55 protein-coding genes (2 of these 55 cut by a window edge) are annotated in these 55875 nt (G+C 68.2%); 30 read left to right on the top strand and 25 right to left on the bottom strand.

Annotated elements, in window-relative coordinates:
- Positions 1–939, bottom strand: the 5' portion of a protein-coding gene (locus tag ACSZL9_RS07005; protein ID WP_446664746.1) for an ABC transporter substrate-binding protein. It extends 732 nt beyond the left edge of the window; 939 of the gene's 1671 nt are visible here — the first part of the coding sequence; it begins with the start codon at positions 937–939; its stop codon lies off the left edge, out of view.
- A 132-nt stretch (positions 940–1071) separates the two neighbouring features.
- Entirely contained in the window at positions 1072–1545 is a 474-nt protein-coding gene (soxR, locus tag ACSZL9_RS07000) for a redox-sensitive transcriptional activator SoxR (RefSeq protein WP_446664745.1), read from the bottom strand.
- A 193-nt stretch (positions 1546–1738) separates the two neighbouring features.
- On the opposite strand from soxR, the gene ACSZL9_RS06995 reads away from it, so the two are divergent.
- The 7 genes from ACSZL9_RS06995 (at position 1739) to ACSZL9_RS06965 (ending at position 9901) form a co-directional block, all read left to right on the top strand.
- Positions 1739–2449, top strand: coding sequence for an SDR family oxidoreductase (locus tag ACSZL9_RS06995; RefSeq protein ID WP_446664744.1), 711 nt, complete (start codon positions 1739–1741; stop codon positions 2447–2449).
- Positions 2446–3504: an S-adenosylmethionine:tRNA ribosyltransferase-isomerase gene (locus ACSZL9_RS06990; RefSeq protein ID WP_446664743.1), complete on the top strand. Its 1059-nt coding sequence runs from the start codon at positions 2446–2448 to the stop codon at positions 3502–3504. Before ACSZL9_RS06995 ends, ACSZL9_RS06990 begins: the two co-directional genes overlap by 4 nt.
- Positions 3505–3628: 124 nt before the next feature.
- Entirely contained in the window at positions 3629–5530 is a 1902-nt protein-coding gene (gene typA, locus ACSZL9_RS06985; protein ID WP_446664742.1) for a translational GTPase TypA, read from the top strand.
- A 69-nt stretch (positions 5531–5599) separates the two neighbouring features.
- A complete protein-coding gene (gene mshB / locus ACSZL9_RS06980; protein WP_446664741.1) occupies positions 5600–6517 on the top strand; it encodes an N-acetyl-1-D-myo-inositol-2-amino-2-deoxy-alpha-D-glucopyranoside deacetylase in 918 nt (305 codons plus the stop codon).
- The gene (locus ACSZL9_RS06975) at positions 6514–7044 is read left to right on the top strand and encodes a flavin reductase family protein (RefSeq protein ID WP_446664740.1); all 531 of its coding nucleotides are present in this window, start codon (positions 6514–6516) and stop codon (positions 7042–7044) included. Before mshB ends, ACSZL9_RS06975 begins: the two co-directional genes overlap by 4 nt.
- Entirely contained in the window at positions 7041–8753 is a 1713-nt protein-coding gene (locus tag ACSZL9_RS06970) for a VanW family protein (RefSeq protein WP_446664739.1), read from the top strand. The genes ACSZL9_RS06975 and ACSZL9_RS06970 overlap by 4 nt, the downstream gene beginning before the upstream one ends.
- A gap of 158 nt (positions 8754–8911) precedes the next feature.
- Positions 8912–9901: a hypothetical protein gene (locus ACSZL9_RS06965; protein ID WP_446664738.1), complete on the top strand. Its 990-nt coding sequence runs from the start codon at positions 8912–8914 to the stop codon at positions 9899–9901.
- Here ACSZL9_RS06965 and ACSZL9_RS06960 read toward each other — a convergent pair.
- The gene (locus ACSZL9_RS06960; RefSeq protein WP_446664737.1) at positions 9868–10737 is read right to left on the bottom strand and encodes a GNAT family N-acetyltransferase; all 870 of its coding nucleotides are present in this window, start codon (positions 10735–10737) and stop codon (positions 9868–9870) included. The genes ACSZL9_RS06965 and ACSZL9_RS06960 overlap by 34 nt on opposite strands.
- The gene (locus ACSZL9_RS06955) at positions 10734–11000 is read right to left on the bottom strand and encodes a putative acetyltransferase (RefSeq protein WP_446664736.1); all 267 of its coding nucleotides are present in this window, start codon (positions 10998–11000) and stop codon (positions 10734–10736) included. The genes ACSZL9_RS06960 and ACSZL9_RS06955 overlap by 4 nt, the downstream gene beginning before the upstream one ends.
- Positions 11001–11083: 83 nt before the next feature.
- Here ACSZL9_RS06955 and fdxA point away from each other — a divergent pair, with 83 nt between their 5' ends.
- The 3 genes from fdxA (at position 11084) to ACSZL9_RS06940 (ending at position 13928) form a co-directional block, all read left to right on the top strand.
- Positions 11084–11410, top strand: coding sequence for a ferredoxin (fdxA, locus tag ACSZL9_RS06950; protein ID WP_325548767.1), 327 nt, complete (start codon positions 11084–11086; stop codon positions 11408–11410).
- A 15-nt stretch (positions 11411–11425) separates the two neighbouring features.
- Complete coding sequence (dapC, locus tag ACSZL9_RS06945) at positions 11426–12532, top strand: succinyldiaminopimelate transaminase (protein ID WP_446664735.1); 1107 nt, start codon at positions 11426–11428, stop codon at positions 12530–12532.
- 100 nt (positions 12533–12632) lie between these two features.
- On the top strand, positions 12633–13928 hold the full coding sequence (locus ACSZL9_RS06940) for a citrate synthase (RefSeq protein ID WP_446664734.1): 1296 nt from the start codon (positions 12633–12635) through the stop codon (positions 13926–13928).
- Positions 13929–14120: 192 nt separating this feature from the next.
- Here the strand turns inward: ACSZL9_RS06940 and ACSZL9_RS06935 are convergent, their stop codons facing one another.
- The 3 genes from ACSZL9_RS06935 to dapD all read right to left on the bottom strand — a co-directional run bounded on the left by ACSZL9_RS06935 (position 14121) and on the right by dapD (position 17247).
- On the bottom strand, positions 14121–15050 hold the full coding sequence (locus ACSZL9_RS06935; protein ID WP_446664733.1) for an esterase/lipase family protein: 930 nt from the start codon (positions 15048–15050) through the stop codon (positions 14121–14123).
- A gap of 88 nt (positions 15051–15138) precedes the next feature.
- On the bottom strand, positions 15139–16272 hold the full coding sequence (locus ACSZL9_RS06930) for a hypothetical protein (RefSeq protein WP_446664732.1): 1134 nt from the start codon (positions 16270–16272) through the stop codon (positions 15139–15141).
- Positions 16273–16308: 36 nt separating this feature from the next.
- Complete coding sequence (dapD, locus tag ACSZL9_RS06925; protein WP_446664731.1) at positions 16309–17247, bottom strand: 2,3,4,5-tetrahydropyridine-2,6-dicarboxylate N-succinyltransferase; 939 nt, start codon at positions 17245–17247, stop codon at positions 16309–16311.
- A 93-nt stretch (positions 17248–17340) separates the two neighbouring features.
- Here dapD and dapE point away from each other — a divergent pair, with 93 nt between their 5' ends.
- The 6 genes from dapE (at position 17341) to ACSZL9_RS06895 (ending at position 21889) form a co-directional block, all read left to right on the top strand.
- On the top strand, positions 17341–18417 hold the full coding sequence (gene dapE / locus ACSZL9_RS06920; protein ID WP_446664730.1) for a succinyl-diaminopimelate desuccinylase: 1077 nt from the start codon (positions 17341–17343) through the stop codon (positions 18415–18417).
- 108 nt (positions 18418–18525) lie between these two features.
- A complete protein-coding gene (locus ACSZL9_RS06915) occupies positions 18526–19278 on the top strand; it encodes an LOG family protein (RefSeq protein ID WP_446665117.1) in 753 nt (250 codons plus the stop codon).
- 15 nt (positions 19279–19293) lie between these two features.
- Positions 19294–19590, top strand: a complete 297-nt coding sequence (locus tag ACSZL9_RS06910) for a DivIVA domain-containing protein (RefSeq protein ID WP_446664729.1) — start codon at positions 19294–19296, stop codon at positions 19588–19590.
- A 16-nt stretch (positions 19591–19606) separates the two neighbouring features.
- The gene (locus ACSZL9_RS06905; protein WP_446665116.1) at positions 19607–20041 is read left to right on the top strand and encodes an SRPBCC family protein; all 435 of its coding nucleotides are present in this window, start codon (positions 19607–19609) and stop codon (positions 20039–20041) included.
- Positions 20034–20618, top strand: coding sequence for a DNA-3-methyladenine glycosylase I (locus ACSZL9_RS06900; protein WP_446664728.1), 585 nt, complete (start codon positions 20034–20036; stop codon positions 20616–20618). Before ACSZL9_RS06905 ends, ACSZL9_RS06900 begins: the two co-directional genes overlap by 8 nt.
- Entirely contained in the window at positions 20615–21889 is a 1275-nt protein-coding gene (locus ACSZL9_RS06895) for a hypothetical protein (protein ID WP_446664727.1), read from the top strand. Before ACSZL9_RS06900 ends, ACSZL9_RS06895 begins: the two co-directional genes overlap by 4 nt.
- A gap of 167 nt (positions 21890–22056) precedes the next feature.
- Here ACSZL9_RS06895 and ACSZL9_RS06890 read toward each other — a convergent pair whose 3' ends face one another.
- From ACSZL9_RS06890 to ACSZL9_RS06880, 3 genes are all read right to left on the bottom strand, one after another.
- Positions 22057–23496 (bottom strand): SPFH domain-containing protein, encoded by a 1440-nt coding sequence (locus ACSZL9_RS06890; protein WP_446664726.1) that lies wholly within the window; start codon positions 23494–23496, stop codon positions 22057–22059.
- Complete coding sequence (locus tag ACSZL9_RS06885; protein ID WP_446664725.1) at positions 23496–23927, bottom strand: NfeD family protein; 432 nt, start codon at positions 23925–23927, stop codon at positions 23496–23498. Before ACSZL9_RS06885 ends, ACSZL9_RS06890 begins: the two co-directional genes overlap by 1 nt.
- Before the next feature lie 80 nt (positions 23928–24007).
- The gene (locus ACSZL9_RS06880; protein ID WP_446664724.1) at positions 24008–24820 is read right to left on the bottom strand and encodes an enoyl-CoA hydratase-related protein; all 813 of its coding nucleotides are present in this window, start codon (positions 24818–24820) and stop codon (positions 24008–24010) included.
- 226 nt (positions 24821–25046) lie between these two features.
- Here ACSZL9_RS06880 and ACSZL9_RS06875 point away from each other — a divergent pair, with 226 nt between their 5' ends.
- Positions 25047–25214, top strand: a complete 168-nt coding sequence (locus ACSZL9_RS06875; RefSeq protein ID WP_188838882.1) for a DUF3117 domain-containing protein — start codon at positions 25047–25049, stop codon at positions 25212–25214.
- Positions 25215–25301: 87 nt separating this feature from the next.
- Here the strand turns inward: ACSZL9_RS06875 and ACSZL9_RS06870 are convergent, their stop codons facing one another.
- Entirely contained in the window at positions 25302–25934 is a 633-nt protein-coding gene (locus tag ACSZL9_RS06870) for an O-methyltransferase (RefSeq protein ID WP_446664723.1), read from the bottom strand.
- A 217-nt stretch (positions 25935–26151) separates the two neighbouring features.
- Here ACSZL9_RS06870 and sigE point away from each other — a divergent pair, with 217 nt between their 5' ends.
- The 3 genes from sigE to ACSZL9_RS06855 all read left to right on the top strand — a co-directional run bounded on the left by sigE (position 26152) and on the right by ACSZL9_RS06855 (position 27975).
- Positions 26152–26787 (top strand): RNA polymerase sigma factor SigE, encoded by a 636-nt coding sequence (gene sigE / locus ACSZL9_RS06865; protein ID WP_446664722.1) that lies wholly within the window; start codon positions 26152–26154, stop codon positions 26785–26787.
- The gene (locus ACSZL9_RS06860) at positions 26784–27434 is read left to right on the top strand and encodes a zf-HC2 domain-containing protein (RefSeq protein WP_446664721.1); all 651 of its coding nucleotides are present in this window, start codon (positions 26784–26786) and stop codon (positions 27432–27434) included. The genes sigE and ACSZL9_RS06860 overlap by 4 nt, the downstream gene beginning before the upstream one ends.
- A 157-nt stretch (positions 27435–27591) precedes the next feature.
- On the top strand, positions 27592–27975 hold the full coding sequence (locus ACSZL9_RS06855) for a preprotein translocase subunit TatA (RefSeq protein ID WP_446664720.1): 384 nt from the start codon (positions 27592–27594) through the stop codon (positions 27973–27975).
- A gap of 177 nt (positions 27976–28152) precedes the next feature.
- On the opposite strand, the gene ACSZL9_RS06850 is transcribed toward ACSZL9_RS06855, so the two are convergent.
- Genes ACSZL9_RS06850 through ACSZL9_RS06835 form a run of 4 tightly spaced genes read right to left on the bottom strand, consistent with a single transcriptional unit; the run spans position 28153 to position 31693 of the window.
- Positions 28153–29286 (bottom strand): Mrp/NBP35 family ATP-binding protein, encoded by a 1134-nt coding sequence (locus ACSZL9_RS06850; RefSeq protein ID WP_446664719.1) that lies wholly within the window; start codon positions 29284–29286, stop codon positions 28153–28155.
- A gap of 4 nt (positions 29287–29290) precedes the next feature.
- Positions 29291–29869 (bottom strand): DUF1003 domain-containing protein, encoded by a 579-nt coding sequence (locus ACSZL9_RS06845; protein WP_446664718.1) that lies wholly within the window; start codon positions 29867–29869, stop codon positions 29291–29293.
- Positions 29869–31233, bottom strand: a complete 1365-nt coding sequence (locus ACSZL9_RS06840) for a magnesium transporter MgtE N-terminal domain-containing protein (protein WP_446664717.1) — start codon at positions 31231–31233, stop codon at positions 29869–29871. The genes ACSZL9_RS06845 and ACSZL9_RS06840 overlap by 1 nt, the downstream gene beginning before the upstream one ends.
- Complete coding sequence (locus ACSZL9_RS06835; RefSeq protein ID WP_446664716.1) at positions 31187–31693, bottom strand: hypothetical protein; 507 nt, start codon at positions 31691–31693, stop codon at positions 31187–31189. The genes ACSZL9_RS06840 and ACSZL9_RS06835 overlap by 47 nt, the downstream gene beginning before the upstream one ends.
- A gap of 164 nt (positions 31694–31857) precedes the next feature.
- On the opposite strand from ACSZL9_RS06835, the gene ACSZL9_RS06830 reads away from it, so the two are divergent.
- On the top strand, positions 31858–32559 hold the full coding sequence (locus ACSZL9_RS06830) for a L,D-transpeptidase family protein (RefSeq protein WP_446664715.1): 702 nt from the start codon (positions 31858–31860) through the stop codon (positions 32557–32559).
- A 511-nt stretch (positions 32560–33070) separates the two neighbouring features.
- Here ACSZL9_RS06830 and ACSZL9_RS06825 read toward each other — a convergent pair.
- The 3 genes from ACSZL9_RS06825 to ACSZL9_RS06815 form a co-directional block, all read right to left on the bottom strand.
- A complete protein-coding gene (locus tag ACSZL9_RS06825; protein ID WP_446664714.1) occupies positions 33071–34579 on the bottom strand; it encodes an aminopeptidase P family protein in 1509 nt (502 codons plus the stop codon).
- Between the two features lie 84 nt (positions 34580–34663).
- On the bottom strand, positions 34664–35314 hold the full coding sequence (locus tag ACSZL9_RS06820) for a hypothetical protein (protein WP_446664713.1): 651 nt from the start codon (positions 35312–35314) through the stop codon (positions 34664–34666).
- Between the two features lie 45 nt (positions 35315–35359).
- On the bottom strand, positions 35360–36268 hold the full coding sequence (locus ACSZL9_RS06815) for an acyltransferase (protein ID WP_446664712.1): 909 nt from the start codon (positions 36266–36268) through the stop codon (positions 35360–35362).
- Between the two features lie 190 nt (positions 36269–36458).
- Between ACSZL9_RS06815 and ACSZL9_RS06810 the strand changes: the two genes are divergently transcribed.
- Positions 36459–38129, top strand: a complete 1671-nt coding sequence (locus ACSZL9_RS06810) for a CDP-glycerol glycerophosphotransferase family protein (RefSeq protein ID WP_446664711.1) — start codon at positions 36459–36461, stop codon at positions 38127–38129.
- Positions 38130–38148: 19 nt separating this feature from the next.
- Here ACSZL9_RS06810 and ACSZL9_RS06805 read toward each other — a convergent pair whose 3' ends face one another.
- The gene (locus ACSZL9_RS06805) at positions 38149–40782 is read right to left on the bottom strand and encodes a CDP-glycerol glycerophosphotransferase family protein (protein ID WP_446664710.1); all 2634 of its coding nucleotides are present in this window, start codon (positions 40780–40782) and stop codon (positions 38149–38151) included.
- Between the two features lie 184 nt (positions 40783–40966).
- Between ACSZL9_RS06805 and ACSZL9_RS06800 the strand changes: the two genes are divergently transcribed.
- The 3 genes from ACSZL9_RS06800 to ACSZL9_RS06790 all read left to right on the top strand — a co-directional run bounded on the left by ACSZL9_RS06800 (position 40967) and on the right by ACSZL9_RS06790 (position 45020).
- Complete coding sequence (locus tag ACSZL9_RS06800) at positions 40967–43126, top strand: acyltransferase family protein (RefSeq protein ID WP_446664709.1); 2160 nt, start codon at positions 40967–40969, stop codon at positions 43124–43126.
- Between the two features lie 147 nt (positions 43127–43273).
- Positions 43274–44188, top strand: coding sequence for an ABC transporter permease (locus ACSZL9_RS06795; protein ID WP_446664708.1), 915 nt, complete (start codon positions 43274–43276; stop codon positions 44186–44188).
- A complete protein-coding gene (locus tag ACSZL9_RS06790) occupies positions 44181–45020 on the top strand; it encodes an ABC transporter ATP-binding protein (protein WP_446664707.1) in 840 nt (279 codons plus the stop codon). The genes ACSZL9_RS06795 and ACSZL9_RS06790 overlap by 8 nt, the downstream gene beginning before the upstream one ends.
- On the opposite strand, the gene ACSZL9_RS06785 is transcribed toward ACSZL9_RS06790, so the two are convergent.
- Positions 45004–45549 carry a hypothetical protein gene (locus tag ACSZL9_RS06785; protein ID WP_446664706.1) on the bottom strand — a complete coding sequence of 182 codons (546 nt, stop codon included), beginning with the start codon at positions 45547–45549 and terminating at the stop codon, positions 45004–45006. The genes ACSZL9_RS06790 and ACSZL9_RS06785 overlap by 17 nt on opposite strands.
- A 90-nt stretch (positions 45550–45639) precedes the next feature.
- Here ACSZL9_RS06785 and ACSZL9_RS06780 point away from each other — a divergent pair, with 90 nt between their 5' ends.
- Positions 45640–46488 (top strand): PHP domain-containing protein, encoded by an 849-nt coding sequence (locus ACSZL9_RS06780; RefSeq protein WP_446664705.1) that lies wholly within the window; start codon positions 45640–45642, stop codon positions 46486–46488.
- A 320-nt stretch (positions 46489–46808) separates the two neighbouring features.
- On the opposite strand, the gene ACSZL9_RS06775 is transcribed toward ACSZL9_RS06780, so the two are convergent.
- The gene (locus ACSZL9_RS06775) at positions 46809–47831 is read right to left on the bottom strand and encodes a LuxR C-terminal-related transcriptional regulator (protein WP_446664704.1); all 1023 of its coding nucleotides are present in this window, start codon (positions 47829–47831) and stop codon (positions 46809–46811) included.
- Between the two features lie 9 nt (positions 47832–47840).
- On the bottom strand, positions 47841–49370 hold the full coding sequence (locus ACSZL9_RS06770; RefSeq protein ID WP_446664703.1) for a DEAD/DEAH box helicase: 1530 nt from the start codon (positions 49368–49370) through the stop codon (positions 47841–47843).
- A 323-nt stretch (positions 49371–49693) separates the two neighbouring features.
- Between ACSZL9_RS06770 and ACSZL9_RS06765 the strand changes: the two genes are divergently transcribed.
- Positions 49694–50383, top strand: coding sequence for a ferritin-like fold-containing protein (locus ACSZL9_RS06765; protein ID WP_446664702.1), 690 nt, complete (start codon positions 49694–49696; stop codon positions 50381–50383).
- A gap of 83 nt (positions 50384–50466) precedes the next feature.
- On the opposite strand, the gene ACSZL9_RS06760 is transcribed toward ACSZL9_RS06765, so the two are convergent.
- Complete coding sequence (locus tag ACSZL9_RS06760; RefSeq protein WP_446664701.1) at positions 50467–50739, bottom strand: GlsB/YeaQ/YmgE family stress response membrane protein; 273 nt, start codon at positions 50737–50739, stop codon at positions 50467–50469.
- A 420-nt stretch (positions 50740–51159) separates the two neighbouring features.
- On the opposite strand from ACSZL9_RS06760, the gene ACSZL9_RS06755 reads away from it, so the two are divergent.
- Together ACSZL9_RS06755 and ACSZL9_RS06750 are read left to right on the top strand one after the other, a co-directional pair.
- Positions 51160–51969 (top strand): ABC transporter ATP-binding protein, encoded by an 810-nt coding sequence (locus ACSZL9_RS06755; protein ID WP_446664700.1) that lies wholly within the window; start codon positions 51160–51162, stop codon positions 51967–51969.
- 6 nt (positions 51970–51975) lie between these two features.
- A complete protein-coding gene (locus tag ACSZL9_RS06750; protein ID WP_446664699.1) occupies positions 51976–54552 on the top strand; it encodes an ABC transporter permease in 2577 nt (858 codons plus the stop codon).
- A 121-nt stretch (positions 54553–54673) separates the two neighbouring features.
- Here ACSZL9_RS06750 and ACSZL9_RS06745 read toward each other — a convergent pair whose 3' ends face one another.
- Together ACSZL9_RS06745 and ACSZL9_RS06740 are read right to left on the bottom strand one after the other, a co-directional pair.
- Complete coding sequence (locus ACSZL9_RS06745) at positions 54674–54895, bottom strand: DUF3107 domain-containing protein (protein WP_446664698.1); 222 nt, start codon at positions 54893–54895, stop codon at positions 54674–54676.
- Between the two features lie 144 nt (positions 54896–55039).
- Positions 55040–55672 (bottom strand): TetR/AcrR family transcriptional regulator, encoded by a 633-nt coding sequence (locus ACSZL9_RS06740; RefSeq protein WP_446664697.1) that lies wholly within the window; start codon positions 55670–55672, stop codon positions 55040–55042.
- 74 nt (positions 55673–55746) lie between these two features.
- Between ACSZL9_RS06740 and moeB the strand changes: the two genes are divergently transcribed.
- Positions 55747–55875: the 5' end (the start) of a molybdopterin-synthase adenylyltransferase MoeB gene (moeB, locus tag ACSZL9_RS06735; RefSeq protein WP_446664696.1), read on the top strand. It continues 1038 nt past the right edge of the window; only the first 129 of its 1167 coding nucleotides appear in the window; the start codon lies at positions 55747–55749; its stop codon lies off the right edge, out of view.

Here is a 55875-nt window from a genome sequence, read left to right as displayed (position 1 = left end):
GAGGTAGAGGATGTTGAAGGCCGGCCGGATCTCGAGGTTGTCGTCCTTCTTCAGCGTCGGCCAGTCGACCGGGTTCGGCAGGTCGTAACCGTCGATCTGACCGGACGCGAGCGCCTGCTTGCGGGCGGTCTCGTCGGGGATGATCGAGAAGACGACCTTCTTGACGGTCGCCTTGTCCTCGCCGGCGTAGTCCTCGTTGCGCACGAGGGTGACCGTCTTGTTGGTCTTGTCGTACTTCTGGAACTTCATCGGACCGGTGCCGGTCGGGTGCGCGTTGGCGTATTCGGAGTAGACGAAGCCCTGCCCCTGCGCCTTGATGTTGTTGGCTTTGTACTTGTCCATCGCGGTCGGGGACTGCATGGAGAAGGACGGCAGCCCCAGCAGCGCCGGGAACTTCGAGGTCGGTCGCGAGATCTTGATCTCGACGGTGGACGCGTCCTTGGCGTTGCAGCCCTGGTAGAGCTCGCCCTCGGCACCGTTGTAGCCGCCCATGTTGGCCAGCCAGTACTCCGACGCGGTCTGTCCGGCCTTGTTCTGGCTGTCCATGCGTTTGAAGTTCTTGCACACGGCCTCGGCGTTGAAGGGCGTGCCGTCGGTGAACTTCACGCCGGTCTTGAGCTTGAACGTCCAGGTCTTGCCGTCCTTGGACGGCTTCCAGCTGGTCGCGAGGCGGGGTGCGACCTCGGCCGTGCCCGGCTTGAAACCGACCAGGCCCTGGAAGATCTGACGGCTGACGCGGAACGTCTCGCCGTCGCTGGCGTAGAAGGGGTCGAACGTCGCGGGGGCGCCCGCGGCGCCGAAGTTCAGCGTGGCGTTGGTGTTGCCGGCGCTGCCTGACTTCTTGCCGCCGTCGTCCCGCTTGGAGCTGGCACACGAGGTCAGGGCGAACGCTGACGCGGCCAGCAGCGCGACGGTAGCTGTGGTCTTGGAGACGGCCATGGTGGTTGGACCTTCCGGTGGAAAAGACGGTGCAGCCGAACGTTACTCATCTCACGTGGCGAAACGGCGGAAATGACGACAACGACATCATCTTGAAACCGATCGACCGGTCAGCCCGACCAGATCGATCGGTCAGGGTGCCGGGTGCGGTCGCTTCAGCAGCGGCGGGAGGAACGCCGCTCCCGGGGCACCTGCACCGTTCGCGGCGCGGTCGGCGGGGTTGGAGATCGAGCATCGCCGCAGGGACAGGCAGCCGCAGCCGATGCAGGAGTCGAGCCCGTCGCGCAGCTTCTCCAGGGCAGCGATCTGGGCGTTGAGCCTGCCGCGCCAGTGGGTGGTGATGCGCTGCCAGTCGGCCTTGGTGGGGGTGCGGCCGTCCGGCAGGCGATCCAGCTCGTCGCGGATCTCCTCCAGGGTCAGGCCGACGTTGGACGCGGCCCGGATGAAGGCCAGCCGGCGCAGCACGCTGCGCTCGAACCTGCGCTGGCCCCCGGAGTTGCGGGTGGCGTGGATCAGCCCCTGTGCCTCGTAGTAACGCAGCGCCGACGCCGCGAAGCCGCTGCGCTCCGCGACCGCGCCGACCGGCAGCAGGTCATGTGTGTCCATGTCTCAGATCCCCGTTCTCCTTCACGCCGACAGGCCCCTCTTTCATCGAGAGGACCAGCGATTTGGCGTCCAAATGGCCGAAATTCGTGGTCCTCTCGATCAGGGACGGGCCTGTCGACGAAAAGGTTCTTGACTTTAAGTTGACTTCAACTTGAAGGATGGCATCAATCACTCAGATCGACAAGGAGATTCGATGTCTGACATCAAGGTCGCACTGGTCACCGGGGGCTCTTCGGGACTGGGCAACGAGCTGGTCCGTGCACTGTCCGCCGACGGCTGGCAGGTGATCACCGACGCGCGGCACGGCGACGAACTCGCGGACGCGACCCACGGGCTGGCCGGTGTCGAGACGCTGCCCGGGGACGTCACCGATCCGGAGCACAAGGATGCACTGGTCGCGGCGGTGACACGACACGGCCGCCTCGACCTGCTGGTGCACAACGCCAGCACGCTGGGCCCGACGCCGTTGCCCGCCCTGGCGACGGTCACCGTCGCCGATCTCAAGGACGTCTGGCGTACCAACATCGGCGCACCGCTCGTGCTGACCGGGGCACTGCTGCCCGACCTGCTCGCGAGCGACGGTGTGTTGCTCTCGATCTCGTCGGACGCCGCCATCGAGCACTACGAGGGCTGGGGTCTGTATGGCGCCTCCAAGGCCGGCCTCGACCACGTCACGCTCACCTTCGCCGCCGAGAACCCCGGTCTGCACGCCTACGCGGTCGACCCGGGCGACATGCGCACGCCGATGCACCAGGCGGCGTTCCCGGGGGAGGACATCTCGGACCGGCCGGAGCCGGCCGCCGTCATACCCCGACTGCGGGGGTTGTGGCAGCAGAAGCCGGCCTCGGGTCGCTACCGCGTCGCTGATCTGCCGGTGCCCGAGACCACCGGAGCCCGCGGATGAGCACGCTCGCGGTCGACCCGCGCACGATGTTCGACGGGCCGCAGGACACCACCGCACCCGCGCCGGCCGAGCAGCGCGGCGTCGCACGGGACGGGGTGCGGATGCTGGTCGCCTCCTGCGACGGCATCGACCACACGGTCTTCCGGTCGCTGCCGGACCACCTCAACGCGGGCGATCTGGTGGTCGTGAACAACTCGGCGACCATCGCGGGGCAGGTCGACGGGCACCGGGAGAGCGGCCAGCCGGTCGTCGTGCACGCCGCCGCTGAACTCGAGAACGGCACCTGGGTCGTGGAGGTCCGCAGTGCGCCGAATGCCGCCCGTGCGGTGCTGGACGCGCGGGTCGGTGAGCACGTCGAGGTCGGCCCGCTGGTGTTGACACTGCTGGCGGCATACCCCTTCGACTCCTCGCCGACGGGAGTCGGCAACCGGCTCTGGCAGGTGGAGGCCGACGGGGATCTGAGCGCGCACCTGCGGGAGCACGGGCGACCGATCAGTTACGGCTACCTCGACCGCAGCTACCCGCTGTCCGATTACCAGACGGCTTTCGCCACCGTCCCCGGAAGTGCTGAAATGCCCTCTGCAGCAAGGCCGTTCACGCCGAAAGTGGTCACTCGGCTGGTCGCCTCGGGGATCGGTATCGCGCCGATAACGCTGCACACCGGCGTCTCCTCCCAGGAGGCAGGAGAGGGACCGCAGGCCGAGTGGTATGACGTGCCCGAGGCCACGGCTCGGCAGGTGAACCTCACCCGCCGCGCAGGCGGCCGGGTCATCGCAGTCGGGACCACCGTGGCCCGTGCCCTGGAGTCGGCCGTCAGGAGTGACGGTGTCGTGACCGGCGCGAGCGGCTGGACCGAGCGGGTGATCACGCGTGCCGAGCCGCCGCAGGTCGTCAGCGGCCTGATCACCGGGTGGCACGATCCGCACGCCTCACACCTGCTGCTGGTCGAGGCGATCGCGGGGGAGGCGCTCACCCAGGCGGCATACGACGCGGCGGTCGCGGAGCACTATCTGTGGCACGAGTTCGGGGACGTCGGGCTGCTGCTGCCGTGCTGATGCCGTGCTGATTCGGCGGATCGGCGGACATCCTGAGACACTGATAGGGATCCCATTCACGTAGAAAGGACGAGGCCTGCCGTCGCGCCATCGCTCGCGAGCGCACGGCAGCTCACACAACTCCATGGCAATGAAGTCCCGCAGCGACGTCCGCAACGTCGCCATCGTCGCCCACGTCGACCACGGCAAGACCACCCTCGTCGACAAGATGCTCTGGCAGACGGGTGCCTTCAGCGAACGCCAGACCGTCGAGACGACGGGCGAGCGCGTCATGGACTCCGGTGACCTGGAGCGTGAGAAGGGCATCACGATCCTGGCCAAGAACACCGCCATCTCGTATGACGGTCCCTCGTCCGACGGTGAGTCGATCACGATCAACATCATCGACACGCCTGGCCACGCCGACTTCGGCGGCGAGGTCGAGCGCGGCCTGTCCATGGTCGACGGTGTCGTGCTGCTGGTCGACGCCAGCGAGGGCCCGCTGCCGCAGACCCGCTTCGTGCTGCGCAAGGCGCTGTCGGCCAAGATGCCGGTCATCCTGTGCATCAACAAGGTCGACCGTCCCGACTCGCGCATCGCAGAGGTCGAGGAGGAGGCCTACGAGCTGTTCATGGACCTGCTCGAGGATGCCGATGCGGACGCCGACCAGCTCGACTTCCCGGTCGTCTACGCCTCGGCCAAGGCCGGTGTCGCCTCGCTGACCCGCCCCGAGCCCGGCGAGCTGCCCGAGGGCGCCGACCTGGAGCCGCTGTTCAAGACGATCCTGGAGACCATCCCGGCGCCGGTGTATGACGACGAGGCGCCCCTGCAGGCGCACGTCACCAACCTGGACTCCAGCAACTTCCTGGGCCGGCTGGCGCTGCTGCGCGTGCGCAACGGTGAGATCAAGAAGAACCAGCAGGTCGCGTGGTGCCGGCACGACGGCTCCCAGCAGACGGTGAAGATCACCGAGCTGTTGATGACCAGCGGCCTGGACCGCGCGCCTGCCGAGAGCGCGGGCCCCGGCGACATCATCGCCGTCGCGGGCATCCCGGAGATCACCATCGGCGAGACGCTCGCCGACCCGGAGAACCCCATCCCGTTGCCGCTGATCACCGTCGACGAGCCGGCGATCTCGATGACGATCGGCACCAACACCTCGCCGATGGTCGGCAAGGTCCGCGGCTCCAAGGTCACCGCCCGCATGGTCAAGGACCGGCTGGACCGCGAGCTGATCGGCAACGTGTCGCTGCGCGTGCTGCCCACCGAGCGCCCGGACGCCTGGGAGGTGCAGGGTCGTGGTGAGCTGGCGCTTGCCATCCTGGTGGAGCAGATGCGCCGCGAGGGTTACGAGCTGACCGTCGGCAAGCCGCAGGTCGTCACCAAGGACGTCAACGGCAAGCTGCACGAGCCGGTCGAGCACCTCACGATCGACACCCCCGAGGAGCACCTGGGCACGATCACCCAGATCATGGCCGCTCGCAAGGCTCGCATGGAGCAGATGACCAACCACGGAACCGGTTGGGTCCGCATGGAATTCGTGGTTCCCTCGCGTGGCCTCATCGGCTTCCGCACCGAGTTCCTCACCGAGACGCGCGGCACCGGCATCGCCAACCACGTCTTCTCCGGCTACGAGCCGTGGTTCGGCACCATCACGACACGCTTGTCCGGCTCGCTGGTCGCGGACCGCTCGGGCGCGGTGACGTCATACGCCATGGTCAACCTGCAGGAGCGCGGCGTGCTCTTCGTCGAGCCGACGACCGAGGTCTACGAGGGCATGATCGTCGGCGAGAACTCCCGCGCCGACGACATGGACGTCAACATCACCAAGGAGAAGAAGCTCACCAACGTGCGTGCGTCCAGCGCGGACAACTTCGAGAAGATCTTCCCGCCGCGCAAGCTGTCGCTCGAGCAGAGCCTGGAGTTCTGCCGCGAGGACGAGTGCGTCGAGGTGACACCGGAGGACGTGCGCATCCGCAAGGTCGTGCTCAACGCCGGTGAGCGCGCTCGCACCGCGGCCCGTGCGCGGAGCGCGGCAAAGCAGTAGAACGGGCAGCAGCACAGCAGAGCGACAGTAAGGCAACGCAGTAACGCAGTAGGGAGCAGATCCGCAACAATGCGAATGGTTTTCGTGCACGCGCATCCCGACGACGAGTCGTTGTGGACCGGTCTCGCGATCGCCCACCACGCGGCCCGCGGCGATGACGTGCACGTGCTCACCTGCACGCTCGGTGAGGAGGGCGAGGTCATCCCGGCCGAGCTGCAGCATCTGCAGTTGCCGGCCGGGCAGCCGCGGTCACCCGAGGCTCCGGACCCGCTCGCAGACCTACGGCGCGACGAATTGCACTCTGCGGTCGAGGAACTCGGCGCTGCGAGCGTCACGGTCCTCGCCGACGGCGCCTACCGCGACTCCGGCATGGCCGGCACACCCTCCTCGTCGCACCCGCGCGCGTTCACCGGTGCGGGCATCGACGAGACCAGCGGCAGCATCGCGGCATACCTGCGAGACATCCGCCCGGACGTCGTGGTGACCTATGACGCGCACGGCGGCTACGGCCACCCTGATCACATCCGCACGCACGAGGCGACCCGTGCCGCGGTCGCGTCACTCGCGTCCGCCGGGTCCGCCGGGTTCGCCGATGCCCCGCCCGCGCTGTATGTCGTTGTGACGCCTCGCAGTTGGGCGGTGGAGGACCGTGAGTGGCTCGCCGAGCACGCGACGCGACCGGGGGTGGTCGTGCCCGGGCAGGACGAAGCGTTCCTACCGAGCGTCGTCGATGACGAGGCCGTGACCCACACCGTCGTCGACGACGCGGCGCTGGCACGGCAGACCGCAGCGTTGCGACGACACCGCACCCAGGTGAGCGTTTTCGACGGCTACTACACGTTGTCCAACGACGTGGCGACCCGGCTGGCGGCGCGCGAGGCGTTCCAGCGTCTCGACCCGGCGTCGGGGCAGCCCCTCGGGGTCGAGACGCAGCAGTTGCGGCATACCGGATTGGCAGCAGGGACGACAGCAGGACTGACAGCATGAGCGAGCAGGACGATCAGCGAACCGACCTTGCCGCGTGGCCGGAAGTGGACCCGGACGCCTACCGCCAGGTGATGGGGCGTTTCGCCACTGGCGTCTCGGTGGTCTCGACGCGGATCGGGCAGATCGACCACGCGATGACGGTCAACGCGCTGATGTCGGTCTCGCTGGAGCCGCTGCTGATGGTGATCAGTGTGGAGCGGGAAGCGCGCTTCCACGACGCGGTCCTCGACGCGGGCGCCTGGGGGGTGAGCCTGCTGCCCGAGTCCGAGCGCAAGACAGCAGCCTGGTTGGCGACTCGTGGACGTCCGTTGCACGGCCAACTGGACCGTGTGCCGCACCACCACGGTGAGCACACCGGTATGGCGCTGCTCGACAACGCGCTGGGCACCCTGGAGTGCACCACGCACGACACGGTGGTCGCCGGTGATCACACTCTCGTCATCGGCAACGTACGCTCGGTCTCAATCACGGAGCGACCGGGGGATGCGTTGATCTATTATCGCGGAGCATTCGGAGTGCAGCGGTGACGGCCGAGGGGGCCGGCACCGATCAGTCACGGACCAACCTGCGCAAGTGGCTGCTGATCGGTGGCTCGACAGCAGTCGTGGTGCTGGCCGGCGCCTATGTCGCGGTGGCCGCTGCACAGTCGGGCAAGATCCAGCGGGGGACCGTCGTCGCGGGCAAGCACGTCGGCGGGATGAGCCCTGAGGACGCCAAGGCGGAGATCCGGGCCGTCGCCAAGAAGCAGCTCAAGGCGCCGATCACGATCGACGCCGACGGCAAGAAGGTCAGCCTGGACCCGGCCGGGTCGGGGCTGTCGATCGACACCGAGGGCGCGGTCGACGATCTGAGCGGTTTCTCGCTCAACCCCGCCACGATGTGGCACCGGCTCACCGGCGACGGACCGCATCGCACCATCAGCCCGAAGGTCGACGACACGAAGCTGCAGCACTCCGTCGCAGCCGTCTCCGAGAGCCTGGAGGGTGCGCCCAAGAGCGGCTCGGTGACGTTCGAACACGGCGAGGTCGTGACCAAGCGGTCCACGCCGGGCAAGGGTGTGGACCCCAAGGCGATCAGCAAGCAGATCTCGGCCGGCTGGCCGAAGACCAAGCACTACACCGCCAAGGTGTCCGATCAGGCCGCGGCACTGCCCAACAAGGAGATCGACAGGTTCGTCAAGGAGTTTGCGAAGCCCGCGATGTCCGAGGCCGTGACCGTGAAGGCCGGCGGGCAGCAGACGAAGCTGGACCCGGACGAGATCTCCGGGGTGCTCAGCAGCAGCTTCGACGGCAAGAAGCTCACACCGAAGGTCGACGAGGACAAGTTGGCCGACCTGCTCGACGAGAAGAAGACCGACCTGACGACGCCGGCGGTCAACGCCAAGCTGCGCTACTCCAAGGGCGACAAGAAGATCACGCCCGCCAAGAACGGCACCGCGCCGAAGACCACCGGGGCGGGCAAGCTGCTCGTCGCGGCGCTGACCGCGCCGGACCGGACCATGTCGTTGCCGACCACAACGGTCAAGCCGACGGTCACCGCCGCAGAGCTGAAGAAGACCAAGGTCCGCAACCAGAAGATCTCCGAGTTCGTCTCGGAGTTCCCGACCGGCCCGGAGAACGCCGCGCGCACCAAGAACATCCGACTCGGCCTGTCCAAGATCAACGGCCTGGTCGTGCAGCCGGGCGAGACGTTCTCGCTGCTGAACGTCCTGCGCCCGTTCGACGCCGCTCACGGATACGTCAAGGCGCCGGTCCTGGTGGGCGGTGTGGACGTGCCCGGGATGGGCGGCGGCATCTCGCAGGTGTCGACGACCCTCTACAACGCGACGTTCTTCGCCGGGGTCAAGCTGGTCGAGCACACCGCGCACGCCTACTGGATCCCGCGCTACCCGATGGGCCGGGAAGCCACCATGCTGGACCCGACCATCGACAACAAGTGGACCAACGACACCGGTCATCCGATCCGGATCCGGGCCGGCATCGAGGGCAACGCGTCCGTCATACGGCTGTATGGCGTGAAGAAGTTCTCCGTCTCCAGCACCACGAGCGACAAGTTCGACATCGAGAGCCCCGGCGAGCCCAAGCACCTCAAGGGCGACCAGTGCATCCCGCAGCCGCCACAGGACGGTTTCAAGGTCACGGTCACCCGGGTGGTCAAGGATCGCTCCGGCAAGGTCGTCAAGGACGAGAGCCTGACCACGCACTACCACCCCGCCGTCCGCGTCACCTGCGACTGAGCCACCCGGCCACCCCTTTTCGGCCAGTGACGGCTTCCTCGCCGAGTGACGGCGAAATCTCGCCGTCACTCGACGATTTCGCCGTCACTCGAGGCACGCGGCAGGCGACCTGTGGACAACTTCTGCGCAGCCGACCCGATCAGTGCCAGCCTGTCGCGATGTCGGACGACCGCCTGGATGCCACCGAGATCCACTCCGCGGGAACGTTGCGGCGCACGGGGACCAACCCGTCCCGTGAACTCGCGCAGCGCCCGCCGCGACTGAAACGGATCCGGATGGGGGAGTATGTCGAGTCCTGGCGCTGGTCCGGACTCGACGACGCCGAGCACCATCGGGCGCTGGTGGTCGCAACGGCCCGGCGCACGCGTGGCGCCGAGCAGGTCTGGTCGCACCAGTCGGCCGGGGCGATCTGGCGCATGCCGGCGATCGGCGGCTGGCCGCGCACCGCACAGGTGACGATGCCCGCGGACGCCGCCGGGTCGAGCGCCGTCATCACCCGGCACCGCATGCGGCGTATGCCGAGGGCCGTCGAGCACGACGGGCTGCTCGTGACATCACCGGCGCGGACCGTGGTCGACATCGCGCGCACAAGGCCCCTCGCCTGTGCGCTCGCCGCTGCCGACTGGACCGTCGCGAGCGGACTGTGCAGTCTCGCGGAGATCGACGATGAGGTCGACGCGATCGAGGTGGGCGGTCGCGGGCGCCGGGCTGCTCGGCTGATGCAGTTGCTGGTCGACCCGCGTGCCGAGTCGCCCGGTGAGTCGCTGAGCCGTGCGCGCATGTATGAGCTCGGATTCGCGCAGCCGGACCTGCAGGTTCTGCTGGCTGACACCGAGGGCACCTTCGGGCGCGCCGATTTCGGCTGGACCGGGGTCATCGGGGAGTTCGACGGCGAGCGCAAATATCGGGCGACGGGCGACGCCGGCGAGACGGCCAGCGAGGAGGTCGTGATCAGCGAGAAGCGCCGCGAGGACCGCGCCCGGCGTCTCGGTCTCGCCGTGGGCCGCTGGGTCTGGGCCGAGGCATTCCCGGACGAGGCGCCCGGCATGGTCGACGCGCTCCGTGCCGCGGGAGTGCCGCGGGACGGGTCCGCCTGGTCGGCATACCCGCGCGATCAGCGACTGTCGGAGGAGTCCGGAGCCGCGTAGTGGTAGGTGTGGTGCACCTGCCAGCCGAGCGCCTCGTAGAGCCGCACGGCTGCGGTGTTGTCGGCAGCAACTTGTAGGTATTGCAACGGGATTCGCTGGTCCGCCGCAGTGGTTGCGGCAGCGGACATCAGTGCGCGGGCAACTCCGCTGCGCCGGACGGCCGGGTCGGTGTGCACGTCGAAGATGCCACTCCATGCGCCGGTGAACGCGAGGCGAGCATGGCCGACCGCAACCTCCCCGACGTATGCCGTGAGGTATGCCGCCCCCGGCACCCGCGCCAACATCCGGGTCAAGGTGTCGCGGTGCTCGAGTGCCCGCGGCGATGCCGTGTGCCACCAGTCGTCCGTCGGGGCGTCGGTGCGGGTGACCCGCACTTGTTCGTGTGGACCGCGCACCGCAGGCGCGGACGGCTTCGTCATGACTTCTGTGCGTAGGAAGAATCGCCAATCACGTTGTAGCAGAACGGATCCCAGCTTCGAGTCGGCCGGATCCGCTGTGGCGGGGTGCGGCAGTTGCAGGAGCGCCGGCAGGCCTTGCTCGGCATACCACGCAAGCACTCGGTCGATGGCATCACCCAGCGGCATACCGGGCGAGCCCACGGGCAGCGCGGAGTTCGCGCGCCCGGTGTAACCCTCTGCGGCGCGCAGCAGCCAGTCGCCGATCCGGTCGTCGGTGAGCGCGGGCAGGCCCGCAGTCATCACGCGCTGCAGATCGTCGACGGTGACCGCATCGACATCGACATCGGCACCGGCAGACGGCCCGCCGGGACGGCGAGTGACGGCGAGATCGTCGAGTGACGGCGAGATTTCGCCGTCTCTCGGTGAGGAAGCCGTCACTGGCGGAAGGGGTGTCGGCGGGGTGGCGGCTGCGGGATGCGTTTGGCCAGCACGACGGTCCCGCGGTCCACGGTGACGGGTCCCTTGCGGGTGTCGAGCTGCACCTCCTGGTCGCTCACCGACAGCACGTCGCCGACCACATCGGTGAGCGTCGGACCGCCGGGTTCGACCTCCTCCGGGCCCAGCCGACACCGCAGCACCACGCGGGTGCCGACCACCAGGAGGTTTGTGAGGTGAGACTGACTGACAGGGTCCGAAGGCACGGCGGCATACTAGAAGACGGATATCGACCCGTCGGCCGTGGAGGCACGGCCGCGCATGCTTCGCAGCAGGAGGACCTCACCGTATGACCTACGTCATTGCACAGCCGTGCGTCGACCTCAAGGACAAGGCCTGCATCGAGGAATGCCCGGTCGACTGCATCTACGAAGGCAAGCGCAGCCTCTACATCCAGCCCGACGAGTGTGTCGACTGCGGTGCCTGTGAGCCGGTCTGCCCGGTCGAGGCGATCTACTACGAGGACGACACCCCCGAGCAGTGGGCCGACTACTACAAGGCCAACGTCGAGTTCTTCGACGAGATCGGCAGCCCGGGCGGCGCCGCGAAGATGGGCGTCATCGACTACGACCACCCGCTGATCGCCGCGCTGCCGCCGCAGGAACACGACGAGTGACCTGCGGGTCGACGCATGCCCGTTGCTGACCTGCCCGACTTCCCCTGGGACTCCTTGGCGGGAGCCAAGGCCCGAGCCGCCGAGCACCCCGACGGCATCGTCGACCTCTCGGTCGGCACACCGGTCGACCCGACCCCGCAGGTGCTGCAGGACGCGCTGATCGCTGCCGCTGACGCACCCGGTTACCCGCAGGTGTGGGGGACGCCCGACCTGCGGGCGGCGATCGCCGGATGGTTCGCCCGTCGTCGAGGCGCCACCGGTGTCGACCCCGACTCGGTCATGCCGGCGATCGGCACCAAGGAGATCGTCGCGTGGCTGCCGACGTTGCTCGGCCTCGGTGCGGGGGACAGCTTCGGGATCCCCGAGCTGGCCTATCCCACGTATGACGTCGGCGCTCGCCTCGCCGGAGCCACCCCGCGCGCTGCCGCGAGCCTGCTGCAGTTCGGCCCGATGGCGCCGAAGCTGTTGTGGATCAACACTCCCGCCAATCCGCACGGGCAGGTGCTGCCGGTCGACCACCTCAAGAAGGTCGTCTCCTGGGCCCGCCAGCGCGGCGTGATCGTCGCCAGCGACGAGTGCTACGCCGAGCTGGACTGGCGGGAGGACCCCGACGGTCCGACCACGCCGAGCATCCTGGACGACCGTATCTGTGGCGGAAGTCACGAAGGCCTGCTGGCGGTCTATTCGCTGTCGAAGCAGAGCAATCTGGCCGGCTACCGCGCCGGCTTCATCGCCGGCGACACCGATCTCGTGCAACGCATCGTGCAGGTGCGCAAGCACGCCGGGATGATCGTGCCGTGGCCGGTGCAGCGCGTCATACACGCGGCGGTGCAGGACGACGAGCATGTCGCCGCACAGAAGCAGATCTACGCAGCGCGCCGTGCGGAGCTGAAAGACGCTCTACTGCAAGCAAATTGGCAGATCGACTACTCCGACGCCGGCCTATATCTCTGGGCGACGCAGGGCAAGCCGTGCCGCGAGAGCATCGACGAGCTGGCCGCTCTCGGCATCCTGGCGGCCCCCGGGGACTTCTACGGCGCCGCCGGTGCACGCCACGTGCGGATCGCCCTGACCGCCACCGATGAGCGAATTTCCGCTGCTGCAAAGAGGCTCACTTCTTGACATGGGGTCGCAGATCGTCCTGTCAAGACCCTGAGGTACCGTCGATTTCGCTGACTTCCCCGGCATGCTGCCGGTCGACGTATAAGGACGGAAAGCAAACATGACTGACCAGGCACCTGCCACTTTTCAGGCGGGGGACAAGACCCTCGAATTCGGCGTCATCCCGGCGACCGAGGGCAACGACGGTTACGACATCTCGAAGTTGCTCGGTGAGACCGGCAACGTGACTCTTGACGTCGGGTTCGTGAACACCGCCTCGTGCAAGTCGGCGATCACCTACATCGACGGCGGCGCGGGCATCCTGCGTTACCGCGGCTACCCGATCGAGCAGCTGGCCGAGGGCTCCAGCTTCATCGAGGTCTCCTACCTGCTGATCTACGGCGAGCTGCCGACGGCAGAGCAGTTGGAGGCGTTCACCGAGCGCATCCGCCGCCACACGATGCTGCACGAGGACCTGAAGGACCTGCTGGCCGCGTTCCCGCGCGACGCGCACCCGATGTCGGTGCTGTCCGCGGCGGTGTCCGCGCTCGGCACCTTCTACCAGGACTCCCTGTCGATCACTGACCGCGACCAGATCGAGCTGTCCACCGTGCGACTGCTCGCCAAGCTGCCGACGATCGCGGCATACGCGCACAAGAAGAGCCAGGGCCAGCCGACGCTCTACCCGGACAACAAGCTGAGCCTCGTCGAGAACTTCCTGCGTATGACGTTCGGCTTCCCGTCCGAGGACTACGACATCGACCCGGTTGTCGCCAAGGCACTGGACCAGCTGTTCATCCTGCACGCCGACCACGAGCAGAACTGCTCCACCTCGACCGTGCGGCTGGTGGGCTCCGGCCACGCGAACCTCTTCGGCTCGATCTCGGCCGGCATCCACGCGCTGTCCGGCCCACTGCACGGCGGCGCCAACGCGGCCGTGCTTGAGATGCTCAACAGCATCGACAACGAGTTCGGCGGCGACGTCGACAAGTTCGTCGAGAAGGTCAAGAACAAGGAGACCGGTGTGAAGCTCATGGGCTTCGGGCACCGCGTCTACAAGAACTACGACCCGCGCGCCGCCATCGTCAAGAAGTCGGCCGACGAGATCCTCAAGAAGATGGGTGTCAACGACCCGCAGCTCGAGATGGCGATGCGCCTGGAAGAGATCGCGCTCAAGGACGACTACTTCGTCTCGCGCAAGCTCTACCCCAACGTCGACTTCTACACCGGCCTGATCTACAAGGCGATGGGCTTCCCGACCGAGATGTTCACCGTGCTCTTCGCCATCGGTCGCCTGCCGGGCTGGATCGCCCAGTGGCGCGAGATGATGGAGGACCCGGCAACCAAGATCGGCCGCCCGCGGCAGATCTACACCGGCGAGGGCGCACGCGACTTCGTCGCCGTCGACAAGCGCTGACGCTTTCCGACATACAAGAACGCCCGGCTCCCACTGTGGGGCCGGGCGTTCTCTTGTATGTCGTGGAGGTCACCTCGAGACGCCCGCTCGTTCCTCACGGGCTCCTCGGCGATCTCGTGGTGGTCACCTCGGCGGTCTCGTGGTGGTCACCTCGGCGACCTCGTGGTGGTCACCTCGGCGACCTCGTTCGGCTCAGAGCGCCGGGCCGAATCCGGTGCAGGACGGCTTGAAGTCGGCCGGCCCGCCGCCGAGCGCATTCATCGTCAGCTGCAGCGTCGGGCTGTCGAGGAAGAATCCCACGTGGCCGACGTTGTCGGTCGGGCACAGGTCCTGGACGACGATGTTCTGCGCGCCGGGCAGCGACTGGGTGGTGTAAGGCGTGACCACGTGGTCGTACTTCGTCTGGATCGTGACGTACTTCGGACCCTGCGGAAGCGGAATGGCGGTGGTCCGCTTGGTGTAGTCGGAGTCGACCTGCTGGTCCCGCAGGCCAGGTGCGCCGAAGACCTCGAAACCGAGATTGACGATGCCCAGCACCCCCAGCGACTTGCCCAGCGTCTGTATGCCGGACAGCGTCGTGCCGTTCGCGCTCTGGCCCCAGCCGACATACGTGCCGACCTTGTTGCCGCCGTCGTGCAGCTTGACGTAGTTGATGCCCATCGAGCCGCCCTGGCTGTGCCCGACGATGTCGACCTTCTGTGCGCCGGTGGAGGCGAGCACCTTGTCGATGAACGCCGAAACCTGGTTGCCCGAGGCCGTCTCGGTGTCCAGACCGCCGACGCGTCCGGCGGACAGCCAGGTCATCCCGAAGTTCGTGCCGTAGACGCAGTAGCCGGCATTCTTGAGCATGGGTGCGAGTGCGACGAAGTTGGAGCCGATGTTGGCGAAGGTGCCCGACAGCAGAACGACGGGATCCGGGTGGGCGGCGGACGGCTTGCAGTCCCAGTCGTTCATGCCGGGTGACGAATTCGGGTGGAACAAGTAGCCGGCGGCTGCGTCGCCGAGGTTCCCGATCGGCAGGGTCGACTCGGCGTGAGCGGCCGGAGCGGCTGCGGTCGCGAAGAGTGCGGCTGCGGTGCCGGCACAGGCGAGGGAGAGGGCGGCGGTGCGGTTGAGGCGCATGTGAATCCTCCGTGCGGTGAGGTGGGTCACATGCCAAGCTATCTACGTTGCAGTAAGTTCGGGCGCTTGCGGCGTGCCTGGTTTCAACCTATTTGCCGGTCTCCACATCGATGCGGACCGCTGTCGCGTTGCTCGTCGGCTGCGCGGCCTTCGTCCAGGTCCAGCCGTCCCGCCCGCGGTGCCGCTCCCAGGCACGGTCGCCGACGGTGACCGCGGTGATGTTGTCCGAGTCGGCGTGTGCCACCGCCCAGGACGCGATCGCGAAGGCGCCGTCGACCGACTTGGCCCGGTAGTCCACCGACCGGGCGTTCGCGGTCGCGCTCAGCCCGCTCTCGTTGCGCAACTGCTGCACGATCTGTGCGGGTGAGCCGTTCTTCTTGGCCGGGTCGAGCCGGCACCCGATGGCTTCGTGCGCCTTGCCGGTCATCACCTCGGTGATCACTTCACCCTGCGTCTCGTGATCGCGGTAGGCATCGGGGAAACCGCTCTTCTGGACCGCCTGCGCCGCCTCACCGATCGGCATGGTCTCCCAGCCGGGCACCTTCAGCAGCGCGTTGTAGAACGAACCGCTGGAGAAGACCGGATCCTGGATCTGCGCCGTGGTGCCCCACCCCTGGCTCTTGCGCTGCTGGAAGAGGCCGAGCGAGTCCAGGTCGCCATAAGCGAGGTTGCGCAGCTTCGACTCCTGTATGGCGGTCGTGGTCGCCACGATCGCGCCGCGCGCCGGGATGCCCTTCTTGTAGATACCTACCGCGACGATGGTGGACGCCGACTGGGACTGATCCGGATCCCATTGGTAGTCATAGCTTTTCGCGACGAACTTGCACGACGGTGAGCCCCAGTTGTCGCGCAGGTGTTGATAGGCGACATACCCTCCGCCGCCGATGCCCGCGACCAGCGCGATCGGGATCAGGCAGCCCAGGGTGCGCCGGATCGGGCCGCGCGGGCGGTGCTCCTCCTGGTAGAAGTCCTCATCGAAATCGCCTCCACTGAACGCGGCCCACCCGGAGTTGTCGTCCTCCTCGGGGTCGTGCTCGAAACCGTCGAACGGGCCTTCCTCGTATTCCTCCGGGTCGTGCGCGTAGTGCTCGCTGTGGTGGACATAGCGCGCGGGCAGCTCGTCGTCGTCGCCGACGTCGGGCTGCGCGGCGTACAGCTCGTGGACCTCGCGGTCACCGGGGTTTTCGCCGGGGTTGCGATCGCGTCTGCGGCGGAGGGGCATCGGGGTCGGGTTCGCAGTCTCTGTCGAAGGGGCGGGTCAGTTGGCGTGCAGCGCGTCGTTGAGCGCGATGCCGTGGCCCTTGCGCGGGCGACACTCCACGACCCCCGTGGTGGAGTTGCGGATGAAAAGCAGCCCGTCGCGGCCGGACAGCTCGCGCGCCTTGACGACGGCGCCGTCGGGCAGCGTCACCTTGGTGCCCGCGGTGACGTAGAGGCCGGCCTCGACCACGCAGTCGTCGCCCAGCGAGATGCCGATCCCGGCCTCGGCGCCCACCAGGCAGCGCTTGCCGATCGAGACGCGGTCGGTGCCGCCGCCGGACAACGTGCCCATGATCGACGCCCCGCCGCCGATGTCCGAGCCGTCACCGACGACGACGCCCTGCACGATGCGGCCCTCGACCATCGAGGTGCCGAGCGTGCCGGCGTTGTAGTTGCAGAAGCCCTCGTGCATGACGGTCGTGCCCTCGGCCAGGTGGGCGCCGAGACGCACCCGGTCGGCGTCGGCGATGCGGACACCGGAGGGGACGACGTAGTCGGTCATCCGCGGGAACTTGTCGATGCCGTGCACCTGGACCGGGCCGTCGAGACGCAGCTGGACCCGGGTCTGCTCGAAGTCCTCGACCGCGCACGGGCCGAAGTTGGTCCACACGACGTTGTTCAGCGCGCCGAAGATGCCGTCCAGGTTGAGGGAGTTGGGGGTCACCATGCGGTGGCTGAGCAGGTGCAGGCGCAGGTAGGCGTCGGACGCGTCGGCAGGTGCGGCATCCAGGTCGATCACCACGCGCACGACGCGGGTGCGCACCTGCCGGTGCGGGTAGTCGCGAGCGAGCGCTGCCAGGTCGGCGGGTTCGGCGTAAGGGTCCTCGGCCGGTGCCTCGCCCAGCTGCGGCTGGGGGAACCAGGTGTCGAGGATGTCGCCGGAGAAGGTCTCGGTGGCCAGGCCGTAGCCCCATGCGGCACGGGAGGAGGAGGTCATGCCGCCAAGGATATTTCACCGGCTGTGACCAACTCGTGACCCGGTGTCGGGTCCGCGTGCCCGCGGCCGGCGCCATACGCCAGGATTGTGCGTATGGCGCAACTTGACCTGACCCGAGATGTCGTCGACCTCACCGCCGACCTGGTCGACATCCCGTCGGTGAGCCGCGACGAGCAGCAGCTGGCCGACGCCGTGGAGCAGGCGCTGCGCGAGCTCCCGCACCTGCGCGTGGACCGCGACGGCAACACCGTGGTGGCCCGCACCGACCTCGGCCGGGACGAGCGGGTCGTGCTCGCCGGTCACCTCGACACGGTCCCGCTCACCGACCCGCCGAACATCCCGACCCGGCGGGTGGACGGGCTGCTCGTCGGTCGTGGCACGACCGACATGAAGGGCGGCGTCGCCGTGCAGCTGGCGATCGCCCGGGCGGTCACCGAGCCGTCGCGCGACGTGACGTTCGTCTTCTACGACTGTGAGGAGATCGAGGAGGAGGCCAACGGGTTGCGCCGGATCGTCGCGCAGCACCCCGACTGGCTGGCCGCGGACTTCGCGGTGCTGCTGGAGCCGACGGACGGCGGGATCGAGGGCGGCTGCAAGGGCACGCTGCGGGTCGACGTCACCACCAAGGGCATCAGTGCGCACTCCGCCCGGCCGTGGAACGGCCACAACGCGATCCACGACGCCGGTGAGGTGCTGGCGCGGTTGGCGGCATACGAGCCGGTGACCGTCAACGTCGACGGGCTGGACTACCACGAAGCGCTCAACGCGGTCGGCATCAGCGGCGGCATCGCCGGCAACGTCATACCCGACAAGTGCACGGTGACGGTCAACTACCGCTTCGCGCCGGACAAGTCGGCCGAGGAGGCCGTCGCGCACGTGCGCACCGTGTTCGCCGGGTATGACGTCGAGCTCGGCGACTGCGCGGCCGGCGCACGGCCCGGCCTGGACACCCCCGCGGCGCAGTCGTTCGTCGCGGCGCTGGACCTGCCGGTCACCGCCAAGCAGGGCTGGACCGACGTCGCGCGGTTCTCCGCGATCGGCGTCCCCGCGGTCAACTTCGGCCCCGGCGACCCCAACCTCGCGCACACCGACGACGAGCGGTGCCCGGAGCAGCAGGTCACCGACGCCTACGCCGCCCTGCACCGCTGGCTCGCCCCTTCCACCGACTGACGACCAACCCCTTTCGTCCAGCGACGGCTTCCTCGCCGAGTGACGGCGTCATACCGCCGTCACGCGACGGGCACGCCGTCACTCGGCGCGGGGGAGCGGCGTGAGAGATTGGGCCTCGTGACCAACGAAGCCGAGGCATACCGGAAGGGTGCGACCACGTTGCGCGGCCGCCACGTCCCAGCCACCACCACCGACCAGCGGCTGCTGGACCAGTCCCAGGACACCGACTGGCTGCACACCGACCCCTGGCGGGTCATGCGCATCCAGGCGGAGTTCGTCGAGGGCTTCGGCACGCTCGCCGAGATCGGCCCGGCGGTGAGCGTCTTCGGCTCGGCACGGATCAAGCCCGACAGCGACTACTACGCCAAGGGCATCGAGCTCGGCCGGTTGCTCGCCGACGCCGGTTACGCAGTCATCACCGGCGGTGGTCCCGGTGCGATGGAGGCGGCCAACAAGGGCGCCTTCGAAGCAGGCGGCACCAGCGTCGGGCTGGGCATCGAGCTGCCCTTCGAGTCCGGCCTCAACCCGTATGTCGATCTCGGTGTCAACTTCCGCTACTTCTTCGCACGCAAGACGATGTTCGTGAAATACGCGCAGGGCTACGTCGTCCTGCCTGGCGGCTTCGGCACGCTCGACGAGCTCTTCGAGGCGGTCACCCTCGCGCAGACCCAGAAGGTCACCAGCTTCCCGATCGTGTTGCTGGGCAAGGCTTTCTGGACGCCGATGATCACCTTCATCCGCGACACGCTGTATGCCGAGGGCATGGTCGCCGAGAAGGACATCCACCGGCTGCAGGTCGTCGACGACCCCGCCGAGGCCGTGCGCATCATCACCTCGGACGGCGAAGATGTCGGCGGGTGAGGTTACCCTGACGCTGTGATCGTCTTCCTCATCGCGCTCCTGGTCGTGATCATCGGCCTGGTGGTCTTCGCGATCCTCGGGCACTTCGGGACGCACCTGGAGGACCCGACCGGCACCTCACCCTTCGAGTCGCTGCCGCGCGGGGTGGTCACCCCCGAGGACATCGAGCAGGTCCGCTTCGATCAGGCCTTGCGCGGCTACCGCATGGGCCAGGTCGACGAGGTGCTCGACCGGCTGCGCGCCGAGCTGGAGGCGCGGGACGACGAGATCGCGATGCTGCGGGCCGACGGCAGCCGGCCCGTGCGCGACTGAGCGCGCCGTGCGCGACATGGTGTTCGCCGAGGGGTCGTCCGCGCCCGTCGCACGACTGTGGCAGGTGGCGACGGACTGGTCCGGCCACGGACGCTTCTTCCCGTTGACGACTGTGCAGGTCGACTCGAGTGCCACCGGTGTCGGCCAGCGGCTGCATGCCACGACCCGGCTCGGACCGCTGCACCTCGACGACCCGATGGTGGTCACTCGCTGGTCACCACCGGGGGAGCGCGGCTGCGTCGAGCTGACCAAGCTGGGTCGGGTGCTCGGCGGGCGCGCAAGGCTCGACGTGGAGCCGGTCGGATCCGGTTCGCGGCTGCGCTGGACCACCGACGTCGGGCCTGCGCCGGCGCGCCTGCGACGTGCGACTGCGCCACTGTCTCGGCTGGCCGCCATACCGCTCTATCGGCACGTCGTGCGGGCCATTGCGCGGGAGGCCGAGCATGGCTGAGCGATCCTCGCTGGTGCGAGGGCCCGATGACCGACTGCGCTGTGCCTGGGCCGACGGCAGCGACGACTACCGCGACTACCACGACACCGAGTGGGGCATGCCGGTCCGCGGTGAGCACGCCCTCTACGAGCGGATCACCTTGGAGGCGTTCCAGTCCGGGCTGGCCTGGATCACCATCCTGCGCAAGCGCCCGGCGTTCCGGGCTGCGTTCGCCGACTTCGACCCGGAGGTCGTTGCGACATACGGCCCGGACGACGTGCAGCGGCTGATGGAGGATACGAGCATCGTGCGCAACCGGCGCAAGATCGACGCGGCGATCACCAACGCTCGCGCCGTGCTGCGGTTGCGTGACTCCGGCGGTCTCGACGAGCTGGTCTGGGCACACGTCCCGGCGACGCACGAGCAGCCCGCCGACATCGCCACGACTCCGACGCAGACCGCCGAATCCCGTGCATTGGCAAAGGCTTTGAAGGCCGCGGGCTTCGCCCACGTCGGCCCGACGACGATGTATGCCGCGATGCAGGCGTGCGGCCTGGTCGACGACCACGTCGTCGGCTGCTTCCGGGGGAGAGCATGACCGCGACGACGGACGAGCGGGCATCGGCGACGGTCAGCGAGCCCGCCCCGAGCAGGATGCAGACGTGGCGAGCCCGCGGCGTCGATCTGGTGCAGCGTCGACTGCTGCTGTGCACTCTCGTCGCGTATGTCGTGCTGCGGCTCTTCTCCGCAGTCGTGATGCAGCTCGTTGCGCCGCACCAGGACCTGAGCTTCATCTTCTACTCCACCGGACACCACGACTACTGGGAGATGACCCACGTCTGGGACGGCCGCTGGTATCAGATGATCGTCGAGCAGGGCTACCCGTCGCAGCTGCCCGAACTCGGCGGCTCGGTCGAGCAGAACCAATGGGCGTTCTATCCGATGTATCCCGCGATGGTGTGGGTGCTGATGCACCTGACCGGCGGCTCGTTCGCGGTGGTCGGCTCGCTGCTGTCGCTGGTGCTCGGCGGTGTGGCGGTCGGTCTGATGGCCGTGCTGGTGCGCGACAAGGTCGGCCCCATGGTCGCCTTCTGCGTGGTGTGTGTCTTCGCCGCGTCGCCGCCGTCGCCGGTGCTGCAGATGACCTACACCGAGTCGCTCGCCCTGGTGCTGCTGATCGGTGCGCTGCTCGCGCTGCAGCGTGAGCAGTGGTGGCTGGCGACCGCGGCCGCGCTGGCCACCGGCCTGGCCCGTCCCGTCGCGGTGCCGCTCGGTGTGGTCGCGCTCGTCGCGCTCTGGCTGCGTTGGCGGCAGCGCGAGACACGTCCGATCGCGCGCAGTGAATGGGTCGGGATGGCCTCCACGCTGGTCGGGTGCGGGGTCGCCGGCGGCCTGTGGCCGCTGATCGCCGCATTGCGGACGGGTGACCCCTCGGCATACACCCAGACGATGGCGGCCTGGCGCACCGGCGGCGAGATCATCTACTTCCAGCCGTGGGCGGCCAACTTCGACGCGCTGCTGGGCAACGGCGTGCTCGCCGGTCTGGTGCTGGCGGTGCTCATCCTCGGATTCGTGGCGATCACGGTCGGACCGTGGGCCGACGCGATGGGCCCGATCATGCGCACCTGGCTGCTCGCCTACGGCTTCTACCTGCTGGCCGTGCTCGACGCGTGGACCAGCACCTACCGCTATTTGCTGTTCATGTTCCCGATCCTGATCGTCTTCGTGGGCGCCGGCTGGACCGACCGCGCCAAGCGGTTGCTGGTCGGCTGGCGGACGGCGATCTGGGTCGTGCTCGGCCTGGGCTGGCAGGTGTGGTGGTGCTGGACACTGCTGATCCTCTGGCACATCAGCGGCGACCCGATCTGAGGCCCGCTGCGGTATGGCGAAGCGGCCCCCTTCGCGCCATACACCTCATTGGCCGAGAGGCTCACACAACGCCGAGAGGCCCAGCCACATCGGCCGTAGCCGGCCGGTGCGCTGAGCCTCTCGAGTGCGTTCCGAGCCTTTCGGCCCGGGGAGGTCCGATCCGTCAGCTACTGCTGCGGACCGCCCTCCTGCGGGTCGTGCGGACGCTGACCCTGCTGACCAGGCTGCTGACCGGGAGGCGGCGGCTGCGGCGCGGCCTGCGGCTGGTGCCCGGGCAACTGCACGCCCTGCGGCGGGTAGCCGGGCGGCGGGCCGGCGATCTGCGAACGCTCGCCCTGACCGGTCACCTGCGGCTGCGCCTGGGTGGTGTTCGGGTCGAGCCGGCCCTCGGACCCACTGTCGTCGTGCTCGGAGGTCGTCGGCGCTGCTGGCCCGGACGTCGACGGCGCCGTCGACGGCGCAGTGCTCGAGGTGGACGAGTGTGAATGCTTGGTGCGGCTCGACGCCCGCTCCTCATCCATATCGGTGGTCTGCCGGGCGACGGCCTCGGCGGCAGCAACGGCTTCGGCAACCACCGGGTCGCGCTCGAGGGTGAACCACTCGGCGACCTCCTCGTCGTCGATCGGCGCACGCTCCTCGGGCGCCGGCACCTCGTATCGGAAGGTGCCGTCGTCGCCCTGCATGCCGAATGACTTGGCGAATCCCTGCAGAGCAGAACCGAAGTCGCTGGGGATGACCCAGACCTTGCTGGCTTCGCCCTTGGCCATCTCGGGCAACTGCCGCAGGTATTCGTAGGCCAGCAGCTCCGGTGTGGGCTTGCTGGCGCGGATCGCGTTGAAGGTCTTCTCGATCGCCTTGGCCTCACCCTGTGCGTGCAGGTACTTGGCGGCGCGCTCACCCTCGGCACGCAGCACCTGGGACTTCCGGTCACCCTCGGCCTCGAGGATCGCGGCCTGCTTGGCGGCCTCGGCCTGCAGGATCCGGCCCTGCTTGTCACCCTCGGCCGACTTGATCGCAGCCTCCCGGTGACCCTCGGCCGCCAGAATGGTCGCCCGCTTCTCGCGGTCGGCCTTCATCTGCTTCTCCATCGACTCCTGGATCGACGGCGGCGGGAAGATCGACTTCAGCTCCACTCGGGCCACCCGCAGTCCCCAGCGGCCGGTCGCTTCGTCCAGCACCCCGCGCAACTGGGCGTTGATGGTCTCGCGGGAGGTCAGCGTCTCCTCCAGCGTCATACCACCGACGACGTTGCGCAGCGTCGTGGTCGTCAGCTGCTCGACACCGACGATGTAGTCGTTGATCTCGTAGACCGCCGACCGCGGGTCGGTGACCTGGAAGTAGACAACGGTGTCGATGTTGACCGTCAGGTTGTCCTCGGTGATCACCGGCTGCGGCGGGAAGGACACAACCCGCTCACGCAGGTCGACCCGCGCACGCACCCGGTCGACGAACGGCGCCAGCAGCGTCAGCTGCCCGGACACGGTCTTGGTGTAACGGCCGAGCCGCTCGATGACCGCCGCCTCCGCCTGCGGGATCAACGCGACCGACTTCGCGACGACCGCGATCACCAGGATCACGATCACTGCCACAACTATCAGAACTGCCATCAGGCATCTCCCCTTCTCACGACGGCCGTGGCGCCGTCGATGTCTTGGACGATCACGCTCTCACCACTGCGGAACGTGTCGTTCTCGTCGGCGGGCCGGGCGGTCCAGACGTCGCCGCCGATACGCACGCGCCCGCCGTCGTTGCCGAACGCGGCGAGCACGGTGGCTTCCTGCCCGCGCAGTGCTTCGATGCCCGTCGGCAGGGCCGGCGAGCTCAGCAGGTGCCGCTTGATGATGGGGCGGATGCCGAAGACCAGGCCGACCGACACCAGCGCGAACACGATGGTCGCCAGCCACAACGGCGCCCCGAGGAACGACGCGAGCGCGGCCGCCAAGGCGCCGCCGCCGAGCATCAGCAGGACGAAATCGCCGCTGAGGGCCTCCGCAGCCGCCAGCAGCACGCCGCCTGCGAACCAGATCAGTGCTGCCATGGCAGGAGTCTTTCATGTACGGCGCAACGCGACGTGACCGCCATCACAAGCACCACCCCCGTCTCCAATTCCGCGCTGTCCTAACGGCCTTCGAACACCGGCTTCTGCTTGGCGAGGAACGCGTCGACCGCCGCCTGGTGATCCGCGGTCGCGCCCGTGGCGTTCATCAGGCCCGCCTCGTGGGCCAGTGACTCGGCCAGCGTGTGCGTCGCGGAGAACTCCACCGCACGACGTATGGCGCCATACGCCTTCGTCGGTCCGGCGGCGAGCCGGACGGCCAGGTCCTGCACGGTCGAGGAGAAGTCGTCGGCGGCGACCACCTGGGTGGCCAGGCCGAGTTGCAACGCCTCCTCGGCGCCGACGGTCCGGGGCATCAGCAACAGCTCCTTGGCCTTGGCAGCACCGACCAGCCGGGGCAGCCAGAAGGAGGACCCTGAGTCGCTGGACAACGCGATGCCGGTGAACGCCAGGTTGAAGCCCGCCGCGTCGGACACGATCCGCAGGTCGGCGGCGAAGGTGAATGCTGCACCTGCGCCGGCTGCGACACCGTTGACCGCCGCCACGACCGGCTTGTCCATCGTCGACAGCAGCGTGACGATCGGGTTGTAGTGCTCCTCGACGGTGGTGAAGAGCGCGTCGGAGCCCTCGGCGAGCAGGCCGACGTGCTCCTTGAGGTCCTGTCCCACGCAGAACGCACGGCCGGTGCCGGTCAGCACGACACACCGCACGGCGTCGTCCGCGGCGACATCCTGCAGCGCGGCGAGCAGCGCTTCCTTGGTCGCGATGTTCAGGGAGTTCATCGCGTCGGGTCGGTTGAGCCGCACGGTGGCGACGCCGTCCGCGCGCTCGGTGACTACGGGTGAGCTGGCGGATTCGGGGGCAGATTCGGTCATCTGCGGGGTGCTCCTTCGCTGGCGGGGTGGTCGCTCAGCGGTCGGATCGGAGTGCTGAGCGGGTCGATTCACAGCGTATCCGGGGAAGAGGATTTCCCGATCCGGCGCGGAAACTGAAATAATGCGCAGGACTGTTGGTCGCACCCGCCGGACCCCCGGCGTCGAAACCACCGCGTGGCACTGGTGCGGCCGTGGATTGGAGCCGCGCGGACGGAAGGGGAAGCCGATGGCGGCAATGAAGCCGAGGACCGGAGACGGGCCTCTTGAGGTGACCAAGGAGGGCCGCAGCATTCTCCTGCGCATGCCGCTCGAGGGCGGTGGCCGGTTGGTCGTCGAGATGAACGCCGAGGAGGCAGAAGCACTCGGTGACGCCATCAAGGGCTGCATCGGCTGAAGCTGAACACTGGCATCAACGAGAGGGCCGCGCACCGACAGGTGCGCGGCCTCTCGTTGTCTCCTACCGGCCGTCTCCCGGTCGGGCTCAGACCTTGACGGCGGCGAACAACCCGTCGCCGACCGGCAGCATCGAGGTCGTCCACTCGGTGTCGTCCCGCAACTGCTTGCCCAGGTTGCGCAGCACCACGGTGGTGTCGTCACGCACGGCCGGGTCGGCAACCCGGTCGTGCCAGAGCATGTTGTCGATCAGCAGCAGGCCGCCGGGGCGCAGCAGCCGGGACGCCGCGTCGACGTATGCCGGGTAGTCCGGCTTATGGCCGTCCACGAAGACCACGTCGTAGCCGCCGTCGGCCAGCCGGCCCATGACCTGCAGGGCGTTGCCGGTGATGATGCGGGTGCGGGCCGGTGCGATGCCGGCCTCGGCATACGCCTTCCGCGCGGCGCTCTGGTGCTCGGCCTTGATGTCGATGGTGGTCAGCACGCCGTCGGCGGGCATACCCGCGAGCAGCCACAGGCCGGACGAGCCGGCACCGGTGCCGATCTCGACGACCGCCCTGGCGCGGGTGGCCGCGGTCAGCAGTCGGAGCGCCGGTCCCGTGCCGGAGCCCACCGGGGTGCAGCCGAGTTGCTCGCCGCGCACGCGAGCCCGCTCGATGATCTCGGGCTCGGGCACGAACTCCTCGGCATACCCCCAACTGGCCGCTCGCTGTGATGACATGCCACCGAACCTAGCCCGTCAGCACGCCTGTCGCCGAACCGGGCGGAAGTAACTTCCGCCACGTGGTAACGATCCGACGTTCCGTGTCGTTGGCTATGACGAGGGCGCGCACCGGCCTTACACAGTCGCCCACACGAACGGCACAGCAGCCCCACAGGTTGTTGCCGGAGAATAAGTCCTCAGAAGCAAGGTCGACGACACGGATGGACGCGAAGCGATGACCGACCAACTGCTGCGGGGTGCAGTGAAGACCGAGGTGCCCGATGTGGCGCCACCCGGCTGGGAGCCGCCGACCTGGGAGGAGATCGTCGCCGAGCACTCGGCGCGTGTCTACCGCTTGGCCTACCGACTGACCGGCAACGTGCACGACGCCGAGGACCTGACGCACGACGTCTTCGTCCGAGTCTTCCGGTCGCTGCACTCCTACCGCCCGGGGACCTTCGAGGGCTGGCTGCACCGCATCACCACCAACGTCTTCCTGGACAAGATGCGCCGCAAGCAGCGCATCCGGTTCGACGCGCTCGCCGACGACGCCGCCGCGCGACTGCCCAGTCGCGACGGCAGCCCCGAGCAGGTCTATGCCGACGCGCACTTCGACGACGACGTGCAGCGCGCGCTCGATGCGCTGGCCCCGGACTTCCGCGCCGCCGTCGTGCTCTGTGACATCGAGGGCCTGTCCTACGAGGAGATCGCGGCCACCCTGGGCATCAAGCTGGGCACCGTGCGCTCGCGGATCCACCGCGGTCGCGCCCAACTGCGCGAGGCGCTGGCGCACCGCGCCCCGGAGAATCGCCCGGCCGCTCGCCGCCGGGTCGGCGTGCCGTCGTTGTCTCCCGCTGGGGCCACGCAGTGACGCTCTTCGCGCGGGAACCCTTCGCTCGCGCAGAACCGGACGTGCTTCGTGGCGGGCAGAATCACCTCGGCGACCGGGTCGCCGACTACGTCGACGGCATGCTGTCGGCCGACGAGCAATACCGCGCCGACATACACCTCACGGTGTGCGAGCACTGTCGCTACGCGGTGCAGCAGGAGCGCGCGATCATCGAGCAGTTGCGGGCGGTCACCTTCGACTCCGGCGGCCACCAGCAGCTGATGGCCGGGCTGCTCTCCCTCGCGTCGACCGATACATCGAGCGACACGGGGGCTCCGCTCGGTGCAGCACCGGTCGGGCGCGGCACCTCTGCCGGCACGGCACGTCCGGCACCTGCGCTGGTGACGTGCACGGCGCCGCCGCAATACCAATCGGCGCGCAAGTCGATGGCCTGCGCACTCTTCGCCGTCGCCGGCTGTGTCGGCGTCGCGCTGGTCGCGTCGACGGCGACGGGTGTTGCGCAAGGGCCGAAGAACCCCCAGCAGGAGCCGGTCGACCGCGCCGCTCTGGTCCGCAACATGCACTCACCGCAGATCACCGAGGCTGCGCAACGACGTGCCAAGGTCAGCGGCACGCTGACGCAGCAGGTGCCGACGTTCCAGCAGGCCGCGGCGCTGCCCGATCGCTGATCGAACCGGTGAGCGACACTCATCGGCCGGTCGCCGCCGGATCGACCCTGCGCAGGTGCGACAATCGGTCGGCCACAACTTCTGGTGGGGCGGCTTCCGATGGGGCCGCCTCCGGATGGCGGCACGTTGACTTCAGGGCGAAAGGGATCGACGCGACATGTTTGGCATCAGCGGATGGGAGTTCCTGATCCTCATCGGGCTCGCTGCTGCGCTGATCGGCCCGGATCGCCTGCCCGAGTATGTCGGCAAGTTGCGCGGTTACATCCGGCAGGCACGCGACATGGCCGAGGGTGCGAAGTCGCAGCTGAAGGACCAGATGGGTCCGGAGTTCGAGGACATCAACTGGCGCGCCTACGACCCGCGGCAGTACGACCCGCGCAAGATCGTCCGTGACGCCCTGCTCGATCCCGAGCCGACGGACGACGACAGCGACACGAGCGACGCTGCTGACCCGGAGCCGCAGTACGCGACCGGCCCGTCATACGACCCGCACCGTTTCGACCCCGACCGCGCCACGCCGTTCGACCACGACGCGACCTGACCCGTTCTGCTCCGAGTCCGGCGTGCACAACCCGCGACTGTTGAGGGTTATGAACAGGTTTGGCTGGTATAGCGCGCAGAACCTGCGACTGTTGAGGGTTATGCGCGAATTTCGCGGGTATGGCGCGCACAACCCGCAACCGTTGAGGGTTGTGCACGCGTAGGCGAGTGCCCGCGATCAGCGACCGGCGGGAGTGAGGCCGAGCGAACGGCCGGCCAGGCTACGAGACCGGGTGCCCAGGCCCTTGGCGATGCCGCGGAGCGCGACGGCGGCGGGGGAGTCGGGCTGGCCGAGCACCACCGGGGTGCCGTGGTCGGCGCCCTCACGCAGCGTCACGTCGAGCGGGATCTGACCGAGCAACTCGACCGGAGCACCGATCGACCGGGTCAGCGACTCGGCGACCTGCTGGCCGCCGCCGCTGCCGAAGATCTCCTGGCGGGTGCCGTCGGGCAGCTCCATCCAGGACATGTTCTCGATGACGCCGGCGACCCGCTGCTTGGTCTGCAGGGCGATCGCGCCGGCCCGCTCGGCCACCTCGGCGGCGGCCTGCTGCGGGGTGGTCACGACGAGCACCTCGGCGTTCGGGATGAGCTGCGCGACCGAGATGGCGATGTCACCGGTGCCGGGCGGCAGGTCGAGCAGCAGCACGTCCAGGTCGCCCCAGAACACGTCGGCCAGGAACTGCTGGAGGGCGCGGTGCAGCATCGGGCCACGCCATACGACCGGCTGGTTGCCGGGCACGAACATGCCGATCGAGATGACCTTCACGCCCTGGCTCTCCGGTGGCAGGATCATGTCGTCGACCTGGGTCGGGCGGTTCTCCACACCGAGCATGCGAGGGACCGAGAAGCCGTAGATGTCGGCATCGACCACACCCACGCGAAGCCCTGAATCCGCAAGTGCCGCAGCGAGATTGACGGTCACCGACGACTTGCCGACACCACCCTTGCCGGATGCGACGGCGTAGACGCGGGTCAGCGAGCCCGGCTTGGCGAAGGGGACCTCACGCTCTGCCTGGCCACCGCGCAACTGCTCCTTGAGCGCGGTGCGCTGCTCGTCGGACATCACGCCGAGCCGGACGTCGACGGCGGTGACGCCCTCGACCTTGCTGACCGCCTCGGAGGTGTCGGTCTGCAATCGGGTCTTCATCGGACAGCCGGAGATGGTCAGCAGGATGGTCACGGTGACCTTGCCGTCGTCGGCGATGTCGACCGACTCGACCATGTTCAGCTCGGTGATCGGCCGGTGGATCTCAGGATCCTGCACCTCGGCCAGAGCATTACGGATCGCGTCCATTGAAGGGGTGGGCATAACTTCATGGTAGGTCGTGCTGTAGGTCACCCCGAGGTGGGTCGTCCGGCGGCTGCTCCGCGCGCAGGTAGCCGCGTTCCTCCATCTCCTCCAGCAGGGATCGCAGCTCGGATCGGACGAAGTCGCGAGTGGCGGTGTCCCGCATCGCCAGCCGGAGCGAGGCGACCTCACGGGTGAGGAACTCGGTGTCGGCCAGGTTGCGCTCGTCGCGTGCCCGGTCGGCTTCCAGCGCCACCCGGTCGCGGTCGTCCTGGCGGTTCTGTGCGAGCAGGATCAGCGGGGCGGCATACGACGCCTGGGTGGAGAAGAAGAGGTTGAGCAGGATGAACGGGTAGGGGTCCCACTTCAGACCGAACAACCCGATCAGGTTGAACAGGATCCACAGGATCACGAACACCGTCATCCAGACGAGGAACTGCGCGGTGCCCATGAAACGCGCGAAGTCCTCGGCAAAACGGCCGAACGTGTCGGAGTCCATCGGTGCCCGCGGTAGCCACCGGCGCTCCGCCTCGCGCGGCTGGTCGAGGCGGTCGGTCTCCCGCCGGCGGCGACCCTTGCGGCGCTCGTCGTCGCGGTCGGCCATCAGATGACCTCCTCATCGGTCGCCGGGGCGTCGGCCGGCCGCGGATCGTGCCGGGCCTCCCGCCAGTCGTCGGGCAGGATGTGGTCGAGCACGTCGTCGACGGTGACCGCGCCCAGCAGCCGGCCGAGGTCGTCGACCACCGGCATACTCACCAGGTTGTATGTCGCCAGCTGCCGCGTCACCTCGCCGAGCGGAGCCTCCGCCCCCACGGGCTCGATCGTCTTGTCCACGATCGTGCCGAGCGCAGTCTGCGGAGGTTCGCGCAGCAGCTTCTGGGTGTGCACCAGCCCGATGAAGCGGCCGGTCGGGGTCTCCAGCGGCGGCCTGCTGACGAAGACCGCGGATGCCAGGGCGGGGTCCAGCTCCTCGCGGCGCACTACCGCGAGTGCCTCGGCGATCGTCGCCTCCGGACCGAGCACCACCGGCTCAGTGGTCATCAGACCGCCCGCGGTGTTCTCGTCATAGGTCAGCAACCGACGCAACGGCGCCGCGTCGTCCGGCTCCATCAGCTGCAGCAGCTGCTCGGCCTGCTCGGACGGCAGCTCCGACAACAGGTCGGCGGCGTCGTCCGGCTCCATCGCTTCCAGGACGTCGGCCGCACGCTCGGTGGCCAGGCCGACGAGGATCTCGATCTGATCGTCCTCGGGCAGCTCTTCCAGGACGTCGGCGAGCTTGTGGTCGTCCATCGCGGCGGCGACCTCGGACCGGCGCTTGGGGTTGAGGTCGTGGATCACCTCGGCCAGGTCGGCAACCCGGAGGTCGTCATACTCCTCGAGCAGCCGCTCGGCGCTCTGCGCACTGGCCTGCTGGTGCAGGCCGGTGACGTCCCAGGCGTCGACCAGCGTCGTCCGCCCGCTGCGGCGACGGGTGAGCCGTGACATCGCCTTCGACGCGGACGAGACGCCGTCGACCCGACGGACGAAGACCTTCACCAACACCCAGTCGCGCCGCAGATTCTGCTCGATGGCGACGTCCTCGACGAGACCGACGAACGTCGCACCGTCCTCGCGGACCTGCACCTTGCGGTCGAAAAGCTCTGCCAGCACGAGGGTTTCGCCGGCTCGCTGCTCGAAGCGCCGCATGTTGACCAGGCCAGTGGTGATGACAGCGCCGGCGTCGACACTCGTCACTCGGGTCATCGGCACGAACACCCGTCGCTTGCCGGGCACCTCGGTGACCAGGCCGATCGCTCGGGGCTCGGAGCCGCCGAAGCTGATGACGACATCGCGGACCCTCCCCACGCGGTCCCCGAGCGGGTCCAGCACGGTGAGTCCGGCGATCCTGGCGACGAAGACACGGTTACTCACCTGCGAAAGGTTAGCCAGGTGGGCCGGGTGTGCGGTGCTCCGGACCGGCGTGGCCATCGCCAGCTGTCGTGTCTGGTATGTCGGCAGGCGTCTCGCCTGGTGTTCCGGCAGGTGCGTCGGTCGGCTGGCCCGCCGCCGGCTCCTGCTCCGGCGGGACCTCCGAGTCGACGTCGAGGGACCAGACAACACACTGAGACGCCCAATGCTCGCGCAGCCCCTCGGGCGGGTTGTTCTGCCGCGCGGCGAGCAGTGCTGAGGTCGCAGTCTCCCAGTCCGCGGAGTCGGGCTCGATGCGCGTGGCACGCGCCGGCACCGGACCGACCCTCTGCCGGGTTGCCTTGTCACGCAGGATGATTCGCAGGCTCTCGGGCAATGTCGGCAGACTCTGCTCACCGTCGCCGCCGACGAGGTATGCCGTCGAACCGGACGCGGCATACCAGCAGGGCACCGTGACGTCGGGTGGCAGCAGCAGCCACGCGACCTTGGATTTGGCCAGTGCGGCAGTCACTTCCGACATGTGCTCGAGCCTATCTGCGGCCTCGGAAAAAATTCGACTGGACGAGTGGACAACCAAATACGCTCTTGTTGCGTCATACCCCATGAGCCACGACGGCAAGACGTCGTCGGGCGAGCTCAGCAGAGTCGCTAGCCGAGCGGCTCGGGGGATGTTTGGGGGAAGAGATGGATACAACAATCGCACGTCGGCAGGCACTCGGCGGGGCGGCCGCAGTAGGCGCACTTGCCGTGGTCGGGGTGGCCACCGCGGGCAGTGCCGAAGCGGCGACGCGGCCGACCGTCAAATACGGCAGCCGCGGCTCGAGCGTGACCTATCTGCAGAAGCGCCTCAACGCCGTCGGTTACTGGTGTGGCGCGGCGGACGGCATCTTCGGGGCACAGACCCAGCAGGCTGTGTTCGCCCTGCAGAAGGTGTGGGGGCTGGTCAGGGATGGCATCGTCGGACCGCTGACCTGGGCGAAGACCGCGTCCAACTATCGCCGTCCTGCCCGCTACGGGGCCGGTTACCGCATCGAGATCGACAAGTCGCGGCAGCTGCTGCTGGTCGTCTGGGGCTCGACCGTGCGCTACACGCTCAACACCAGTACGGGCGCCAACAAGCCGTTCTACGCGTGGGGTCGTTGGTATGACGGGCGCACTCCGAGCGGGAAGTTCTCCGTCTACAGCCACGTGAACGGCTGGCAGACCGGGGCTCTGGGGTCGATGTACAAGCCCTACTACTTCAACGGCGGCATCGCGATCCACGGCTCGACGAGCATCCCGACATACAACGCCTCGCACGGCTGTTGCCGTCTGTCGGTCTCGGCCCAGGACATGCTGATCCGGTCCGGCTACATGAAGAACGGCCGGCAGGTCTGCGTGTACTGAATCCTCTGCTGCGACTCCTCGCAGCGCGGCGTCCGCTTGTCGTTCGGTTGCGTTCTCGATGCCTGTTGCCGTCGCTCGCGAGCTCGCGGTGCGTCGGCGCTGGGTCGGTTCGCGCTTGAGTGACGGCGCATTCGTCGAGTGACGGCGAAATTTCGCCGTCACTCGGCGAGGAAGCCGTCATTGGCGGGAAAGGGAAAGTCTGTGTGGGAGGGGTGCGGAGAACAATTCCGGTAACGAAAGGGACACGTCCGGGAAATTGATGCAACGAAATCCGGATCCGCGACGTCTACCCAATATCAGCACCGAGGGGACTCGCCTCCGGCCCTTGCAGGCCGGAGCATATGGGGAGGAAACCGGCTGGTGCCGACGCTAACGGGGAGCGTCGGCACCAGCCGTTCTCATGTCTTGTCCGACGTGCCATGTGCCGCACCGGCAGGTGTGCACCGGATGGTCAACGCATCAGTGTGCGTTTGATCGGCGCACGATCGTGGGCCTTCGACGGGTCCGCTCGTCAGTCGCGGGCGCCGTCGCGGATCCGCGCGATCCACGCCTCGACGTCCTCCAGCTTGCTGGGTATGCCGGCCGAGAGGTTCTCGTGGCCGTCCTCGGTCACCAACAGGTCGTCCTCGATGCGCACACCGGTGCCGCGCAGCTCGGCCGGCACCAACTCGTCGTCGGCCTTGAAATACAGGCCCGGCTCGACGGTCAGGATCATGCCCGGCCGCAGCTCGGCGTCCATGTAGTCCTCGCGCAGCGCCAGCGCGCAGTCGTGCACGTCGATGCCCAGGTGGTGGCTGGTGCCATGCACCATCCAGCGACGGTGGAACTGCCCGTTCTCCTTGTCGAGGGTGCCCTCGACGTCGACACCGTCGGGCAGCAGACCCCACTCGGCCAGGTGCTCGGCGATCACCCGGATGGCGGCGGCGTGCACGTCGGAGAACTTGTTGCCCGGCTTAACCGCCTCGATGCCGGCCTGCTGAGCGGCATACACGGCCTCGTAGACCTTGCGCTGTGCCTCGCTGTAGGTGCCGTCGACGGGCAGCGTGCGCGTGATGTCGGCGGTGTAGAGCGAGTCGACCTCGACGCCCGCGTCGAGCAGCACGAGGTCCTCCTCGTGCACCTCACCGGTGTTCTTGATCCAGTGCAGCGTGTTGGCGTGATCGCCTGCGGCACAGATGGATTCGTAGCCGACGCCGTTGCCGCGATGGCGCGCGTGCAGCCCGAAGGTGCCCTCGATCCAGCGCTCGCCACGACCTCGGCGGACGGCCTCGGCCAGCTCGGCGATGACGGCCTCGAAACCCTCTGCCGTTGCGTCGATCGCCTGGCGCATCTGCTCGATCTCCCAGGCGTCCTTGACCAGCCGCAACGTCGACAGCAGGCGTCCCAGCTCGGCGTCGGCCTCCACCCGCTCCTCGACGGCCGACTCGGCCTCGGCCTCCGCGGCGCGGGCCTTGTCGACTGTGGCCGTGACGTCGGCGTCGGCGTCACGCACGACGCGCACGCCGATCTCGCCGGCGTCCTTGGCCACGGCGTCGGTGAACTCCTCGATGTGGCGTGCGATCACGCCGAGCTCGGCCTCGATGTCCGCCAGCGTGGGCCGGCCACCGACCCAGAACTCGCCGTAACGGGAGTCGGCGAAGAACTCCTCGGTGTCGCGCCCGGCGAGCGGGCGGAAGTAGAGCACCGCGTCGTGCCCGCCGCCGTCGCGCGGCTCGAGCACCAGCACGGCGTCCGGCTCGCGGTCGGCACCGAGGCCGGTCAGGTGGGCGAAGGCCGAGTGCGGCCGGAAGATGTAGTCGGTGTCGTTGCTGCGGACCTTCAGCCCGCCGGCCGGTATGACGAGACGCTCGCCGGGGAACGCTTCCGACACCTGCTCGCGGCGTTTGGCGGCGTAGTCGGCGACGTCCGCGCGTGCCGGGGTCTGGTCGCTGCGCGGTGCCCAGCCAGTGCTGATGAACGACCGGAAGGCCTCCGGCGACGGCTGGCTGCGGGACGCTGACTTCTGCTGCTTCTCACTCACGCACTCCATCGTTGCACGCTGGCGGTCCGCACGGACGAAGCGCTCCGGAAACGGTCCGCCGGCAGCCGCCGATCACGACAGAAATCAGTGCTGCTTCCACGCCCAGGTGGAGAAGATGGCGTTGAGGGCCTGGTCGGCACCGCCGGAGGCGTCCGACGTCGAAGCACTGGTCATCGTCATCGAGTAGACATGGCTGCGGAAGACCACGAAGTACTGCGTCTGGGTGAATTCGGCGCCGTGCGCCTTGCGGTCGAAGCTGTAACCGCGAGCGGGCAGCCCGCCGATAGTGCGGTCCGGCTTGTCCTTGATGTGCACGCCCTGCTGGCGCCACGCGATCTCGGCCTGGGTCACCACGTCGTCCAGCGCAGGCACCGGCTTCGGGCTCTGGACAACGACGTTGAAGTTCGTGGTGACCTTGTCCTGCGGCTTGGGCGCCTTGATGGCAAGGGTCGCCGGCTTCGCGTTCATCCGCTTCCAGCCGGTGGGTGACACCAGGGAGAACGTGTTGTCGTCGCTGCTGATGCTGCCGGTCGGCGCGGACGTGCTCGGGGTGGCTGTCGGTGCCGCCGTGACGGTCGTCGGGACCGAGACGTGCGGGCTCGAGGTGCTGCCCGAGGAGGCGCCGGACGCGGAGTTGTCCGAGCCGCCACCGAGCGCGGAGCAACCGGTCAGCCCGGCGACCGCCAGCCCGGCCGCGGCAAGCAGAAGTGGGCGGGAGGACAGCGATGCGCTCATGTCGCGCGATCCTAAATGAGCAACGCCGGGAGCCCGCGAGCAGCCTCAGCTGGTCCGGCGGCCGCGGCACAGGGCAACGAGCCGGCTCGCCCGGTGGCGCGCGCGGGTGAGTGCCTTGTCGGCGCGGGGCCCGACGGCGCGAACCGTGGTGCTCAGGGCCGAGATGCTGCGTGACCTGTTGTTCGGTGTCGTGCTGTTCGGTGTCGTGCTGTTCCGTGTCGCGGCCGGTCCGGGTGCCGCAGTCGGCAGGTCGGGAGCGTTCGAGGTGTCGGTGCGGCGCCAGTACTTCGTCTTGGCCACTGTCGACGCATCCGGCTTGTAGAACGGCTCGGTCAGTCCGAGGTGGGGGCGCTCCCACGCGATGTCGGTGCGCGCGACCTTCGCCGGCTGCCCGACGGCGACGACGTTGTTCGGCAGGCTGCGGGTCACGAGGCTGTTCGCACCGACGACCGTGCCCTCGCCGATCTCGACACCGCCGAGCACGATCACACCCCAGCCGAGCCAGGTGTGCGGGCCTATCCGGATGGACTGGGCCAGGTTGATGCGTTTGCCCGTGCGGACGTCGAAGATGGGGTGTCCGTCGTCGCTGCGCACCTGATTCTGACTGGCGAACATCGTGTCGTCACCGATCTCGACCGACACGCCTTCGACCGCGGAGATGATGACTCCGGACGTCGACGACACCCCGTCACCGATCCGCACGTGCGAGTCCTCGCCGACCCGCACCGACGCCGAGAAGGCGCGCTTCTTCGGGTTGGCGCCAAGCTCGAAGGTGCCGTTGCTGCCGTTGAAGTCGACGCTCACCTTGCGCACATGGGCGTCCGCGTGCACCCGGACGGTGTTGTTGTCCCCGCGGAAGGTCACCTTGGCCGTCTCCGGGGCGGCCGGGCCGGTGTATTCGATCCGGTTGCCCCTGTCATCGGTGTAGGGAGCGAGGCGGACAGTCGTTTTCATCGGTGCACCAGTGGTTTCGGGGTCGGTCAGTGGTCGGTCGGGGTATGCCGGGGTGGCGCCACGCTAGTGCAGTGCAACGGCGACCGGCCCGGCGCGGGTGGGGCACTGCAGAGTTCACCCGGGCGATACGACTCGCGGTGTTGACCCGTTTGTGCAGTTGTCGGTTCGGTGACCTGCGACAATCGCGGCGGTGAAGATCGGGAGGATTCACGTGGACGGTCAGTACCGCCGACTGGTGCGGTCGGCGATGGCGCCGTGGGCGCTGGTCGTCTTCGCAGTCATCACAACCGGAGCAGCGATCTGGGCGGTGCCGGGCGCTGTCGTCGGTGTGCTCGTCCTGCTGCTGGTGATCGCCTTGGTCGTGGTCGGCCGGGAGCGCACCGGACCGGTGATCACCCTGCTCGCCGTCGTGGCGGTTCTCTGCTGCGCGATCGCGCTGCGCGAGCGGGAAGCAGCGTCGGTGTGGATCGCGCTGATCGTCGCGGTCGCGCTGGGCGTCGGAGCCACCCAGGACGCCATACACGAACGCGTCGTGCCGCGTGCCCGGGCAGTGAACCTGCCGGGGGTGCCGAGCGACCCACGCGCGCACGAGCCGGGGAATCTGGCGCCGGTCGTGCCGGGCACAGCCGCGCTGCTCGCACTGCTGCTCATCGCGGGATCGATCTGGTCGCTGCCCGACGCCGTCGACGCCATCGTCCTGGTGCTGGTGGTGATCGGGGTCGCCGTGTGTTGCCGCCGATTGGTCGCGTCGATCCGGGCCCGCCGGGAGGGCAGCGTCGACGCTCGGCTGGTGGCAGCGCTGCAGGACTACGCCCCTGAGTTCTACGTCTATTTCAGCGGACCGGTCGATGGTGACTACCAGGTGCGCATGTGGTTGCCCTACCTCGAACGCGTCGGTGTGCCGTTCGCGATCCTCGCCAGGAACCCCGACATGTTGCCGCGCGCGGCACGACTCACCGACGTGCCGCTGATCAGCTGCCCGCGGATCACCGGGCTGGACGCGTGCATGGTGCCGAGCGTGCGCGCAGTGTTCTACGTCAACTCCCACGGCGAGTGCGCCGACGCCGTCCGTTACCTCGACCGGGTCCACATCGAGCTCAACCACGGTGACTCGGACAAGCCGTCCAGCTATCACCCGATCTTCGCCATGTTCGACCGGACGTTCGTCGCAGGGCAGGCCGCGATCGACCGGTTCGCCCGGCACGGGGTAGCGATGCCCGAGGACAAGTTCGTGATCGTCGGCCGCCCGCAGGTTGCGGCAGTGGTCGAGGACAACCTCGACCCGCTGCCCGGTTGCCGCACCGTGCTCTACGCACCGACGTGGCAGTCGGGCGTGCGGGAGATGGGCCTGAGCTCGATGGGGCACGGCGAGCAGATCGTGCAGGCGCTGCTCGACAGCGGTGCCCGGGTGATCTTCCGGCCGCACCCGTTGTCCCGCGGCCAACGCAGCGGCGCCGCGCTGATCGCCCGCATCGACGCGCTGCTGGAGTCGGCCACGACTCCGGAGCGCCCGCACCTGACGAGCGCACTGGCGCTGCAGGAGAGCGTCATCGACAACTTCAACCGCTCGGACGCGATGGTGTCCGACATCTCCAGCGTCCCCTCGGACTATCTCGCCTCGTGCAAGCCGGTGGCAGTGGCGCTGCCCGCCGGGTGCCACGCGGACCCCGCGGAGTATCCGATGCTGCGGGCGGCATACCCCTTGGACCCGGAGGGCGAGATGAGCGAGGCCCTGGCCCCGTTGCTCGACGCGGAGGACGTGTTGCTGCCCGCTCGCCGTGAGCTGCGGACCTACTTCCTGGGTGACGGCGACAGCGTGCAGGCGTTCGTCGACGCTGCTCGGTCCGCAGTGGGTCGTTGAGCCGGTCAGCCAAGAACTGTCAGTCCTGGAATTTTGCCTCGATGAGTGCGGTGATCCGGGCGGCCGACTTGCCGTCGGCCAGCGGCAACGTGCGCGCGATCCGGTCACGGTAGAGCTGCGGCCAGTCCTGGGTCGGCACGCTGTAACCCTCCGTCGTCAGCCGGACCGCGTCCTCGAGCTCGGTCGCGATCGGTCCGAAGCCGTGCTCCTCGTAGTCCCAGTAGCCGGGCAGGTAGGTGTGCGAACCGCTCAGGAACGCCTCCCGGTCGAACTGGAAGTAGACGATGCGTGAGTCGGCCAGGGCGGCGTCGAAGAAGATCGACGAGTAGTCGGTGACGGTCACCCGCGCCTGCGACATCAACTCGTGGATGTCGGGCGTCGACTCGATCACCGTGACGTGGTCGGGGTAGGTGACGCCGGGTGTGCTGCCACGGAAGTTCGGGTGCGGCAGGTAGACGATCTGCGCGCCCTCCTCGGCAAGTCGACGCAACGCCGGGTGCTCCAGCAGACCCATCCAGTTGCGGCCGTAGTCGGTCTCCAGGAACGGCGCGCGCAACGCCCGCCGGGCCGCGAAGGACGGCTTCGGCAGGAACAGGTCGTTGCGCCAGGTCGGCGCGATCAGCACCATGCGGCGCTCGTCGTAGGGGTGCTTCGCCGCGGCCTCGAGGACGACGTCGTGCCGCGGGAACCCGGTCAGCACCACACTGTCGGAGGTCAGCCGGTAGGAGCCCTCGTCGGCGACGATCGACTCGTGCTCGTCGACACTGGCCGTCGTCAGCAGGTCGATGTCCTTGCCGTTGAACCAGTGCGCGAGGTTGTGCTGCAGCACGCCGTGCTGCAGGTAGACGAAACGCCACGGCCGTTTCTTCTGCGGGTAGAAGTCCAGCGGGACCGGCACGATGGCCTCGACGTCCAGCTGCGACGAGGCGACCACCGCGGCACGTTGCAGCGCCAGCTGGTGCTCCAAGCTGCGGTAGCCGATGAGCCGAAAGCCGCGCTCCCGCAGGCGATCCCACTCCGGGGTGCCCTTCTTGACCACGAACCACGCATTGATGTCGGGGCGCTCGGTGCGGAGGTATTCGTAGAGATATTCGCCGTTGTCGTGGCCGGACGCGACGCGGTCCATGATCAACCACGCGCCGTCGTACTTGTGCTTGATCCGCGGCGCCTTCGACACGTCGCGGATGAAGGTGCGGTAGCGCTTCCGGCGCAGGGCGACGCCACGGCTGACGGCCACGGGCAGGGGGACCGGTGCCTTGGTCCAGCAGACGGCCTCCGCGCCGGCGCGGACCGCCACCTGCTTCCACAGCGGGGTGCGTTTGCCCGGTGCCTTCGGCCGTTGGCGCTGCCGTTGCCGCGCAGCGGTCGCCTCGGAGGAACCGAGGTAGTAGTTGCCGTACTGGAACAGGCGGCGCTTGCCGTCGAGAGTGATGCCGACGTCGGCGAGCTCGGGCAGTCGGATGATCCGCTCGTGCAGCAGGTCCTGCCCGAAGTAGTCCAGCTTGCGGGTCTTGGCGGCCAGCGGGGTGACGGGCCGTCCATCGCTCTCGATGACCTCGTGCGGGCGCTCGCCCTGGAAGAGGTAGCACAGCTCGAAGGAACCCTTGACGTTCTTGGAGATCCGCACCGTCCCGACCTCGGGCAGCGGGTGGCCGCCGAGGGTCAGCATCAGTGCACGGATCTCCGGCGACATACCGGTGAGGCGGTAGTTGACGATCGACGCCGGGTCGATGTGCCCCAGGACGTCCTGCAGCAGCGCGATCGCCTGCGCCTTCTGCTCCGTGGTCAGGTGGATCGCCTTGCGGTCGCGGTTCATCTCCCGCGGGAAGTACCAGCCCAGGTCGTAGAGCACGATGTTCTCCAGCCAGCGCGGCACACCGCCCAGCTGCTCGGCGAGCTCCAGCAGCGGCAGGTATCCGCGGCTGAACCGCCCGAAGTAGAAGTCGTCATTGGTCCGGTAGGAGTCGGCCGCCGAGGTGGCGTCCTTCCGGCGGCGGTAGTAGTAGATCGACTTGTTCAGCGGCACCAGCAGGGTGCTCGGGGCGCGCAGCAGGTAGGTCGACGCGAACACCGCGTCCTCGGCGACGCGCAAACCCTCGATGAACGACAGGTCGTGCTCGCGTATGACGTCGAGGCGGAAGAACCCCGACGCGGCCTGCGTCTGGATGAAGGTGGGGCGGTCCTGCAGGTCCACGAACTGGTGCTTCGCCTGAAACTTGTGCCGGAGCGGGTGCACGTCCTGGCGGTTGCCGGTGGCCTCGTCGTAGCGCCATACGTTCGCGGTCAGCAGGGCGACGTCGGTCCCGGCCTCCGCCACCGCTCGAGCGGCCTCCTTGAAGTAGTTGGCACTGAGCAGGTCGTCGGAGTCCGGAAAGGTGATCCACTCACCGGTCACCTCCGCCATGCCGCGGTTGCGGGCACTGGAGACGCCGGCGTTGTCCTGGCGGATGACGGTGCCTGACACGCCGGACCGGTCCAGCCAGGTCCGGGCGATCTCGCCGGAGGAGTCGTCGGACCCGTCGTCGACGAAGATGAACTCGGTGTCGTAGTCACCCGGTTGCTGCGAGTCGAAGGACTCCAGCAGCTCGCCGAGGTATTTTTCGGTGCGGTACAGCGGCACGACGACGCTGAACTTCAGGTGTCCGCTACTCAACGAGTCCTCGCTCTTCAGACGCTGGTGACCGGCAGTTGGCAAAAGTGCAGGCTACCTTGTGCGGTGTCGCGCCGGTGGCCTGCATCGGCCGGTATGCGTGTTGACGTGCATCAAGACGCGCACCTGAGATTTTCACCGAAGGCGTGCACCGAATCCTTGGCTTGGGCACCTAGAGTTTGCGGTCGTGTCGACCTCCGCTACCCGATCCACTGCCAACTCGACGCCATCACGAGGTGTCGTCGGCACCTCGATGGGCTTCCGACCGGACATCCAGGGCCTGCGGACCATTGCCGTGCTGCTGGTCGTCATCTTCCACATCTGGCCGGGATCACTGACCGGCGGGTTCGTCGGTGTCGACGTCTTCTTCGTGATCTCCGGGTTCCTGATGACGGCCGTGCTGTTGAAGAGTCCGCCGTTGTCCGGCCGCACTTTCGCAGTGTTCTGGGCCCGCCGGATCCGGCGGCTGGTGCCGGCTGCGCTCGCGGTGCTGGTGGCGACCGGCATCGCAACGTGGGCGGTCGCGCCGTCGACGATGTGGACGACGACCGCCCGACAGGTCCTGGCCAGCACCTTCTACGTCCAGAACTGGGTGCTGGCCGGCACCAGCGTCGATTACCTCGCCGAGGACGACGCGCCCAGCCCGCTGCAGCACTACTGGTCGCTGTCCGTCGAGGAGCAGTTCTACGTGGTGTGGCCGTTCCTGATGGCGCTCGCGATCTGGTGGGTGCGCCGCAGCCGGGCACGCAGGCATGCCGACGGCGCGGGCGACACGACCGACAGGATCACCGACGCTCCCGGCAGCAGCCCGCGGCTGCTGGCCGTGATCGGCCTGGTATTCGTCGCGTCTCTGGCGGTCTCGGTCTGGTACACCGCGAAGAACCCCGCAGCGGCATACTTCGTCACGCCGACCCGGATGTGGGAGCTCGCGCTCGGCGGTATGGTCGCGGCCCTCCCGGTGCGGTTGGCCGCGGTCGCGCCCGGATGGCTGCGGTCAGTGCTGTGCTGGCTCGGCATGCTCGCGATCGTCGTGTCGGGGGTCTGGTACACCGGCAGCATCGACTTCCCCGGCTACACGGCGCTGCTGCCGACGGTCGGCACCGCCGTGCTGTTGTGGGGCGCGCCGGACGCCTCCTCGATCCTGGGCCGGGTGTTGTGCCTGCGTCCGGTGCAGTACCTGGGAGACATCTCCTACTCCCTCTATCTGGTGCACTGGCCGCTGGTGGCGCTGCTGCCCTACGTCAGCGGCAGCATCGGCCGGCTGGACCAGTGGGCGATCCTCATCGGATCGATCGTGCTGGCCGGGCTGTCCAAGAGGTTCATCGAGGACGTCTTCCGCAAGCAGCGCTCCCCGCGCGTGCTGGCCAACACCTACCGATGGGGCGTGCCGGCGATGGTCGCGGTCGGTCTCGCGGCCGCCGCCTGGTGGTCCGCCGGCGACGCGCACATCACCGCCGAGCGGCAGGCCGCGCGTGCCGCCGTCAGCGACGCCGGCCCCTGCTTCGGTGCAGCCTCGATGGCGAAGGGTTTCGACCGGTGCCCGCAGGATCAGACGAAGAAGCCGGTGCCCGCGCCGGATGCCGCCAAGAACGACAAGGAGGCCGCGTATGCCGATGGCTGCTGGGCCTACCGCCCGTTCACCAAGCGGCCGAAGTGCCACTACGGCAACGGATCGATCAAGGTGGCGCTGGTCGGCAACTCGCACGCGGGGCACTGGCAGCCCGCCCTGGACGAGATCGCAAAGCGCAACGACTGGTCGATCACGACATACCTGATCTCGCAATGCGCGCCGAGCGACACCCGGCAGCAGTTCGACACCGACGAGGTGAGCAACCGCTGCCACGAGTACGGCAAGTGGGTCCTGGACCAGACGGCGCACGGTGCCTACGACCTGATCATCACCTCGAACAGGGAGTCGGTGCAGGCCAAGGGCGTCGACGACTGGGCGGTCAGCGAGCAGAAGGCCGAGGCGGGCTTCCACAGTTACCTGCAGAAGTGGACCCGCGGCGGCACCCCGATCGTGTTGCTGCACGACCTGCCCTACCCGGGCAACACCATGCAGAACGTCCCGGACTGCCTCGCGCAGAACGCCGGCGCGAACGACAAGTGCTCGGGCACACCGACGTCGTGGAAGTGGCACTACCCCTACACCGCCGCGGCCAAGGGCATCAAGGGCGTGCACACCATCGACATGACGAAGTACTTCTGCACGAAGACGACGTGTCCGGCCGTCATCGGCGGCGTCACGGTCTATTTCGACGCCTCCCACATGACCGCGACCTACGCGCGGACCCTGGCGCCCTACCTGGAGAAGGAGTTCCAGCGGATCGGTGTCGGAGTGTCCTGAACCACCGCCAGTGGCTCTCGGGTGATCTGGCTCATGTTTTCTGCCCGACCCGCCGTCGAGAGGGCCCTCACATACCGGAAGTTTCGCCGGTTTTGCTGGGAGTGTGGTGGCACGGAGCGGCAGTCTGTATGCCGTATCCTGCTCGTCGTGACTCAGTCCGGCCCTCCAACCACGACGTCTGCGGGACAGGCTCCGCCGCCCGTCGAAGACGTCCAGGCACTGGTCGAACGTTTCGGCATGAAGCGGGCCGGTGCGCGTGCGCCGCTGGCCGATTACACCCGCGACCTGTGGCGTCGCCGGCACTTCATCCTGGAGTTCTCCAGAGCTACCAACGCGTCCGGTTACGCCCGCAGCTTCCTTGGGCAGGCCTGGCAGGTGCTGACCCCGCTGCTGAACGCGGCCGTCTACTACCTGATCTTCGGGCTGTTGCTACACATCAGTAGAGGCATCGACAACTACATCGCCTTCCTGGTCATCGGGGTGTTTGTCTTCCAATTCGTCCAGAGCTCGGTGACCAGCGGTGCCCGCTCTCTGCAGTCCCACCGGTCGCTGGCTCGCACGCTGCGCTTCCCGCGCGCCGTCTTCCCGGTCTCGGCGACGTCCATCGCCCTGCAGCACCTGCTGGCCTCACTCGTGGTGCTCGTGCCGATCGTGCTGCTCACCGGCGAACCCCTGCGGTTGCAGTGGTTCGCGATCATCCCGATCCTGGCGATGCAGACGATGTTCTGTGCCGGCCTGGCGTTCATCTTCGCCCGGATCGGTTCGAAACTTCCCGACGTGTCGCAGATGCTGCCCTTCGCGCTGCGGGTGTGGTTCTACGTCTCCGGTGTGATGTTCAGCATCCCGGCGTTCACCGCGGAGAAGCACAAGCCGCGTCTCGGTGAGATCATGCAGGCCAACCCGGCGACCGTCTATATCGATCTCTTTCGCGGTGCGCTGATGAAGTCCGAACCGATGCCGGGGTTCGGGCAGTGGCTCGCCGGGTTGGCCTGGGGCGTGGGTGTCCTGGTTGCGGGTTATGTGTTCTTCTGGTTGGCGGAGGAGTCATACGGCCGTGACTGACACCATGAACGAACGCATCCCGACCGTCATCGCCGATGACGTCCACCTGACCTACAAGCTGGCGGGGCGCTACGCCAACCGCGGCGGCGCCCTCGCGCTCGCCCGGACCGTCACCGGCGCCTCACGCCCCGGACTGCGCGAGGTGAAGGCCGTCCGCGGCGTCAGCTTCGCCGCCTGGGAGGGCGACGCGATCGGCCTGATCGGACCCAACGGCTCCGGGAAGTCGACCCTGCTGCGCGGGATCGCCGGACTGCTGACACCGGCCGGCGGCGCGATCTACACCCGCGGCGAGCCGGCCCTGCTCGGTGTCAACGCGGCGCTGATCTCCACCATGAGCGGCGAGCGCAACATCACCCTCGGTGGCCTCGCGATGGGTATGACGCCCACCGAGGTCGACGAGAAGTTCGAGGACATCTGCGAGTTCGCCGGGATCGGTGACTTCGTGTCGTTGCCGATGAACGCCTACTCCAGCGGCATGGGCGCCCGGTTGCGATTCGCCATCGCCTCGGCCAAGTCGCACGACGTGCTGCTGATCGACGAAGCGCTGGCCACCGGTGACGCGGAGTTCCGCCGCCGCAGCGAGAAGCGGATCCAGCAGCTGCGCAAGGACGCCGGCACGGTCTTCCTGGTCAGCCACAGCCTCGGTGTCGTGCGCGAGACCTGCAACCGCGCCATCTGGCTGGAGAAGGGTCAGATCGTGATGGACGGCGGGACCGACGAGGTGCTCGACGCCTACGAGGAGCGGCACGACCCGCGCAAGGCCGCCCGCCGAAAGCAGCAGCGCGCCGCGGCGGAGGAGAAGAAGAAGGCGAACGTCAAGGCCGCTGGCTAGCGGACCCGGCCGGCGCCGGGCCACGCGGTTTGCGGGCCGCCCGTGCAGCTGCGCACCGCTCGAAGAAGGTCGAGCTCGCCGGCTGCCACAACAGCCAGGCCGCGGCCGCGCCGACCAGCAGCGTCGGCCCCTCCGCGATCGCGGCGGCGGCGGTGCCGCGGGTCGCCATACCGAAGGTGAGCAGGAGGTTCATCACCACCAGCACCGTCGAGACGATCCGGGCCCAGCCCAGCCCGCGGCTGTTGGCGACCGCCATGATCAGCCAGCAGACGGTCGCCACGATCGACATCGTCAGGAACGCGGTGTAGGTCAGGTCCGCGGCGTCGCGCAGGTCGGCCGCGGACAGCCGGTCGCCGGGGGAGCGGTCGGCGTTCGCGCTCTGCAGCGCCCGGGAGATCGCGCTGCGGGACAGTGCATTGACCAGCACACCGATCAACGAGAGCAGCACCCCGGCATACATCAGGCGAATGGCCGTCACGACCTGTTTCGGGCGCAACGCGGCCAGGCGCGGCGGGGTGGGCACGGACATGCTCCAAGCTTGTCAGCCGAACCCGCGCCGTGGGGTGCAGTCGCCGATACCCGTGCGGCGCCCGAACCGCCTCGGGCTACAGTCAGCCGCGTGCGCATCGACCTGCATACCCATTCAACCCAGAGCGACGGGACCGAGGCCCCCGGGGACGTCATGCGGTCCGCCGCCGCGGCCGGACTCGACGTCGTCGCGCTGACCGACCACGACACGACCCGCGGCTGGGGGCAGGCCGCGCGCGCGGTCGCCGAGACGGGCGTCACACTGGTGCCCGGTATCGAGATCTCCTGCGCGTATGACGGCATCAGCATCCACCTGCTCGGCTACTTCATCGACCCGTTGGACGCCGCACTGCTCGGCGAGCTGGAGCGGGCCCGCTCGTCCCGGCGGACCCGTGCGCAGCGGATGGTCGAGCGACTCGCACCGGACACCGGGCTGCGGTGGGAGCAGGTGCAGGAGCAGTTCGGCGCCGACACCACCATCGGCCGCCCGCACATCGCGGACGCGCTGGTGGCCGCGGGTGTCGTCGCGAGCCGGGAGGAGGCCTTCGCGGCATACCTCGGCTCGAACTCGAAATATCACGTGTCGCACTACGCGCCGGACCCGGCGTTCGCCACCCGGCTGGTGCGTGCGGCCGGCGGCGTGCCGGTGATGGCCCACCCGTTCGCCGCCAAGCGCGGCCGGGTCGTCGACGTCGAGGTGATCGAAGGTATGGCGGACGCCGGCCTCGCCGGCCTGGAGATCCATCACCGGGACCACACGCAGGAGGCCATCGGGCAGGGGCTGCAACTCGCGGAGCGGCTCGGGCTGCTGGTGACCGGATCCAGCGACTACCACGGCACCGGCAAGGAGAATCAGCTCGGCGAGAACCTCACCGACCCGCAGGTGCTGGAGCAACTGGCCGAGCAGGCAACTTCCGGCAGTGGCCCGTTGCGTCCCTGAGCCTCAGTCGGTCGAGCTCGTCCAGGTCACTTGAGTCGACCGTCGCTCATCCCGGTATGCAGTCCCGCCCCGGTGAGAAGACCCGGGGGAGAGACTTCGGGGCAGACGTAAAGATCGCCGGCACATCCCCGTATGTGCCGGCGATCTCTCCCCTGGACCGCCGTTCGCGTCCCCCTGTCGCGAACGAACATGCTCCATCTTGTCGAAGTCCCGTCGGATCAGCTATGCGACTCGGGCTGAACTTTCGGGTCCTAGGGCCTAGGCCCTAGGACTAGAAACTCTGAGACGACCACCACCCAGGAGGCACTGGGCGGCCGGGGTCAGGAGGAGGAACGCCGGGTCACGTGCCGCATCGGCTGGCCCACCGTCTGGCTGAGGACCAGCTCGATGCCGGCCCGCTGGGCCACACCGAGCTTGCGCAGGACGTTGCCGACATGTGTCTTGACGGTCTTCTCCGAGATGTGCAACTGCCGCGCCAGGTCGGAGTTGCTGACGCCGTCGCGGGCGATCAGCTCGGCGATCTCGCGCTCGCGGGTGGTGAGTTCGGCGGCCGGGTCGGGCCGGTCGGCATCATCCTGGTGCGCGTCGGCGAGCTCGCCGAAGAGCTCGCCGATCTCGATCTGCGTCGTCTCGGACAGGTGCTGCAACTGTTGCGCGGCCTCGGCGACCGCACCACCGGCGTGTGACGTCAGCTGCGCCAGGTCACGGATGCCGCGGTGCAACCGGTTGACCCGTGAGCTGACGGCGTCGATCAGGTCGGTCTCGTCCTGCACACCGGTGGTGTCCAGCTCCGGATAGATCGTGTAGAGATCGAGCACGTCCTGGGCAGCGGTGTCCCGTGCGAAGGAATGCATCAGCGCGCGGCCGAGCCACTCCAGGGCGCGAACCGCCTCGTCGTCATACGCACGGGGTTCCAGGCTCTGCGCGCTCATCACCCCGGTGACCTCGCCGGTCACCGCATCCGCGAGCGGCACCACCACCGCGTCAAGCGACACTTCGTCGGTGTTGCCGAACGGCATCGCGTTGGTCAGCAGGCGCCCGCCGTCCTCGGCGTAGACGTAGGGGCGCTTGCTGGCCCGGACCCAGTGCGAGACACCGTGTTTGCTGTAGCGACCGATGCTCGGGCGCAGGAACTGGTCGTGGTCGTAGATGTAGGGGATGAAGACGGTGTCCTCGGCGCGGAAGAAGCCGATGTAGAAGCTGTCGACCCTCGCCAGCGCCGAGATCGTCGTCCGGCAGACGGCATAGCGCGCCGCGTGCGCATCGCGTTCGGAGGCACGCAACCACCGGTCGGCAGCCCGCAGGCGGTCGACGTATGGCGGGCTGAACCGCGCTGTCCCCACGGGAGCGACTCAGCCTTGTTCGGCCGACGCCCGACCCGCGGCCCCGCCGCGATGAGTGCGACGGCGACGACGCTGCGAGCCGCCCCGGCGGCCGCCGTCGGAGTCGGATCGCTTCCCGGCCGGCTTGCGGGACCGGTTGCTGCCACGTCCACCGTCACGTCCACCGTCGCGACCGCCGGCGTGCTTGCCGGTCTCGCCGAGGTCCTCCAGCCGCTCCGCACGCAGCCCGGCGCGGGTGCGCTGGGAGCGGGGCAACTCACCGGTCGCCGTCGTCGGGATGTCGAGGTCGGTGAAGAGGTGGTCCGAGGAGGAGTAGGTCTCCGGCGGCTCCGGGATGCCCAGGTCGAGCGCCTTGCTGATCAGGCCCCAGCGGCCCAGGTCGTCCCAGTCGACGAAAGTGACCGCGGTCCCGGTGTTGCCGGCGCGTCCGGTGCGGCCGATGCGGTGGACGTAGGTCTTCTCGTCCTCGGGGCACTGGTAGTTGACGACGTGGGTGACGTTCTCGACGTCGATGCCGCGGGCCGCGACGTCGGTGGCGACGAGGGTGTCGACCTTGCCGGTGCGGAACGCGCGCAGCGCCTGCTCGCGCGCACCCTGACCGAGGTCGCCGTGCAGCGCCGCGGCGGCGAAGCCGCGGTCGGTCAGCTCGTCGCTGACCTTGGCGGCGGTGCGCTTGGTGCGGGTGAAGACCACAGTGAGCCCGCGACCCTCGGCCTGCAGGATGCGGGTGAGCATCTCGACCTTGTCCATCGCGTGCGCGCGGTAGACGAACTGCTCGGTCGCCGCGACGGTCTGGTGGTCGTCGCCGTCCTCGCTCATCGCGCGGATGTGCGTCGGCTGGGTCATGTAGCGGCGAGCCAGCGACACGACGGCGCCGGGCATGGTCGCGGAGAAGAGCATGGTCTGGCGGGACGCGGGGGTCATTGCCAGCAGCTTCTCGACGTCGGGCAGGAAGCCGAGGTCGAGCATCTCGTCGGCCTCGTCGAGAACGACGCTGCGCACGTAGCTGAGGTCGAGGTGTCCCTGGTTGGCCAGGTCGATCAGGCGTCCCGGTGTGCCGACGACGACCTCGACGCCGTTCTTCAGCTGGTCGATCTGCGGCTCGAACGCGCGACCGCCGTAGATCGTGGCGACGCGGATGCCGCGACGCTTGGCGGCGGTCCGCAGGTCGCCCGCGACCTGGTTGGCCAGCTCACGGGTCGGTGCCACGGCCAGCGCCTGCGGCTTGCCCGGGGCGGGCAGCGCGTCGAAGCCTGCGTCGCCCGGGGCGACTGTCTGGTGCAGCATCGGGACGGCGAAGCCGAGCGTCTTGCCGGTGCCGGTCTTGGCCTGGCCGATGATGTCGTGGCCGGACATCGCGACCGGCAGCGTCATCGACTGGATCGGGAACGGCGTGGTGATGCCCGCCTCGGACAGTGCGGCCACGATGTCGGGGTGGACGTCGAAGTCGGCGAAGGTCTGGGTCCGGGTCTCGGCGGCGGCCTGGTCCGACGCGTCTCGGGTGATGGTAGGGATCTCGGTGGTTGTGTCGTCGGTCATGACGTGTGCAGAGGTCTTCCTGTGATCGGCGTGCGTCGCCTCCAGCACCGGTCCGAAAATGGCGCCGGCGCGAGCATCGCATCGCGGTGTAGCGGAGCCGATCGGAATTTTTCTGGTGCGGGGCAACCCCGCGAATCTGTCTTCGTGACCGACCGGGCACCTTGGTCCGGGTTGTGCTTTCGTATGTCGACAGGCGTGTATCACACCGCCTGTCCATGCAGATTGTACCTTGTCCGGGCGGCATACCATGCCACCGCCGGGCGGCTACCATGCGGCCTATGACCGACACCGCGCGTGAAAACCCCCCTGCAAGCACTTCGCGGGTGAAGCAGCGCACCGCGGAGGACCTGGCCGAGCCGGCCTACCGCCAGGGTCTGCTGGCGCTGCTCGGTGTGTTGGCGTATGGCGAGCTGGTCGGGTTCCTCACCATCGCACAGGAGGCCGGGTTGGCCCCGTCGTCGCGGGACAAGGTGACGTTTGCGGGGGTGGCGACCCAGGAGTTCGCGCACTACCAGCGCCTCGCCGAGCGCATCGAAGCACTCGGCGCGGACCCGCACCAGACGATGGCGCCGTTCACCCGGGCGGTCGACGACTGGCACCGACGCGCGACTCCGACCGACTGGTCCGAGGCACTGATGAAGGTCTACGCCGGCAACTCGATCGCCAACGACTTCTATCGGGAGGTCTCCGACCTGGTCGACCCCGAGACCCGGCAGCTGATGCGTGAGGTGTTGGAGGACAGCGGTCAGGTGGAGTTCGCTGCCGGTGAGCTGCGCCGGGCGATCGGCGCCGACGACCGGCTCGGCAGCAGGCTCGCGCTGTGGGGGCGCCGGCTGATCGGGGAAGCACTCTCGCAGGCGCAACGGGTGGCCGCGGACAACGACGATCTGATGGGGCTGCTGGTCGACGACGGCTCCGGCTACGGGCTGGACCTGGGCGACTGGATGCGGATGTTCACCCGACTGACCGACGCGCACACCGCACGGATGGAAGCGCTCGGGCTCTCTGCGTAAGCACAACGACTCTGCGTAAGCACGACGAAAGGAGCCCCGCAACCTGGCCGGTTGCGGGGCTCCTTACTTGTTGCGTTGTGCGGTCAGCGGTTGAGCTGCTTCTTGCCGGTCATGTTCCCGTAGATGACGATCGCGATGCACGCCACGATGACCCCGACGATCAGCGGGATCCAGGCGATCCCGTCGTTGTTGTTGTAGCCGACGAGACCGACGATCAGGCTCGCGACGAACGACGACACGATGCCGATGACGATGGTCATCACGATCGAGAGGTCCTGCTTGCCGGGCAGCACCATGCGAGCGAGGACACCGATGATGAGGCCACCGATGATGGCCCCGATGATTGCGCCGATCATTGCCTTCTCCTTGACGTAGCGGGCTCGCCGGAAGGCGTACCCCAGTGGGCGTACTTTCCTACAGCCTGGACACACCTGCAACGATCGCTGGGCGCGTGCCGTGTCTCTGTTCGATAAATGTTTTGTGACTGTCGGTCCCGGGTGAAAAACTGTGCCAGTGGATGGCCATAGCCCCCAGCTCTGAGTCCATCGGCAATGCGACTTTCCCTCGAGGCCCTGGTGCGCCATACGGTGTTGGCGTGGAAGGGGGCTCGCGGGCTCTGGTCAGGGTCGACCGGGGGTCGCTCAGGGTTTCACCGCATAGCGAGGGTGCCGCCCGCGAGGGGATAGTCGTTGGTGACGCTGAGCCGCCAACACTCAATTGGCGACACTCAATCACCCACAGCACCACGTCCAGGAAAGACTCTCGGGAGGAACCACATGTCCAATCCAGCAGCCGCTCCGGCGGTGCCGCGCGAGGCGCAGGCCCAGCCGGCCGCGGCGGCATACAAGCTGGCGAAAACCTATGGCAAGGGCGAGACCGTCGTGCACGCACTGCGCGAGGTCTCCGTCGAGTTCGCGGCGGGGGAGTTCACCGCGATCATGGGTCCGTCCGGCTCGGGCAAGTCCACGCTGATGCACTGCCTGGCCGGCCTTGACACCGCGTCCTCCGGCAACGTGCAGATCGGCGACATCGCGCTGACCGGACTCAGCGACAAGCAGATGACCAAGCTGCGGCGCGACCTGGTCGGCTTCGTCTTCCAGTCCTTCAACCTCGTGCCGACGCTCACCGCCCGCGAGAACATCACGCTCCCGTTGGACATCGCCGGGAAGAAGGTCGACAAGGACTGGATGGCCACCGTCGTCGACCGGCTGGGGCTCAGTGACCGCCTCGGGCACCGGCCCAGCGAGTTGTCCGGCGGCCAGGTGCAGCGTGTGGCGTGTGCCCGTGCGCTCGTCGGCCGGCCGCAGATCATCTTCGGGGACGAGCCGACCGGCAACCTCGACTCTCGCTCCTCCGCCGAGGTGCTGTCGATCCTGCGCAAGTCGGTGGACGACTTCGGGCAGACGGTCGTGATCGTGACGCACGACCCGCGTGCGGCGTCATACGCCGATCGGGTGATCTTCCTGGCGGACGGCCAGATCGTCAACGACAAGCGTGGGCTGTCGACCGACGACATCTACGAATACATGAAGGACCTGGACGAGCACCCGCCCGCCCAGGTCGCCGCCGCGGCCGAGCAGGACTGATCGGCGATGGCTTCCGCAACGATGCGCAAGGTCTCCTTGCGCAACCTCGCCGCGCACAAGTTGCGCCTGATCCTCACGGTCCTGTCCGTCGTGCTCGGCACGTCGTTCATCGCCGGCGCCCTGGTCTTCACCTCGACGATGAGCAACTCGTTCAACAGCATCTTCGACGAGGTCGCGATCGGTGTCGACGCTCAGATCACACCGAAAACCACTGATACCAATGCGTATGGCGGGATCGAGAGCCTCGGTGTGCCGGACTCCGTCGTCCAGCAGATCCAGCGCGACAAGAGCAAGCTCGGGGTCGCCGAGATCGTCCCCGGTTACCAGTCGGTGATGACGATCGCCGGTTCCGACGGCAAGGCGCTGCCGACCGGCGGTGCCCCGACCATGGGCGCCAACTGGGTCCCGAAGGACCAGGCGCTCGACCCCGACGGCGCGACCATCCTGCCCGGTGGGCGGGCGCCGCACGGGCCGCACGAGGCGTTGCTCAACTCCAGTGCCGCCGAGCGTGGCAACCTGAAGGTGGGCGACACGACACGGGTGCTGGTCTCAGCTGGCAACGCCAAACCGTTCAAGGTCAAGATCGTCGGCCTGGTCGACATGGCCGGGGACACCTCGGGCTACACCGAGATGGACTTCGACACCGCGACCGCCAAGAAGCTCTTCACCGACGGATCGCACGCGTCGATGGTGCAACTCGCGGCCGTCAAGGGTGTCTCCGCCGAGCAGTTGAAGCAGCGGATCGCCCACGAGTTCCCCGGCTACAAGGTGCAGACCGGTGACGAGGTGCGGCAGGACAACAAGGACGCGATCAACTCGTTCCTGCAGATCTTCAACTACATCCTGCTGGCCTTCGCGGCGATCGGGCTGATCGTCGGCACGTTCATCATTTACAACACCTTCTCGATGATCGTCGCCCAGCGGGTGCGTGAGCTGGCACTGCTGCGCGCCGTGGGTGCGGCCCGCGGTCAGGTGCTGCGGTCGGTGATGTTCGAAGCCGTCATCGTCGGACTGATCGGGTCCCTCGTGGGCCTCGGTGTGGGCATCGGGCTGGCCGCCGGCCTGCAGGTGCTGTTGTCCAGCACCGGCACCGGGCTGCCCAGTGGCTCGCTCGTCGTCGGTCCTGGCGCGATCATCGCCTGCCTGGTGGTCGGTGTCGTCGTCACGACGGTCAGCGCGCTCGCGCCGGCCCGTCGGGCGTCGCGGGTCGCGCCGGTGGAAGCGATGCGGGAGAGCCAGACCGACGGTTCGGCCTCGCTCAAGGTCCGCACGATCATCGCGCTGGTGCTCGCCGTGCTCAGCGTCGTCGCGCTCGCGATCGGTGCCAGCGGTAAGGGCGGCGGAGCGGCGGGCATGGTCGGACTCGGAGCTGTCGGCACGATCCTCGCGGTCGTGTGCGGTGCGCCGGCCCTGGCCCGGCCCGTCGTGGGCTCCCTGGGGCTGGTGCTGGCCAAGCCGTTCGGCAAGCTGGGGCAGCTGGCGCGCACCAACGCCATACGCAACCCGCGGCGCACTGCGGCGACCGCCTTCGCGCTGACCCTCGGGCTGATGCTCGTGGCGATCATCGGCACGCTGGGTGCGTCGTTCAAGGGCACCATCGACCGTGCGGTCAACGACGAGGTCAAGGCCCCGCTGCTGGCGATCGGCACCGGCAACTCCGGCGCACTGCCGCCGACGGTCAGCGACGACATCCGCAAGGTCGACGGCGTGTCCGACGTCGTCGCGATCCACGGTGTGGCCGCCACCCTCAACGGCAAGGAGGTCGGCGGCAACTCGCCCAGTGGCGACATGACGAAGGCCGCCCATTTCAAGATGGTCGAGGGCACCGCCGACCTGCCGCCCAACGGCCTGGTCACCTCCGACAAGGCTGCCAAGAAGTACCACTGGTCGGTCGGCGAGAAGGTCACCTTCAACAGTCGCTTCGGTCAGAAAGCCACGGTGCAGGTCGTCGGCATCTACAAGAGTTCGGCGCTGCTGGACCCGTGGCAGATGGGCAGTGCGGCATACGAGAAGCTCACGCCGCCGAGCATGCGGGCCGACTTCGTCGACCTGATCCTGCTCGACAAGGGAGCTGACGAGTCGGCCGTGCAGCAGAAGATCGAGGACATCACCGGCAGCTACCTGACGGTCAAGGTCCAGACCAAGGAGGAGTTCGCCAACTCCTCGGCGCAGCAGATCAACCAGATGCTCGTGGTGCTCTACGGCATGCTCGGCCTGGCGCTGGTGATCGCCGTCCTCGGCATCATCAACACGCTGGCGCTGTCGGTCGTCGAGCGCAAGCGCGAGATCGGGATGCTGCGTGCGGTCGGGATGCTGCGCAAGCAGGTGCGTCGCACCATCTACCTGGAGTCGGTGCTGATCTCCATTTTCGGAGCGCTGCTCGGCATGGTGCTGGGCGTCATCATCGGCTGGTGCCTGGTGCGGACCTTCCGCGAATGGCTCACCGGGATCACCCCGGTCGTCCCCTGGGGGACGGTGCTGTTCACGCTGGTCGCTGCCGCGGTGTGTGGTGTGCTGGCCGCGTTGTGGCCCGGCATCCGGGCCGCTCGCACCAAACCGCTGGAGGCCATTGCCGACCTGTGAGGCTCGGGTCACTCCAGATTGAGCGGCATACGAAAGCATTGAGCGGCATACGGATTCAGTTCGAATCCGTATGCCGCTCAATGCGTGGGTATGCCGCTCAATCTAGAGCGCGACCAAAGACTCAGCCGCCGAACCCGACGCGGCCGCGCTGCTCGCTGCCGATGTCGACATACCCCAGCTCGCTGCCGGGTATGACGACGTGGTGGCCGCGCTCGTCGGCGAGCACCAGCGGGGTGCCCTTCTCCAGGGCGGTCTCCACCAGTTTCTGCACTTCGTCGGCCGACTGGTCGGACTCCAGGACGACCTCGCGTGCGACGTGCTGCACACCGATCCGGATCTCCACGTTCAAGCTCCTTCGTAAGGCTGATTCACGAACTGGCGCTCACTCTACGTCCGGGGTGGGTGCGTCCCGGAGGGTGCCGCCGCTGACTGACGCAGCTGACATCCAGTGACGCAGTTGCAAATGCGTCAATCGACGCGAAGTGCGTCAGTCGGCGTCGGGCTGCTCTGGATGCAACGGGAAACCGGCGAGCCCGCGCCATACGAGACTGGAGACGAGGTTCTCGGCGTCCTCACGGGACATGGTGTGGCCCTGCATCCACGAGCGGGCGACCGTCTGGGACATGCCGACCGTTGCCACACCCAGCAGGAGAGCCTTCTCCGGGGGCAGTGCAGTGTCCTCCTGGATGACGCCGGCGACGGCGTCGGCGCACTCGGCGCTCATCCGGTCGACCCGCCTGGCGACCTGCGGCTCACCCAGCAGGTCCGACTCGAAGACCAGCCGGAACGCGGCGTCCTCGCGCTCGACGAACGAGAAGAAGGTGCGCACCGCGGCAGCGACCCGCTCCTGGTTGTCCTGGGTGGAGGCCATCGCCGCCCGGACCAACTCGGGCAACTCCGAGGTGTGCTGCTCGATCAGCGCGAGATAAAGGTCCAGCTTGCCGGGGAAGTGCTGGTAGAGCACCGGTTTGCTGACGTGAGCGCGTTCGGCGATCTCGTCCATCGCCGCGGCGTGGTAGCCCGACTCCGCGAAGACCGACTGGGCGGCCTCCAGCAACTGTGCCCGACGGGCCGAGCGCGGCAGGCGTCCTCCGCGGGCTTCTGTGTCCGCAACACTCACTCCGGACTCCCTTTCTGACGTATGCCGACCTAGCGGCTTCTCGGCATCCTAGAGCGAGACTAGGCTGCGACAGTGTGACTTGCCCACAAAGGTTACGCGGCAGTACACCCGGTGACAGCAACCAGGCCGAGCGTTACTCCCGTCACACGCTGCTGCCCGAGGTGGGTCTCGCCGGTCAGCGCCGACTGGCCGCGGCCCGCGTC

This window comes from Flexivirga sp. B27 (assembly GCF_052905685.1).
This window is presented reverse-complemented; position numbering and strand designations above follow the sequence as displayed.

What these genes read in the sequence shown, in the direction of transcription:
- ACSZL9_RS06855 (WP_446664720.1), top strand. Translation starts at nt 27,592, where the DNA reads ATGTTTGGCATCAGCGGATGGGAGTTCCTGATCCTCATCGGGCTCGCT.
- ACSZL9_RS06820 (WP_446664713.1), bottom strand. Translation starts at nt 35,314, where the DNA reads ATGAGCGCATCGCTGTCCTCCCGCCCACTTCTGCTTGCCGCGGCCGGG.
- ACSZL9_RS06750 (WP_446664699.1), top strand. Translation starts at nt 51,976, where the DNA reads ATGGCTTCCGCAACGATGCGCAAGGTCTCCTTGCGCAACCTCGCCGCG.
- ACSZL9_RS06990 (WP_446664743.1), top strand. Translation starts at nt 2,446, where the DNA reads ATGAGCACGCTCGCGGTCGACCCGCGCACGATGTTCGACGGGCCGCAG.
- ACSZL9_RS06880 (WP_446664724.1), bottom strand. Translation starts at nt 24,820, where the DNA reads ATGACCGAATCTGCCCCCGAATCCGCCAGCTCACCCGTAGTCACCGAG.
- ACSZL9_RS06885 (WP_446664725.1), bottom strand. Translation starts at nt 23,927, where the DNA reads ATGGCAGCACTGATCTGGTTCGCAGGCGGCGTGCTGCTGGCGGCTGCG.
- ACSZL9_RS06930 (WP_446664732.1), bottom strand. Translation starts at nt 16,272, where the DNA reads ATGCCCCTCCGCCGCAGACGCGATCGCAACCCCGGCGAAAACCCCGGT.
- dapE (WP_446664730.1), top strand. Translation starts at nt 17,341, where the DNA reads ATGGCGCAACTTGACCTGACCCGAGATGTCGTCGACCTCACCGCCGAC.
- dapC (WP_446664735.1), top strand. Translation starts at nt 11,426, where the DNA reads ATGCCCGTTGCTGACCTGCCCGACTTCCCCTGGGACTCCTTGGCGGGA.
- ACSZL9_RS06975 (WP_446664740.1), top strand. Translation starts at nt 6,514, where the DNA reads ATGAGCGAGCAGGACGATCAGCGAACCGACCTTGCCGCGTGGCCGGAA.
- ACSZL9_RS06770 (WP_446664703.1), bottom strand. Translation starts at nt 49,370, where the DNA reads ATGACCGACGACACAACCACCGAGATCCCTACCATCACCCGAGACGCG.
- ACSZL9_RS06845 (WP_446664718.1), bottom strand. Translation starts at nt 29,869, where the DNA reads ATGGCCGACCGCGACGACGAGCGCCGCAAGGGTCGCCGCCGGCGGGAG.
- ACSZL9_RS06890 (WP_446664726.1), bottom strand. Translation starts at nt 23,496, where the DNA reads ATGGCAGTTCTGATAGTTGTGGCAGTGATCGTGATCCTGGTGATCGCG.
- ACSZL9_RS06935 (WP_446664733.1), bottom strand. Translation starts at nt 15,050, where the DNA reads ATGCGCCTCAACCGCACCGCCGCCCTCTCCCTCGCCTGTGCCGGCACC.
- ACSZL9_RS06815 (WP_446664712.1), bottom strand. Translation starts at nt 36,268, where the DNA reads ATGAAAACGACTGTCCGCCTCGCTCCCTACACCGATGACAGGGGCAAC.
- ACSZL9_RS06830 (WP_446664715.1), top strand. Translation starts at nt 31,858, where the DNA reads ATGGATACAACAATCGCACGTCGGCAGGCACTCGGCGGGGCGGCCGCA.
- typA (WP_446664742.1), top strand. Translation starts at nt 3,629, where the DNA reads ATGGCAATGAAGTCCCGCAGCGACGTCCGCAACGTCGCCATCGTCGCC.
- ACSZL9_RS06870 (WP_446664723.1), bottom strand. Translation starts at nt 25,934, where the DNA reads ATGTCATCACAGCGAGCGGCCAGTTGGGGGTATGCCGAGGAGTTCGTG.
- ACSZL9_RS06760 (WP_446664701.1), bottom strand. Translation starts at nt 50,739, where the DNA reads ATGATCGGCGCAATCATCGGGGCCATCATCGGTGGCCTCATCATCGGT.
- fdxA (WP_325548767.1), top strand. Translation starts at nt 11,084, where the DNA reads ATGACCTACGTCATTGCACAGCCGTGCGTCGACCTCAAGGACAAGGCC.
- ACSZL9_RS06875 (WP_188838882.1), top strand. Translation starts at nt 25,047, where the DNA reads ATGGCGGCAATGAAGCCGAGGACCGGAGACGGGCCTCTTGAGGTGACC.
- ACSZL9_RS06965 (WP_446664738.1), top strand. Translation starts at nt 8,912, where the DNA reads ATGTCGGACGACCGCCTGGATGCCACCGAGATCCACTCCGCGGGAACG.
- sigE (WP_446664722.1), top strand. Translation starts at nt 26,152, where the DNA reads ATGACCGACCAACTGCTGCGGGGTGCAGTGAAGACCGAGGTGCCCGAT.
- dapD (WP_446664731.1), bottom strand. Translation starts at nt 17,247, where the DNA reads ATGACCTCCTCCTCCCGTGCCGCATGGGGCTACGGCCTGGCCACCGAG.
- ACSZL9_RS06895 (WP_446664727.1), top strand. Translation starts at nt 20,615, where the DNA reads ATGACCGCGACGACGGACGAGCGGGCATCGGCGACGGTCAGCGAGCCC.
- ACSZL9_RS06840 (WP_446664717.1), bottom strand. Translation starts at nt 31,233, where the DNA reads ATGGCCACGCCGGTCCGGAGCACCGCACACCCGGCCCACCTGGCTAAC.
- soxR (WP_446664745.1), bottom strand. Translation starts at nt 1,545, where the DNA reads ATGGACACACATGACCTGCTGCCGGTCGGCGCGGTCGCGGAGCGCAGC.
- ACSZL9_RS06995 (WP_446664744.1), top strand. Translation starts at nt 1,739, where the DNA reads ATGTCTGACATCAAGGTCGCACTGGTCACCGGGGGCTCTTCGGGACTG.
- ACSZL9_RS06850 (WP_446664719.1), bottom strand. Translation starts at nt 29,286, where the DNA reads ATGCCCACCCCTTCAATGGACGCGATCCGTAATGCTCTGGCCGAGGTG.
- ACSZL9_RS06940 (WP_446664734.1), top strand. Translation starts at nt 12,633, where the DNA reads ATGACTGACCAGGCACCTGCCACTTTTCAGGCGGGGGACAAGACCCTC.
- ACSZL9_RS06755 (WP_446664700.1), top strand. Translation starts at nt 51,160, where the DNA reads ATGTCCAATCCAGCAGCCGCTCCGGCGGTGCCGCGCGAGGCGCAGGCC.
- mshB (WP_446664741.1), top strand. Translation starts at nt 5,600, where the DNA reads ATGCGAATGGTTTTCGTGCACGCGCATCCCGACGACGAGTCGTTGTGG.
- ACSZL9_RS06905 (WP_446665116.1), top strand. Translation starts at nt 19,607, where the DNA reads ATGGTGTTCGCCGAGGGGTCGTCCGCGCCCGTCGCACGACTGTGGCAG.
- ACSZL9_RS06835 (WP_446664716.1), bottom strand. Translation starts at nt 31,693, where the DNA reads ATGTCGGAAGTGACTGCCGCACTGGCCAAATCCAAGGTCGCGTGGCTG.
- ACSZL9_RS06785 (WP_446664706.1), bottom strand. Translation starts at nt 45,549, where the DNA reads ATGTCCGTGCCCACCCCGCCGCGCCTGGCCGCGTTGCGCCCGAAACAG.
- ACSZL9_RS06900 (WP_446664728.1), top strand. Translation starts at nt 20,034, where the DNA reads ATGGCTGAGCGATCCTCGCTGGTGCGAGGGCCCGATGACCGACTGCGC.